Source organism: Mycobacterium sp. smrl_JER01 (assembly GCF_048513595.2).
In the GTDB taxonomy this organism is placed as follows: domain Bacteria; phylum Actinomycetota; class Actinomycetes; order Mycobacteriales; family Mycobacteriaceae; genus Mycobacterium.
In genome coordinates this window covers 113,705-169,518 of record NZ_JBLXXK020000001.1, presented here as the reverse complement: position 1 = coordinate 169,518, position 55,814 = coordinate 113,705, and the positions used below count along the sequence as shown (strand labels likewise).

The 55,814-nt window shown below is 68.7% G+C and carries 57 protein-coding genes and 1 pseudogene (1 of these 58 cut by a window edge); 27 read left to right on the top strand and 31 right to left on the bottom strand.

From position 1 onward, the window contains the following. The 3 genes in view from ACNUDN_RS00850 to ACNUDN_RS00840 are tightly spaced (each overlapping or abutting the next) and all read left to right on the top strand, a layout consistent with a single transcriptional unit that may run on beyond the window. Positions 1–478, top strand: the 3' portion of a protein-coding gene (locus ACNUDN_RS00850; RefSeq protein WP_419120186.1) for a TetR/AcrR family transcriptional regulator. It extends 89 nt beyond the left edge of the window; 478 of the gene's 567 nt are visible here — the last part of the coding sequence; its start codon lies beyond the left edge, outside the window; the stop codon is at positions 476–478. Continuing rightward, positions 471–992 (top strand): hypothetical protein, encoded by a 522-nt coding sequence (locus ACNUDN_RS00845; protein ID WP_419120185.1) that lies wholly within the window; start codon positions 471–473, stop codon positions 990–992. The genes ACNUDN_RS00850 and ACNUDN_RS00845 overlap by 8 nt, the downstream gene beginning before the upstream one ends. Next, complete coding sequence (locus ACNUDN_RS00840; protein ID WP_419120184.1) at positions 992–3,145, top strand: FUSC family protein; 2,154 nt, start codon at positions 992–994, stop codon at positions 3,143–3,145. The genes ACNUDN_RS00845 and ACNUDN_RS00840 overlap by 1 nt, the downstream gene beginning before the upstream one ends. Positions 3,146–3,148: 3 nt before the next feature. Here the strand turns inward: ACNUDN_RS00840 and ACNUDN_RS00835 are convergent, their stop codons facing one another. Continuing rightward, entirely contained in the window at positions 3,149–4,123 is a 975-nt protein-coding gene (locus tag ACNUDN_RS00835; RefSeq protein WP_419120183.1) for a pirin family protein, read from the bottom strand. Between the two features lie 143 nt (positions 4,124–4,266). Between ACNUDN_RS00835 and ACNUDN_RS00830 the strand changes: the two genes are divergently transcribed. Then, positions 4,267–4,506 (top strand): hypothetical protein, encoded by a 240-nt coding sequence (locus tag ACNUDN_RS00830; RefSeq protein ID WP_419120182.1) that lies wholly within the window; start codon positions 4,267–4,269, stop codon positions 4,504–4,506. Positions 4,507–4,531: 25 nt separating this feature from the next. Here the strand turns inward: ACNUDN_RS00830 and ptsP are convergent, their stop codons facing one another. Further along, positions 4,532–6,331 (bottom strand): phosphoenolpyruvate--protein phosphotransferase, encoded by a 1,800-nt coding sequence (gene ptsP / locus ACNUDN_RS00825; protein ID WP_419124954.1) that lies wholly within the window; start codon positions 6,329–6,331, stop codon positions 4,532–4,534. A 42-nt stretch (positions 6,332–6,373) separates the two neighbouring features. Between ptsP and ACNUDN_RS00820 the strand changes: the two genes are divergently transcribed. The 9 genes from ACNUDN_RS00820 to ACNUDN_RS00780 all read left to right on the top strand — a co-directional run bounded on the left by ACNUDN_RS00820 (position 6,374) and on the right by ACNUDN_RS00780 (position 16,998). Then, on the top strand, positions 6,374–7,153 hold the full coding sequence (locus tag ACNUDN_RS00820; protein WP_419120181.1) for a DeoR/GlpR family DNA-binding transcription regulator: 780 nt from the start codon (positions 6,374–6,376) through the stop codon (positions 7,151–7,153). Further along, entirely contained in the window at positions 7,150–8,127 is a 978-nt protein-coding gene (gene pfkB, locus ACNUDN_RS00815) for a 1-phosphofructokinase (RefSeq protein ID WP_419120180.1), read from the top strand. Before ACNUDN_RS00820 ends, pfkB begins: the two co-directional genes overlap by 4 nt. A gap of 23 nt (positions 8,128–8,150) precedes the next feature. Then, positions 8,151–10,163, top strand: a complete 2,013-nt coding sequence (locus ACNUDN_RS00810) for a PTS fructose transporter subunit IIABC (RefSeq protein WP_419120179.1) — start codon at positions 8,151–8,153, stop codon at positions 10,161–10,163. A gap of 38 nt (positions 10,164–10,201) precedes the next feature. Then, complete coding sequence (locus ACNUDN_RS00805; protein WP_419120178.1) at positions 10,202–10,459, top strand: HPr family phosphocarrier protein; 258 nt, start codon at positions 10,202–10,204, stop codon at positions 10,457–10,459. Between the two features lie 242 nt (positions 10,460–10,701). After that, positions 10,702–12,048: a type VII secretion-associated serine protease mycosin gene (mycP, locus tag ACNUDN_RS00800; RefSeq protein ID WP_419120177.1), complete on the top strand. Its 1,347-nt coding sequence runs from the start codon at positions 10,702–10,704 to the stop codon at positions 12,046–12,048. Beyond that, entirely contained in the window at positions 12,045–13,442 is a 1,398-nt protein-coding gene (eccE, locus tag ACNUDN_RS00795) for a type VII secretion protein EccE (protein WP_419120176.1), read from the top strand. Before mycP ends, eccE begins: the two co-directional genes overlap by 4 nt. Before the next feature lie 31 nt (positions 13,443–13,473). Beyond that, complete coding sequence (locus ACNUDN_RS00790) at positions 13,474–15,081, top strand: PPE domain-containing protein (protein ID WP_419120175.1); 1,608 nt, start codon at positions 13,474–13,476, stop codon at positions 15,079–15,081. Then, complete coding sequence (locus ACNUDN_RS00785; protein WP_419120174.1) at positions 15,078–15,416, top strand: YbaB/EbfC family nucleoid-associated protein; 339 nt, start codon at positions 15,078–15,080, stop codon at positions 15,414–15,416. The genes ACNUDN_RS00790 and ACNUDN_RS00785 overlap by 4 nt, the downstream gene beginning before the upstream one ends. Before the next feature lie 619 nt (positions 15,417–16,035). Then, a complete protein-coding gene (locus tag ACNUDN_RS00780; RefSeq protein WP_419120173.1) occupies positions 16,036–16,998 on the top strand; it encodes an ESX-1 system-associated protein in 963 nt (320 codons plus the stop codon). A gap of 704 nt (positions 16,999–17,702) precedes the next feature. Here ACNUDN_RS00780 and ACNUDN_RS00775 read toward each other — a convergent pair. Both ACNUDN_RS00775 and ACNUDN_RS00770 read right to left on the bottom strand, forming a co-directional pair. Next, the gene (locus ACNUDN_RS00775) at positions 17,703–17,972 is read right to left on the bottom strand and encodes a hypothetical protein (RefSeq protein ID WP_419120172.1); all 270 of its coding nucleotides are present in this window, start codon (positions 17,970–17,972) and stop codon (positions 17,703–17,705) included. A gap of 21 nt (positions 17,973–17,993) precedes the next feature. Further along, entirely contained in the window at positions 17,994–18,341 is a 348-nt protein-coding gene (locus ACNUDN_RS00770; RefSeq protein WP_419120171.1) for a hypothetical protein, read from the bottom strand. Positions 18,342–18,345: 4 nt separating this feature from the next. Between ACNUDN_RS00770 and ACNUDN_RS00765 the strand changes: the two genes are divergently transcribed. Continuing rightward, the gene (locus ACNUDN_RS00765; protein WP_419120170.1) at positions 18,346–19,161 is read left to right on the top strand and encodes an EspK C-terminal domain-containing protein; all 816 of its coding nucleotides are present in this window, start codon (positions 18,346–18,348) and stop codon (positions 19,159–19,161) included. A 15-nt stretch (positions 19,162–19,176) separates the two neighbouring features. Next, positions 19,177–20,244, top strand: coding sequence for an ESX-1 system-associated protein (locus tag ACNUDN_RS00760; protein WP_419120169.1), 1,068 nt, complete (start codon positions 19,177–19,179; stop codon positions 20,242–20,244). Here ACNUDN_RS00760 and ACNUDN_RS00755 read toward each other — a convergent pair whose 3' ends face one another. The 15 genes from ACNUDN_RS00755 to ACNUDN_RS00685 form a co-directional block, all read right to left on the bottom strand. Further along, on the bottom strand, positions 20,245–20,556 hold the full coding sequence (locus ACNUDN_RS00755; RefSeq protein ID WP_419120168.1) for a WXG100 family type VII secretion target: 312 nt from the start codon (positions 20,554–20,556) through the stop codon (positions 20,245–20,247). Next, complete coding sequence (locus tag ACNUDN_RS00750) at positions 20,553–21,275, bottom strand: hypothetical protein (protein WP_419120167.1); 723 nt, start codon at positions 21,273–21,275, stop codon at positions 20,553–20,555. Before ACNUDN_RS00750 ends, ACNUDN_RS00755 begins: the two co-directional genes overlap by 4 nt. A gap of 8 nt (positions 21,276–21,283) precedes the next feature. After that, the gene (gene eccD, locus ACNUDN_RS00745; RefSeq protein WP_419120166.1) at positions 21,284–22,810 is read right to left on the bottom strand and encodes a type VII secretion integral membrane protein EccD; all 1,527 of its coding nucleotides are present in this window, start codon (positions 22,808–22,810) and stop codon (positions 21,284–21,286) included. Beyond that, on the bottom strand, positions 22,807–24,186 hold the full coding sequence (locus tag ACNUDN_RS00740) for a MinD/ParA family ATP-binding protein (protein ID WP_419120165.1): 1,380 nt from the start codon (positions 24,184–24,186) through the stop codon (positions 22,807–22,809). The genes eccD and ACNUDN_RS00740 overlap by 4 nt, the downstream gene beginning before the upstream one ends. Before the next feature lie 90 nt (positions 24,187–24,276). Continuing rightward, positions 24,277–24,573, bottom strand: coding sequence for a WXG100 family type VII secretion target (locus ACNUDN_RS00735; RefSeq protein ID WP_419120164.1), 297 nt, complete (start codon positions 24,571–24,573; stop codon positions 24,277–24,279). Between the two features lie 33 nt (positions 24,574–24,606). After that, a complete protein-coding gene (locus ACNUDN_RS00730; RefSeq protein WP_419120163.1) occupies positions 24,607–24,915 on the bottom strand; it encodes a WXG100 family type VII secretion target in 309 nt (102 codons plus the stop codon). Between the two features lie 103 nt (positions 24,916–25,018). Beyond that, positions 25,019–26,329 carry a PPE family protein gene (locus ACNUDN_RS00725; protein ID WP_419120162.1) on the bottom strand — a complete coding sequence of 437 codons (1,311 nt, stop codon included), beginning with the start codon at positions 26,327–26,329 and terminating at the stop codon, positions 25,019–25,021. A gap of 18 nt (positions 26,330–26,347) precedes the next feature. Beyond that, a complete protein-coding gene (locus ACNUDN_RS00720; protein WP_419120161.1) occupies positions 26,348–26,644 on the bottom strand; it encodes a PE family protein in 297 nt (98 codons plus the stop codon). A 178-nt stretch (positions 26,645–26,822) separates the two neighbouring features. Next, positions 26,823–28,574 (bottom strand): type VII secretion protein EccCb, encoded by a 1,752-nt coding sequence (gene eccCb / locus ACNUDN_RS00715; protein WP_431959154.1) that lies wholly within the window; start codon positions 28,572–28,574, stop codon positions 26,823–26,825. Between the two features lie 4 nt (positions 28,575–28,578). Then, entirely contained in the window at positions 28,579–30,831 is a 2,253-nt protein-coding gene (eccCa, locus tag ACNUDN_RS00710; protein ID WP_419120160.1) for a type VII secretion protein EccCa, read from the bottom strand. Next, positions 30,828–32,288 (bottom strand): type VII secretion protein EccB, encoded by a 1,461-nt coding sequence (eccB, locus tag ACNUDN_RS00705; RefSeq protein ID WP_419120159.1) that lies wholly within the window; start codon positions 32,286–32,288, stop codon positions 30,828–30,830. Before eccB ends, eccCa begins: the two co-directional genes overlap by 4 nt. 3 nt (positions 32,289–32,291) lie before the next feature. Further along, entirely contained in the window at positions 32,292–34,016 is a 1,725-nt protein-coding gene (eccA, locus tag ACNUDN_RS00700) for a type VII secretion AAA-ATPase EccA (RefSeq protein WP_419120158.1), read from the bottom strand. Next, positions 34,013–34,423 (bottom strand): hypothetical protein, encoded by a 411-nt coding sequence (locus ACNUDN_RS00695; protein WP_419124953.1) that lies wholly within the window; start codon positions 34,421–34,423, stop codon positions 34,013–34,015. Before ACNUDN_RS00695 ends, eccA begins: the two co-directional genes overlap by 4 nt. Before the next feature lie 244 nt (positions 34,424–34,667). Further along, positions 34,668–35,555 (bottom strand): ESX secretion-associated protein EspG, encoded by an 888-nt coding sequence (locus ACNUDN_RS00690; protein WP_419120157.1) that lies wholly within the window; start codon positions 35,553–35,555, stop codon positions 34,668–34,670. Then, the gene (locus tag ACNUDN_RS00685) at positions 35,555–35,752 is read right to left on the bottom strand and encodes a hypothetical protein (RefSeq protein ID WP_419120156.1); all 198 of its coding nucleotides are present in this window, start codon (positions 35,750–35,752) and stop codon (positions 35,555–35,557) included. Before ACNUDN_RS00685 ends, ACNUDN_RS00690 begins: the two co-directional genes overlap by 1 nt. A 294-nt stretch (positions 35,753–36,046) precedes the next feature. Between ACNUDN_RS00685 and ACNUDN_RS00680 the strand changes: the two genes are divergently transcribed. Then, positions 36,047–37,381: a MinD/ParA family ATP-binding protein gene (locus tag ACNUDN_RS00680; RefSeq protein ID WP_419120155.1), complete on the top strand. Its 1,335-nt coding sequence runs from the start codon at positions 36,047–36,049 to the stop codon at positions 37,379–37,381. Here ACNUDN_RS00680 and ACNUDN_RS00675 read toward each other — a convergent pair. After that, on the bottom strand, positions 37,365–38,105 hold the full coding sequence (locus tag ACNUDN_RS00675) for a transcriptional regulator (protein ID WP_419120154.1): 741 nt from the start codon (positions 38,103–38,105) through the stop codon (positions 37,365–37,367). The genes ACNUDN_RS00680 and ACNUDN_RS00675 overlap by 17 nt on opposite strands. Positions 38,106–38,456: 351 nt before the next feature. On the opposite strand from ACNUDN_RS00675, the gene ACNUDN_RS00670 reads away from it, so the two are divergent. Beyond that, positions 38,457–38,750, top strand: coding sequence for a WhiB family transcriptional regulator (locus ACNUDN_RS00670; protein ID WP_419120153.1), 294 nt, complete (start codon positions 38,457–38,459; stop codon positions 38,748–38,750). A gap of 286 nt (positions 38,751–39,036) precedes the next feature. Here ACNUDN_RS00670 and ACNUDN_RS00665 read toward each other — a convergent pair whose 3' ends face one another. Further along, positions 39,037–39,306, bottom strand: a complete 270-nt coding sequence (locus ACNUDN_RS00665) for a DivIVA domain-containing protein (RefSeq protein WP_419120152.1) — start codon at positions 39,304–39,306, stop codon at positions 39,037–39,039. A 109-nt stretch (positions 39,307–39,415) separates the two neighbouring features. On the opposite strand from ACNUDN_RS00665, the pseudogene ACNUDN_RS00660 reads away from it, so the two are divergent. The 3 genes and pseudogenes from ACNUDN_RS00660 to ACNUDN_RS00650 all read left to right on the top strand — a co-directional run. Next, positions 39,416–40,375 (top strand): annotated as a pseudogene (locus tag ACNUDN_RS00660) (pirin family protein); the annotation flags it as partial. A 12-nt stretch (positions 40,376–40,387) separates the two neighbouring features. Beyond that, positions 40,388–40,720: a GNAT family N-acetyltransferase gene (locus tag ACNUDN_RS00655; protein WP_419124952.1), complete on the top strand. Its 333-nt coding sequence runs from the start codon at positions 40,388–40,390 to the stop codon at positions 40,718–40,720. Between the two features lie 25 nt (positions 40,721–40,745). Continuing rightward, positions 40,746–41,555, top strand: a complete 810-nt coding sequence (locus ACNUDN_RS00650) for a thioesterase family protein (RefSeq protein WP_419120151.1) — start codon at positions 40,746–40,748, stop codon at positions 41,553–41,555. On the opposite strand, the gene ACNUDN_RS00645 is transcribed toward ACNUDN_RS00650, so the two are convergent. Then, positions 41,548–42,048, bottom strand: coding sequence for a pyridoxamine 5'-phosphate oxidase family protein (locus ACNUDN_RS00645; protein ID WP_419120150.1), 501 nt, complete (start codon positions 42,046–42,048; stop codon positions 41,548–41,550). The genes ACNUDN_RS00650 and ACNUDN_RS00645 overlap by 8 nt on opposite strands. 117 nt (positions 42,049–42,165) lie before the next feature. Here ACNUDN_RS00645 and ACNUDN_RS00640 point away from each other — a divergent pair, with 117 nt between their 5' ends. Continuing rightward, on the top strand, positions 42,166–42,378 hold the full coding sequence (locus ACNUDN_RS00640; protein WP_419120149.1) for a DUF3072 domain-containing protein: 213 nt from the start codon (positions 42,166–42,168) through the stop codon (positions 42,376–42,378). A 66-nt stretch (positions 42,379–42,444) separates the two neighbouring features. Here ACNUDN_RS00640 and ACNUDN_RS00635 read toward each other — a convergent pair whose 3' ends face one another. Both ACNUDN_RS00635 and ACNUDN_RS00630 read right to left on the bottom strand, forming a co-directional pair. Next, positions 42,445–43,143, bottom strand: coding sequence for a GntR family transcriptional regulator (locus ACNUDN_RS00635; RefSeq protein WP_419120148.1), 699 nt, complete (start codon positions 43,141–43,143; stop codon positions 42,445–42,447). Further along, a complete protein-coding gene (locus tag ACNUDN_RS00630) occupies positions 43,140–43,667 on the bottom strand; it encodes an HD family phosphohydrolase (protein WP_419120147.1) in 528 nt (175 codons plus the stop codon). Before ACNUDN_RS00630 ends, ACNUDN_RS00635 begins: the two co-directional genes overlap by 4 nt. A 109-nt stretch (positions 43,668–43,776) precedes the next feature. On the opposite strand from ACNUDN_RS00630, the gene ACNUDN_RS00625 reads away from it, so the two are divergent. Genes ACNUDN_RS00625 through ACNUDN_RS00600 form a run of 6 tightly spaced genes read left to right on the top strand, consistent with a single transcriptional unit; the run spans position 43,777 to position 49,455 of the window. Beyond that, positions 43,777–44,892 carry a TIGR03364 family FAD-dependent oxidoreductase gene (locus ACNUDN_RS00625; protein WP_419120146.1) on the top strand — a complete coding sequence of 372 codons (1,116 nt, stop codon included), beginning with the start codon at positions 43,777–43,779 and terminating at the stop codon, positions 44,890–44,892. Continuing rightward, the gene (locus ACNUDN_RS00620) at positions 44,889–45,578 is read left to right on the top strand and encodes a phosphonatase-like hydrolase (RefSeq protein WP_419120145.1); all 690 of its coding nucleotides are present in this window, start codon (positions 44,889–44,891) and stop codon (positions 45,576–45,578) included. The genes ACNUDN_RS00625 and ACNUDN_RS00620 overlap by 4 nt, the downstream gene beginning before the upstream one ends. A 3-nt stretch (positions 45,579–45,581) precedes the next feature. Continuing rightward, positions 45,582–46,622, top strand: coding sequence for a 2-aminoethylphosphonate ABC transporter substrate-binding protein (locus ACNUDN_RS00615; RefSeq protein ID WP_419120144.1), 1,041 nt, complete (start codon positions 45,582–45,584; stop codon positions 46,620–46,622). Positions 46,623–46,671: 49 nt separating this feature from the next. Further along, positions 46,672–47,793 carry an ABC transporter ATP-binding protein gene (locus ACNUDN_RS00610; protein WP_431961057.1) on the top strand — a complete coding sequence of 374 codons (1,122 nt, stop codon included), beginning with the start codon at positions 46,672–46,674 and terminating at the stop codon, positions 47,791–47,793. Further along, positions 47,790–48,683 (top strand): 2-aminoethylphosphonate ABC transporter permease subunit, encoded by an 894-nt coding sequence (locus tag ACNUDN_RS00605; protein WP_419120143.1) that lies wholly within the window; start codon positions 47,790–47,792, stop codon positions 48,681–48,683. The genes ACNUDN_RS00610 and ACNUDN_RS00605 overlap by 4 nt, the downstream gene beginning before the upstream one ends. Then, positions 48,658–49,455 (top strand): ABC transporter permease subunit, encoded by a 798-nt coding sequence (locus ACNUDN_RS00600; protein WP_419120142.1) that lies wholly within the window; start codon positions 48,658–48,660, stop codon positions 49,453–49,455. The genes ACNUDN_RS00605 and ACNUDN_RS00600 overlap by 26 nt, the downstream gene beginning before the upstream one ends. A gap of 3 nt (positions 49,456–49,458) precedes the next feature. Here the strand turns inward: ACNUDN_RS00600 and ACNUDN_RS00595 are convergent, their stop codons facing one another. The 7 genes from ACNUDN_RS00595 to ACNUDN_RS00565 form a co-directional block, all read right to left on the bottom strand. Further along, positions 49,459–50,574, bottom strand: a complete 1,116-nt coding sequence (locus tag ACNUDN_RS00595; protein WP_419120141.1) for a hypothetical protein — start codon at positions 50,572–50,574, stop codon at positions 49,459–49,461. A gap of 200 nt (positions 50,575–50,774) precedes the next feature. Further along, on the bottom strand, positions 50,775–51,044 hold the full coding sequence (locus ACNUDN_RS00590) for a YdeI/OmpD-associated family protein (RefSeq protein WP_419120140.1): 270 nt from the start codon (positions 51,042–51,044) through the stop codon (positions 50,775–50,777). A gap of 30 nt (positions 51,045–51,074) precedes the next feature. Continuing rightward, complete coding sequence (locus ACNUDN_RS00585; RefSeq protein ID WP_419120139.1) at positions 51,075–51,932, bottom strand: polysaccharide deacetylase family protein; 858 nt, start codon at positions 51,930–51,932, stop codon at positions 51,075–51,077. Beyond that, positions 51,932–52,897 carry an agmatinase gene (gene speB, locus ACNUDN_RS00580; protein ID WP_419120138.1) on the bottom strand — a complete coding sequence of 322 codons (966 nt, stop codon included), beginning with the start codon at positions 52,895–52,897 and terminating at the stop codon, positions 51,932–51,934. Before speB ends, ACNUDN_RS00585 begins: the two co-directional genes overlap by 1 nt. A gap of 14 nt (positions 52,898–52,911) precedes the next feature. After that, positions 52,912–53,676: an SDR family NAD(P)-dependent oxidoreductase gene (locus ACNUDN_RS00575; protein WP_419120137.1), complete on the bottom strand. Its 765-nt coding sequence runs from the start codon at positions 53,674–53,676 to the stop codon at positions 52,912–52,914. Then, positions 53,673–54,365, bottom strand: coding sequence for an SDR family NAD(P)-dependent oxidoreductase (locus ACNUDN_RS00570; RefSeq protein WP_419120136.1), 693 nt, complete (start codon positions 54,363–54,365; stop codon positions 53,673–53,675). Before ACNUDN_RS00570 ends, ACNUDN_RS00575 begins: the two co-directional genes overlap by 4 nt. After that, complete coding sequence (locus tag ACNUDN_RS00565; protein WP_419120135.1) at positions 54,358–55,809, bottom strand: APC family permease; 1,452 nt, start codon at positions 55,807–55,809, stop codon at positions 54,358–54,360. The genes ACNUDN_RS00570 and ACNUDN_RS00565 overlap by 8 nt, the downstream gene beginning before the upstream one ends. Between the last annotated feature and the right edge of the window lie 5 nt (positions 55,810–55,814).

Genomic DNA, 55,814 nt, shown 5'->3' with positions numbered 1-55,814 from the left:
GGTGTGTGAGCGGCTCGGTGTCACCACCGGATCCTTCTATCACTACTTTCCGAACTGGCCGGCGTACACCCGTCACCTGGTCGCGCATTGGCACGAGGGGAGGACGATTGCGATTGCCGAGGCGGTCCGGACCGAGCCGGATCCCCGCGTACGTATCGAAAGTCTGATCCGTGCGGGTCTGACGCTGCCGCACGGGGCGGAGGCGGCGATCCGGGTGTGGAGTGCCCTGGATCCACACGTGCGCTCGGTGCAGGAGGCGGTCGACCGGCAGCGTTTCGACATCGTCTACGAGTCCGCGCTGGAGATTCTGCAGAACGCGCGCCAAGCCGAATTGTTCGCCGCCTGGGCGGTGTACCTGCTGGTCGGCTACGAACAGGCGAATCTGCCGCCCGACACCGCCGGTCTGCGGTGGATCGTCGGCCAACTGCTGGAGGCCCTGGACTCGGGCCGGTTCACCTCGGTACCCGGCGATGGGTGACTCCGCCCGGGCCGAGGTCGACGAGGCCGCCACCGGCCACGTCGTCGCGATGCTTCGCGAACGCCTCTACGGCGCGATCTCGTGCCTGGCCACCCTGGTGGTGCTGACGCGCTATACCGGGGACGACACCAGTGGCTGGGCGCGGATGCTCGATGTCGCGGTGACCATGGGCGGCCTGTGGGCGGCCAGCCTGCTCGCCGACTGGGTCGCTCATCTGAGCGTGCACGAACGCGCCCCTCGCGGCGCGGAGCTGTGGCGGATGTTGCAGGCGTCCGGGCAGATCCTGCAGGCCAGCCTGCTGCCGCTGCTGGCGCTGGGCAGCGCGACCTTGGGCCTGCTGGACACCGACGACGCGATGTGGGTCGCCAAGTGGATCCTGGTCGCCGAGCTCGGGCTGATCGCGCTGCTGGCGGTGCGCAGGACGCGGCTGCCGATCTGGCAGCAAATAGTGACCGTTGTCTTACTCACCGGGGTCGGTCTCCTTGTCATCGGAGTCAAGGTGCTCGCGCACTGATGACGGGGGTTCGGCGCGAGCTGCACGGTCGCCTCATGCGGCGCGTCGCTCGGCGCGACCCCGACAACGACGCGCTGCGCCGGGCGCTGCGGGCCGCGATCGTCGTGCCCTCGGCCGCCGCGGTGAGTTTCGCCTTCGCCGACAGTGGCGCACAGACCCCGTTGTTCACCATCTTCGGTTCGGTCGCCCTGCTGGTGTTCTCCGACTTTCCGGGCAACCGTCAGAACCGGGCGGTCGCCTACGCCGGACTCGCGTTCAACGGATTCGTCCTCATCACCCTGGGCACGCTGGTCGCACCGCACCCTTGGCCGGCGGTGATCGCGATGTTCGTCCTCGGGGTGGTGGTCACGTTCTCCGGTGTCCTCAGCGAGACGGTGGCCGCGGGCCAGCGCGCGACGCTGCTGACGTTCGTCCTGCCTGCCTGCACTCCGCCCGGCCCGGTCGGTGAACGCCTGCTCGGCTGGGCCATCGCGTTGGCCGTGTGCGTCCCCGCGGCGCTGTTCCTGTTTCCGCCGCGCCACCACGGGCAACTGCGCCGCCGGGCGGCGCGGGCCTGCAGCACATTGGCCGACCGTCTCGACGGCTCCGCGACGGCTGACGACGTCAACCGCGCGATGGATGCGCTGCGGGTGACGTTCCTCGGCGCCGACTTCCGGCCGGTCGGGCTCACCGCGGGCAGCCGGGCGCTGGTCCGGGTGGTCGACGATCTGGAGTGGGTGGCCGACCGGGTCGGTCCGGGCACCGGCGTCACGTTGCGCGACAAGGATGCGGTGGTGCGGGTGTTGCGGTCCGCGGCCACGGTGCTGCGGATCTCCCGACCGGCCGACCGGGCGCCGGCGCGCACCGAACTGGACCGGGCGCTGCTCGCGCTGCGCACCGTGGCTCGGGGACGCTGGCGGGAGGATCTCGATGAGATCCTCAGTGCACCCGACGACGAGCAGGCGGTCGAGCTGGGCCGGGATCTGCTGCGGCGGCGCACCATCGCAGCGACGATCGGTGCGACCGGCCGCATCATCGCCGCCGCCGCGGCGGCCGACGCCCGCCCGGTGTGGGCGCGGGCACTGGGCCGACGGCTTCCTCCCACCGGCGCCTCGGATCGGCTGCTGCCCGAGACGGTTGCCGCCGCCCAGATCACCTCGGGGTTTCTGGAGAACCGGTCGGTGGCGGTGCGCAACAGCCTGCGCACCGGGCTGGGTCTCGCCCTCGCGGTGGCGGTCACCCATCTGTTTCCGGTCGAACACGGCTTCTGGGTGGTGCTCGGCGCGCTGTCGGTGCTGCGCAGCAGCGCGTTGACCACCGGCACGCGGGTGTGGCGCGCGGTGATCGGCACGGCGATCGGGTTCCTGCTGGGTGCGGTGCTGATCAGCCTGGTCGGGGTGGACCCGGTGGTGTTGTGGGCGCTGATGCCGCTGGTGGTGTTCGGTTCGGCGTATGTGCCGGAGATCGCGTCGTTCACCGCGGCCCAGGCGGCGTTCACGATGATGGTGTTGATCTCGTTCAACCTGATCGTCCCCACCGGATGGCAGGTCGGGCTGATTCGCGTCGAGGATGTCGTGGTGGGTGCCCTGGTCGGCGTGGCGGTGTCGATGCTGCTGTGGCCGCGCGGAGCGACCGCCTCGGTGACCCGCGCGCTCGACTCGGCCCGCACCACCTTCGCCCAGTACCTGCGGGCAGCGGTCCTGCGCATCACCCGGGGCGCATTCGAGGAGCGCACCGACGAGGTGGCCCGGCTGAGCCACGATGCACTGGCGGCTTCTCGCGTGATCGACGACGCGGTCCGGCAGTACCTGTCGGAGAGCAGCGGCGAGACCGACTTCCGCGCGCCGGTGGTGCGGTCCTTCCACCGCGCCATCCGGCTGCGGGGCGCCGCGGACCTGGTCGCCGACATTCCCACTCCCCCGCCGCTGGGCTCCTACCCGAACGTGCGGGCGGTGGTGGAGGAGCATGCCGAGATGATCTGCGCCCGGGTGGCGGGCCGACTGGACCCGGACCACCCGTGGACGCCGATCAGCGAGGACTTCGTCCGCGCGTTGCGGTCGGAGGCGCGCTCGGATGATCTGGGGGTGTCCGCGGCGCTGCCCCTGCTCACGGCCGCGGCGGTGCTCGGTGAGCTGGAGTTGGTCTATCCGCACCCGGCCGCCACGACCGCGTGAGCGTCAGCGCAGCGGGCGGTGCGGCATCAGGGCGTTCGCCGGGACGGTGCCGAACCTGCCCGCCTGGAAGTCCTCGACGGCCTGGAGGAGTTCGGATTTGGAGTTCATCACGAACGGGCCGTACTGGAACACGGGTTCGCGGATCGGCTTGCCGCCCAGCAGCAGTACCTCCATCGCCGGGCGGTGGGAGTCCTGCGACCCGTCGGCAGCCACGGTGATGCGGTCGCCCGGTCCGAGCACGGCGAGCTGCCCCTGCTGAATCGGGTGGCCGAGCGGACCGACCCCGCCTCGGCCGGACAGCACGTAGACGAGTGCGTTGAAATCGCGGTTCCAGGGCAGGCTCAGCCGGGCGCCCGGTTCGATGGTGCTGTGCGCCAACGTGATCGGGGTATAGGTGCTGCCCGGTCCGCCGTGCCCGTCGATTTCGCCGGCGATGATGCGCACCAGGGCCCCGCCGTCCTCGGACGACAGCAACCCGACCTGGTTGCCCTCGATCGCCTGATATCTGGGATCGGCGAACTTGTCCTTCTTGGGGAGGTTCACCCACAGCTGGATGCCGTGGAACACGCCACCGCTCTCGACCAGTTCGGCCGGCGGAGTCTCGATGTGCAACACACCCGATCCCGCGGTCATCCACTGGGTGGCGCCGTCGGTGATCAGCCCGCCGCCACCGTGCGAATCCTGGTGCGCGAAGCGGCCGTCGATCATGTACGTGACCGTCTCGAAGCCGCGGTGCGGATGCCAGTCGGTGCCGCGCGGCTCCCCGGGCTCGTACTCGACCTCGCCCATCTGGTCCATGTGGACGAACGGGTCGAGATCTCGCGCGGGCACGCCGGCGAACGCGCGGACGACGGGGAAGCCCTCGCCTTCGTATCCGCGAGGGCCGGTGGTGACCGACCGCACCGGGCGTTCGGTGTCGGCGGGTGCCGCCGCGGTGATGCGGGGCAGGGTCAGTGTGTCGGCGGTGATGGCAGGCATGGCCGGAACAACCGGACCACGGTCCGATTAATTCCCCGGGTCCGGCGTGCCACGCCGGTAGAGACGGCGGCCGGTTGCGACGGACATCGGTGGTGACGGAACTCCGGAGCGCGGGTACCCCCCTCCGGCGAAAGGAGATACCGGTGACAGATCCGAACACAGACGCGACCTGGCAGGTCGTCGTCGGCGTCCTGCACGATGCGGGCGATCCGGCCCACGGCGCGCAGGAGACCTCCCTGGTCGACGGTCCGGAAGCCGAAGCGCGCCGGGTGTACGCCGACGCCACCGGGCACGCCGCCGACCACGGCTACGAATACGTCATCCTGCGCCGCGCGGGCACCGATGTCGAGTCGTGGCCGCAGGAGACGGGCTGGACGGTCTGACCGGATGGGCGACCTGGGGTCGCGGTCAGGCCAGGACCGCGAGCGCGGCCGCACGCGCCTGGGCGGCGCTGGCGGTCACCAGCACCGCCTCGGCCGCCTCCCGGCACTGCGCCAACGTGACCTGAGCCAGTCTGGCGCCGACACCCTGCACGGCGGCCGCGGCCGCGGATAACGAGGTCACGCCGAACCCGGTGAGCACACAGGCCAGCAGCGGGTCCGCAGCGGCCTCACCGCACACACCCACCGGCTTGCCCACCGCCTGGCCGGCCTTGACCGTCATCGCCACCAGCGCCAGCACCGCGGGCTGCCAGGGATCGGTCAGCGTCGCCAGGTCGGCCGACATCCGGTCGGCGGCCATGGTGTACTGCGCCAGGTCGTTGGTGCCGATGGACAGAAAGTCGACGTGGTCGAGGATCTTGTCGGCGAGCAGTGCCGCGGCGGGCACCTCGATCATGACTCCCGGAGTGAGGCCGTGCGACCGCGCTTTGTCGGCGAAGTGCTGCGCCTCGTGCGCGGTGGCGATCATCGGTGCCATCACCCAGGGCGGGTTACCGGTGCGCTCGGCAGCGGCGGCGATGGCTTCGAGTTGGTGGTCGAGCAGGCCGGGATTGTTGGCGGCGATCCGGATGCCGCGCACACCCAGGGCCGGATTCGCCTCGTCGGGGTGGCCGGCGAATTTCAGCGGTTTGTCCGACCCGGCGTCGAGGGTGCGGATGACCACTTTGTTCCCGGCGAAGGCGTCCAGCACCTCCGAATAGATGGCCGCCTGTTCGTCGACGGTGGGTTCGGTGTCGGTGTTGAGGAAGCACAGTTCGGTGCGGAACAGGCCAACCCCCTCGGCCGGGGTCTGACGGGCGGCCCGGGCGGCCGCCCCGTCCTGCACGTTGGCCAGCACGGCCACGGCGTGGCCGTCAGCGGTCGCGCCGGGCCCGGACCAGTGCGCCGCGGCCTCCGCGGCGTGTCTGGCCTCCGCCACCGCCGCGCGGGCCGAGGCGTCGTCGGGGGCGACGGTGACGGTGCCGACGGTTCCGTCGACCAGCACCATCTCCCCGGCCGGCACGTCGTCGAGCCCGGTGACCGCGACGACGCATGGGATGCCGAGCTGCCGGGCGATGATTGCGGTGTGGCTGGTGGGGCCGCCGAGAGTGGTCGCGAGTGCGACCACCAGCGCGGGGTCCAGCCCGGCGGTGTCGGCGGGCGCCAGATCCTCGGCGCACAGGATCGACGGTTCGTCGGGCAGCGGCACGCCCGGCTCGGGCAGTCCATTCAGCTCGGCGACCACGCGGTCGCGGATGTCGCGCAGATCGGTGACACGCTCGGCCATCAGGCCCCCGAGCTTGGTGAACATCTCCACGAACTGCTCGATCGCGCCGTTGACCGCGCGCACCGCGGGCGCGCCCTCCTTGATGCGCTTCTCCGCGGCACCGAGCCAGCCCCGGTCCTGGGCCAGCGTCGCGGTGGCGGCGAGCACCTCCGACGCCGCACCGGTGGCGTGTGCGGCGCGCTCGCGCAGCCGCCCGGCCACCGTGGCCGCGGCTGCACTGAATCGCTCTCCTTCTGCCGCGCGTTCCGATTCGGGCAGATCGGCCGAGCCGGCGCCCTCGGCGGTATCGCCGGCCTTGAGCGCTTCGGGCAGCGTGCCCGGCCGGATCACCGGCGCGTATTGAACTCCCGGCACGACGGGCACTCCGTGCAGGACGGTGCCGGAAGGTCGAGAAGGTCCAGCAGGTCCGGACGGTGACGTGAGCGAAGACGACGCGGTCATGTGAACCAGGTTACAAGAAAGCGTTGACAAGTCAACACATTCAGGAGTAAAACCAAACATATCAACATGCATTTGGGTCGAAACCCACATTCACGGAGCGCCATGTACCCCGAGGAACGACAGCAAGCGATCGCATCGCTGGTGATGTCCAAGGGGCGCGCATCGGTCACCGAACTGGCCCAGACCTACGATGTCACCACCGAGACCGTGCGCCGCGACCTCGCTGTCCTCGACAAGGCCGGCATCGTGCGGCGCGTGCACGGCGGCGCCGTCCCGGTGCGGGCCCTGCATCTGGTCGAACCCGGGGTCGGGGAGCGCGATGTCACCCGCGCCGAACACAAGGACGCGATCGCCGCGGCGGCCGCGGAGTTCTTCCCGCTCAGCGGCGCCAGCGTGCTGCTCGACGCGGGCACCACCACGATGCGCATCGCCGCCCAGATTCCCACCGACCGCGAGCTCGTCGTGGTCACCAATTCGGTACCGATCGCCGCGCGGCTGGCGACCGTGCCGTCGGTGTCGCTGCAACTGCTCGGCGGCCGGGTGCGCGGACTCACCCAGGCCGCCGTCGGGGAGCAGGCGTTGCGGGTGCTCGACACCCTGCGCGTGGACATCGCGTTCATCGGCACCAACGCCATCAGCATCGAACACGGACTGTCCACCCCCGACAGCGAGGAGGCCGCCGTCAAGCGAGCCATGGTCCGGGCGGCCAATTACGTTGTGGTCGCCGCGGATTCATCGAAGGTGGGACGCGAGGAGTTCGTCAGCTTCGCCCCCATCGCCAGTGTCGACACCCTCATCACCGACCCCGAGATCTCTGCCGCCGCCAGCGCCGAACTGGGCCAGCACGGCGTCGAGGTCATCTGCGCAGGAGGCCCTTCGTGATCGTGACCGTCACCGCCAATCCCAGCATCGACCGCACCGTCACGCTGCCGTCGGCACTGACCCGGGGCGGCGTGCACCGTGTCACCTCGGTGACCAACCAGGCCGGCGGCAAGGGGGTCAACGTGGCCAAGGTCCTGACGATGGCCGGGGTGGACGCCGTCGCGGTACTACCTGCCGCCGACCATGATCCGTTGTTGACCGCCCTGGAATCGGCGGCGGTTCCCTACCGCACGGTGACCAGCACCGAACCCGCGCGCACCAATCTGACGATCACCGAACCCGACGGCACCACCACCAAGATCAACGAACCGGGCGCCGCGCTCGACGGGCAGACCCTGCAGACCTTCACCGCCGCGGTGCTCGACGCCGCCGAGGGCGCCGACTGGGTGGTGATGTCGGGTTCGCTGCCCCCGGGGGTGCCCGCGTCCTGGTACGGCGACGTGGTGGCGGCGCTGGCAGCGCACAACTGCCGGATCGCCGTCGACACCTCCGATGCGCCGCTGGCTGCCCTGATCGGCTCTCTGGACCGCGGCGCCCCCGACCTGATCAAGCCGAACGCCGAAGAGCTCGCCGGGGCACTCGGATTGGCACCGCAGGCGCTCGAAGATGCGGTGTCGCACGGCGACCCCGAGCCGGTGGTCGCGGCGGCCCGGCAGCTGATCGACCGGGGCATCGGAGCGGTGCTGGCGACGCTGGGCGCCGCCGGTGCGGTGCTGGTCGACCGCAACGGTGCCTGGATGGCGACGCCGCCGCCCATCATCCCGCGCAGCACCGTCGGCGCCGGCGACTCGTCTCTGGCCGGCTATGTGCGCGCCGAGGTCGGCGGCGCGGTCCCGCCGCGGCGACTGCAGATGGCCGTGGCCTACGGCAGCGCCGCGGCCGCCCTGCCCGGAACCACCCTGCCCACACCCGCCGAGATCGACCTCAATGCCGTTCAGGTATCGCCGATCTCGCCTATTCCCGCCACCCAGTGACGACAAGAGACGAAGGTAGTGCCATGACCAGCCCCACCGCCCCCATCATCACGCGCGACCTCGTGCTGCTCGACGCGGACGTCGACGGTGACAAACAGGCCGTCATCGCCCGGTTGGTCAGCACACTGGCCGCCGCCGGACGCACCAACGACGCCGACGGGCTGATCGGCGCGGCAATGGCCCGCGAGGAACAGTCGGCCACCGGGCTGCCGGGCGGCATCGCGATCCCGCACTGCCGGTCCCCCTACGTCGACACCCCGACCATCGGGTTCGCCCGGCTGACCCCGGGGGTGGACTTCGGCGCTCCGGACGGTCCCGCCGATCTGGCGTTTCTGATCGCGGCACCGGACTCCGGCGGCCAGGAACACATGAAGTTGCTCTCCAGCCTGGCACGCGCCTTGGTGCGCAAGGACTTCGTGGAGTCGCTGCGCAACGCGTCGTCCCCCGACGAGGTGGTCAGCCTGGTCGACGGTGTCGTCAACCCGTCGCCGACCGCGCCCGCACCGACCCCGCAGACAGCAGCCCCCACGGCACCGGCGTCCCCCGCCGCGAAGCCGGTCGAGGCACCCAAGACCGTCGTCGCCATCACCGCCTGTCCGACCGGCATCGCCCACACCTACATGGCCGCCGATGCGCTGGCCGCCGCGGCCAAGGAGGCCGGGGTCACGCTGGTCGTCGAGACCCAGGGCTCGTCGGGCAGCACCCCCATCCCGTCGGACACCATCGCCAAGGCCGACGCGGTCATCTTCGCCACCGATGTCGGGGTGAAGGACAAGGGGCGTTTCGCCGGCAAGCCGGTAGTGGCCTCCGGGGTCAAGCGAGCGATCAACGAGCCGGCCAAGATGATCGCCGAAGCCGTTGCTGCCGCGGACAATCCCGACGCGGCCCGGGTCGAGGGATCCGGCACGTCCACCCCCAACGCACCGTCCGGTGATGTCGGGTGGGGCACCCGGACGCGGCAGATCCTGCTGACCGGCGTGAGCTACATGATCCCGTTCGTCGCCGCGGGTGGTCTGTTGATCGCGCTGGGCTTCCTGTTCGCCGGGTATGAGATCGCCGACACCGGGAATGACATCGCACTGAACTACTCGCTGACCAGCCTGCCGCCCGGCGGCTTCCTGGAGTATCTGGGCGCGATCCTGTTCACCCTGGGCGGTCTCGCATTCGGGTTCCTGGTCCCGGCATTGGCCGGCTACATCTCGTTCGCGATCGCCGACCGGCCGGGTATCGCACCCGGTTTCACCGCCGGAGCGCTGGCGGTGTTCATCGGCGGTGGCTTCATCGGCGGCATCGTCGGCGGTGTGCTGGCCGGTTTCGCGGCGCTGTGGATCAGCAGCATCAAGGTGCCGCAATGGTTCCGGGGCCTGATGCCGGTGGTGATCGTCCCGCTGTTCGCGTCGCTGTTCGTCGGGCTGATCATGTTCTTCCTGGTCGGGCGGCCGCTGGCCTGGGTCAACACCAGCCTCACCGAATGGCTCAGCGGGATGTCGGGTACCTCGGCGATCCTGCTCGGCGTCATCCTCGGCCTGATGATGTGCTTCGACCTGGGTGGGCCGGTCAACAAGGCGGCCTACGCGTTCGCCACGGCCGGCCTGGCCGCGGCCACCACCGCATCGTTCGAGATCATGGCGGCCGTGATGGCCGCAGGCATGGTGCCGCCGCTGGCGATGGCGTTGGCCACCACCATCCGGCCGGGGCTGTTCAGTGAGCCCGAGCGCGAAAACGGCAGGGCCGCCTGGCTTCTGGGAGCATCGTTCATCTCCGAAGGCGCCATCCCGTTCGCGGCGGCCGATCCGCTGCGGGTGATCCCGTCGATGATGTTCGGCGGTGCCATCACCGGCGCGCTGTGCATGGCATTCGGCGCGACGTCACGGGCCCCGCACGGCGGCATCTTCGTGCTGTTCGCGATCGACAACAAGCTCGGATTCGTCATCGCCCTGCTGGCGGGCACCGTCGCCGCCGCACTGGCCGTCGTGGCCGCCAAACAGTTCATCAAGGCCGGCGCCAAGACCGAACCCGAACTCGTCTCCGCCTGATCGTCCCGCCCATCCCCTCACCCATAGAAGGAGAACCCATGCCCAGCAAGACCGTCACCGTCGGATCGGCCATCGGCCTGCACGCCCGGCCCGCGGCGATCATCGCCGAGGCCGTCGTCAACGCCGGTGTCCCCGTCACGCTGTCGATGGACGGCGGTGAACCCGTCGATGCGGGGTCCGCTCTGATGATTATGACCCTGGGCGCCGGCAACGGTGCCGAGGTCACCGTGTCCTCCGACGACGAGGGTGCCCTCGACACGGTCGCCGATCTGGTGCAACAGGACCTCGACGCCTGACGCCGGGCGCACCGGCCGGGACGGCATTCACCGGCGTCCCGGCGCCCGGGTCCGCCCCCGACGCGGTTGCGGCCGAAAAGAAAGCGGAACGACCCCTCGTCGGACACCCTTAGCATTGCCGATGTGCATTCAACGCGTAGCCTGGTGCTGGTTTTCTGGGCGGCGCAGCTGCGGCCGACGAGTTTGCTGACGACCCGTGCGCACAGTGTGCGACGGTCGGATGGTGCGGGGGGTGACAACGGGTGCGGCGTGCTGGTGCGCTGATCGCCGCGCTGTTGCTGGTGCTGCTGACCGCTCCGCCGGCGGTGGCGATCGAACCGCCGATCATCGATCCGGCGGCGATCCCTCCCGACGAGACCGGTCCGGACCAGCCGATGGAGCAGCGCCGCATCTGCGCGGCGCCGACCGTTTTTCCGGACTCGAACTTCGCCGACCGGCCCTGGGCCAGCGATTACCTGCAGCTGGCGGAGGCCCAGAAGTTCGCCACGGGTGCGGGCATCACCGTCGCGGTGATCGACACCGGAGTCAATGGTTCACCCCGGGTGCCCGCCGAACCCGGCGGTGACTTCGTCGACCAGTCCGGCAACGGCATGTCGGACTGCGACGCACACGGCACGCTCACCGCGGCCGTCATCGCCGGCCGTCCGGCACCCACCGATGCGTTCGTCGGCGTCGCCCCCGACGCGCGGATCCTGTCGCTGCGACAGACCTCCGACAGCTTCTCCCCGATGGGGGCCCGCAACGATCCCAACGATCCCAACGCCACCCAGACAGCCGGTTCGCTGCGCAGTCTGGCACGGGCCATCGTGCACGCGGCAAACCTCGGTGCTCAGGTCATCAACATCAGCGAGGCGGCGTGCTACAAGATCACCAGGCCCATCAACGAGGCCGTGGTGGGCGCCGCGATCAACTACGCGGTTAACGTCAGAGGGGCCGTCATCGTCGTCGCGGCGGGGAACTCCGGCAGCGACTGCACCCAGAATCCGCCGCCTGACCCCGCGGTCCCGGCCGACCCGCGAGGATGGCGCCAGGTGCAGACGATTGTCTCGCCGGCCTGGTACTCACCGCTGGTACTCACCGTCGGCAGCATCGCGCCGAACGGTCAGCCGAGCGGGTTCTCGATGCAGGGACCGTGGGTCGGCGCTGCCGCGCCGGGTGAGAATCTGGTCGCGCTCGGCTATGACGGCAACCCCGTCAACGCCCTGCAGGGTGAGGACGGCCCGATCCCGATCAGCGGCACCTCCTTCTCGGCGGCCTACGTGTCGGGGCTGGCGGCACTGCTGCGACAACGCTTCCCCGAACTGACGCCTGCTCAGGTCATCAATCGAATCACCGCCACGGCCCGGCACCCCGGCGGCGGGGTGAACAACGTGGTCGGGGCGGGCGTCATCGACCCGGTGGCCGCACTGACCTGGGATGTCCCGCCAGGCCCGACCGACATCCCGTACAACGTCAAGGAGATTCCGGCGCCGGTGCACGTGCCGCCACCCGATCGCAGGCCGGTCACCGCAGTCGTCGTGGTCGGCGTCGGGGTGGCAGCGTTGCTGGGTGTCGGGGCGTTGGCGCGGCGCGCACTGAGGCGCCGATGACCCGGTTCCGCTCGATCTTCGGCTTGCGCTTCAGCACCGGTCACGCGCTGTGGGCGGCGGTGCTGATTCCGGCGTGCATCCTGGTGTTCGCGCGCATGGACCTGACGTGGCTAGGCATCACCCTGGCGGTGCTGGTCGGTCTGGCATCGGTGGTGGCCATCCGCGGCCGCCGCCTCACTGGCTGGGTGGCCGCGCTGTGGGCGTGGCGCCGCCGGCACAAGCAGCCTCCGCCGGCTCCGTCGGAACCGGCGGTCGGCGCCACCGTGCTCCCCGGTGACCATGTGGCGCTGCGGTGGCAGGACGGGTACCTGGTGGCGGCGATCGAACTGGTCCCGCGGCCGTTCACCCCGACGGTGATCGTCAACGGCGCGGCCGCCACCGACGACGTGGTCGACACCGGACTGGTCGAAGACCTTCTGTCCGCGCACTGTCCCGACCTGGAGGCCGATGTGGTTTCGGCGGGCTACCGGGTCGGGAAGACGGCGCCGGCAGCACTCGTCGGGCTCTACGAACAGGTGGTGGGTCCTTATCCGGCGCCGGCGAATCGACGTACGTGGATCGTGTTGCGCGCCGACCCGGACAAGACCCGCAAATCTGCGCTACGCCGCAACGAAGGGGTTGCCGGACTTGCGCAGTACCTGGTGTCGTCGACGACGAGGGTTGCCGATCATCTCGCCGGCACGGGTGTCGATGCCCGCCCGGCCCGCAGCTTCGACGATTTCGACCGTGCCACCGAGATCAGTTTCGAGCACGAGACGTGGTCGATGGTCAAGGGCCGCAGCACATTCACCGCGGCTTACCACGCGCCCGGCGGGCCGGATGTGTGGTGGTCGGCGCGCGCCGATCACACGCTGACGAGGGTACGGATCGCGCCCGGAGCGGCCCCGACGACCACTGTGCTGTTGACCACGCTCGCCAATCCTTCGACTCCCCGCGGCTTTTCGTGCCTGTACGGGGGGCAGCGGGCGGCACTTCTGGGTGAGAACCCGGTGACCGACCGGCATTACGAGTTGCCGATCGGCTCGGCGGGCGTACTGGTCGGGGAGACAGCAGACCGGTACCCGGTCTACATGCCCTTCGACGATGTGGACGTCAGCATCAACCTGGGCAACGCGCGTTTGTTCACGCAGTTCGTGGTGCGCTCGGCCGCAGCCGGCGCGGTGGTCACCCTGCAGCCGCAGTTCCAGGAGTTCGCCGGATTCGTCAACGCGCGGATCGGGTCGGTGGCCAAAGTGTCCTGGCCGCATGCCACCACCTATCTGCGACCCCATCCCGGCGTCGGCCGGGTCATGTTGCGGGACAGCTTTATTGCGACGCCCCGACACAAGCAGCTCCCCATTCGGCTGATCAACCCGCGGGAAGAGAGCCGCTACCAGATGGTTCTGGAACCATGATCATCGGTGTTCGACGCCGCGAGGAGGCATAGTGGGCGAAGAACTCAAGGTCGACCCCGATGACCTCGACCGGAAAGCGGAGACGATCGAGGGCATCTCGTGGAGCGACGATCTGGGCGCCGACAGCGTCGTGGACCCGGACAAGCTCACGCCGACCACGGCCGCGGTGCGCAATCTGGTCAAGAACGCCGAAGCGCTGGCCGCCGAACAGAACTGGGGCAAAGCCGAAAGCAGCAGGCTCGCGGAAACTCTGAGATTGGTCGGGCAGGCCTACCGAGCTGTCGACCAAGCATCCGCCGGCAGCATCGACAGCACCATCCCCGGTGGCACGTCGTCGGCGCCCGCACCGGTGCCCATCGGAGCGAACTCGATTCCCTCCACGCCACCTCCCCCTCCGATGCCCGGGTTCGAGAACGTCGCCGGCGATGCTGACATCCTCGACCCCATCGAGACCGACAACAAGCTCTCTGAAGGCGACGAGGCGGCCGCACTGCGCGCCGCAGCGGCAAAGTGGACCGCCAACGCCGCGCGTCTGGCAGAAGCATCAGTCCCCTTCGAGATCAAGATCCAGAACTGGGAAGGGGCCGCAGCCGAGGCGGCTTACACGAAATTCAAGGCGTTCGGCGGTTGGTTGCAGACTCTGGCCGGTAAGTGGACCCAGCTCGCCGCGGAGGCCCAGAAGCTCGCTGCGGCGCATGATCAGGCCCGGGCGGCCAACGCCCCGCTGCGGGCGCAGTATGAGGCGCTGCAAACCCAGCTGATGACCACCCCGATGGACGGTGGCGCCCGACGCGCTGTCCAGCTGCAGATGGAGCAGCTGTATCAGGAGTCGGAGGCTGTCCGGGAGGCCTATGCGAAGGCCGGGCAACCTACCCCCGTGCAGCCGCCGCAGCCGCGCCCGGACGCCGTCGCCCCCACGGCCGCGGTGACCGGCAACGGCGACCCCCGCCAACGTGGCGTTGCGGCGCAGACCGAGGGCGAGGAGCGTCAGGGTGGTGAAGGCGCCGGGCAGTCGCCGGGGTCGGGCGGACAACAGCCGGGTGGGCAGCCGCAGGAGCCGCCGGCGGCCCCGATGTCGGCGCCCGAGCAGATGGCCCCACAGGCCGGGCAAGGCGCGCAGCAGGCTGCGCAGCAAGGTGGTTCGCAGGGCGGCTCTCCCGGTGGTTCGCCCGGCGGTGGGCCTGCGGCCGGCTCACCGGGTGGTGGATCACCGACCGGGGCGACGCCCGGTCTCGGCAAGGGCGAGCCGAGGTTCCCGACCGACCCGAGCCTGCGCCCGGCCGCTGCCGGCGGCGGGTCCGGCGGAGGCGGTGGGGGTGGCGGAATCCCCGCTGCGCCAATGCAACCGGCTGTCGGCGCGGAGACCGTGGCCCCGACGCCGATTGTCCCGGCGGCGGCCGGCCCCGCTGTCGGGGCAGGATCCGGGGGCGCGGTCGGCGGCGGCATGGGCGGCGGCGGGATGGCGCCCATGATGGGCGGTGCGCACGGCAGCGGTGCCGGTGAGAAGAAGCGCAATCCGCTGCTGTCGCCGGATGAGCCGCTCTACGTCGAGGAGCGGCCGCATACCGAGCAGGTCATCGGGGTTCGGCCGCGGCGCAGGGGTGCAGGGGATGACACAAAGAAGGGGGACACGCAGTGAGCGACGAGATGCATCCGGATGTGGCTGCGGTGCTTCGACAGGCACGGCGACTGCAGTCGATCATGGATGAGCAGTTGGACAAGATGGCGACCGAATCGTTCACGGCGTCCGATGAAGACGAGACCGTGGAGGTGACCCTCAACGGTCATCAATGGCTCAAGGATGTCTATATCCAGGACGGACTCTTGCGACTCGGCGCCGAAGAGGTCGAACGGCGGGTGAACGAAGCGCTGCACAAAGCCAATGCGGAGGCCTCGGCGTCAATCGACGCCGACCGCGAGCGGATCGATGCGGTGGTCGCCGAGATCACTGCGGAGATGACCGATCCCGAGTAAGCGATGCCTGCCGCATGCCACTCGATGTTGTACACCCGGTGCTGGGGTCGGGACTGTTGCGGCTAGCCCGCGGACGCCGACCGGAGACACCGTTGCTATGGGACGAGACATCGAGTTCGGCCATTCTTCGGCGGCGCAAGCATTGTGAGTTTGGTTTGTGAGAAACGTCCGCAGGATGCTGCTCGCTATATCGGGTTCTGATAGGAAATTGACTCTCTGGAAAGCCAGTCTTCCGAATCTGCTGACGCAGGAGGTGCGTGATTTCGCCACCTCCAGCACAAGTCCGCCGCCCGGCGAAGGAGCGAGCTGGATGCAAATCAGTGACATTCAGTAAGTCATACGTCTCGTATTCTGGATGAGATAAGGGGCTTGGTTGCGGGGCGGAGTCGCGTCTGACGCGGAAGGGGTTGTGGATGAAGCCGCAGGCGCGGGAGTCGGTGACGTGACCACGCCACCACCCGGGCAGTGGCCGCCACCTCAGCCACCGCGTAGCGGCCCACCGCCGGAACCGCAGGGTCATCAATCGACATGGCACCGGGGGCAAGGAGAGTGGGGACAGCAGCACAGCGACCGTCGACGGCCGGACAACGTCGGCAAATGGGTACTCGGTGGGCTGGCCGTGCTGGTGATCATCGTGGTGACGACCCTTGTCACCACCCTTGTCTTACGAGGCTCGGATACGCGTAAAGATCCCACCGCGGCTCCACTGACAAGCGCCTCACCGGTGAAGTCAGACGTCGCGAGCGCCAAGGACGACGGTCCTGTCACCGTGATTACCCAGGATCCGACGTGTGAAGCTTGGATGTCGGTAGTAGCGGGGTTTGCCCATGCCTCGGATGGCGGTTGGAACACGCGCGACCCCAAGATCCCTGCAACGCAGTGGACATCAGAGCTTCGCAATCAGTACCAGGCGGTAGAGGCGGCAATGCTCGAAGCCTCCCAACGGACAATCGACCTCGCGAAGCAAACACCTCATCGCGTCATGCGAATCCTCTACGAGCAGTTCGCTGCTTATAGTCGCGCTTACATCGATCGCCTACCTAGCTATCGCGAGCCTGACGATCACTTGGTTCGCGTCGCTATTGGCTTCTCGACAGGTCTCAATGCCATTTGCGACTCGATTGCTTTTGGTGTCGCCGGTGCGCGAGCTCCACTCGTTCCGGGAGCGAGTGCGCCGCACGGCATAGACCGCGACCCTCGACCCGAGGATGCACAGATTTTCCTGAACTCTCCTTCGAGCATTTGCGATCAGTGGCTGTCCTCTGCAAAGCGCTTTACAGACGACACGGCCGCGTGGCGCACGGTTGATCCCAACGTTTCATCCGCGGATTTGAACGCCGACCAACGAATGATCAATGCAGAGGTTGCGCCCATCATGGAAAAGTTTGCGACCGAAACTCAGTTGATGGGCCTCCAAAGTGGAAATGGTGCGTGGGCCGACGTAGCCACACTGAGTGCTCAGTATCGGAGAGCGTACGTTAGCGCACTACTGACATACGTTCCTGCCGACAACAACCTGCAAATTGCTGCAGGCTCTTTAACGGGCGCCATTAGTGAAGCGTGCCGCGCGGCCGGATACTGACGTATGGGAATCTACAAGGCGGCAGGGGAATACATCGAGGAGATGACCGAGCACCCCGCATGGCCCGAGGTCGATGAGGACCAGTTAAACGCACGCGCCGCGGAAATCACGACGACCCTCCATCACCTCACCCGGGTTCAGCAGTCCTGGCAGAGTCAGCATTCGGAAATATTCTCAAACGGGCTGTGGAAGGGTAGCGCCGCTGATGCAGCGGCTGCCGTTGTGCAGAATCGGCTCGTAGAGATGCAGACATTGTGCAGCCACCTTAATGGGGCGGTCTCTTGGTACCAGCTAGCTGCGCGAACAGTGGCTGACGCCAAAATGTCGGTGAATGAGAATCTCAAAGCAGCTCAGGAGTACTTCGCGACTGTTCGTAGCTTGCCAGGACTGGAGGAATCGGAAAGGGAAGCTCTAATCCAGAATTGGATACGTGCACAGCATTCAGTCAATGTCGCTGTTGTTGTCGGCGGGGTCGCGGCGTTGCCCGCCTTCAACTCGTGGCAACCAACCCCGCCACCATCTCGGACGCCTACCATTGTCGACCATGTGCCTTCGAAGGGCGAGATCGACTTTTTCGGGCCTCAAACGCAAGGCCCGGCGCCAGCCAGGGCCAATCACGTTGCCAATCCAGCCAAACCCATTCTGGAACAAGCTATACCAGCCGCTCCATCGCCCCCATCATCTGTTAGGGCCCCTGCTGACGTTCATAACCCGAGTAGTCTCTCCAGCCCGGGCCCTTCTTCGTCATCCTCCCCTTCCAGCCCCTCTTCCCCCGGCAGCCCGCTCGGCAGCGCCAGTCCCTCGGCCGCCGGTTCGGGCACACCGTCGACGCCCGCAACATCAACATCAAGCTCGTCCTCCGGATCCGGCTCGCCGTCGACGGGAGCAGGCGCCCCGTCCGCGGCCGGAACCGCCGCCGGCCAACCCGCAGGTGCGGCTGCCTCCGCTGACGCGGCCAAAGCCTCCCGTGCCACACCGATGCAGCCGTTGACCACTCAGGCGCCGCCACCGCTCGCTTCGTCGGCGCCGGCCTCGTCCCCGGCTCCGGCACCGCAGCCCAGCGGCCAACCCGCGACAGCACCGCCAACGGCGTCGGGCGGGGCGAGCATGGGCGGTGCAGGCGGCGGGGTGTCCGGCAGCGCCGGTCCCGCCCCGGTGGGGGCACCCACGCCGGGAACTCCCCCCGCGGCCCCGCCGGTACCGCTGGCCCCTCCCACTTCGCCGGCACCCCCGGGCCCTCCGGCCGCAACCGGCGCCCCCAGCGCCGGTACCGCAGGGCTCGGCCCCGGCGTCGCTCCTATGTCGACGTCCAGCACCAGCGGCACTGCCGCCGCAGCACCCATTCCGGTGTCTGCCGCGCGGGCTGAGCGCGACGCGATTGCGTCTGCCTCCACAGCCGGCGCTCTCCGCCGCACGACCAACCGCAGCGATCCGCTGCAGCAGGCGCGGCACATCGGCGCCGCGCTCAACGTCGGCGTCATGGACTTCGGCTTCTACTGGGTCACCGGTGTGACCACCGACGGGGCGATCGTCGTCGCCAACAGCTACGGACTCGCCTACATCCCCGACGGCGTCCGACTTCCCGAACAGGTGCGGATGGCCACCGCTGACGAGGAGATCCCCGCCGCGCAGCGCGCCACATGGGTCACCTACCCGATTCTTGCGGTGCAGGGTTGGGCCCAGCATCATAACCAGCAGTTACGCGCCGTCGTCGCGACCGAGGAGCAGTTCGCCAACTTCGACCCCGGCGTCGCCAAGATCATTCTGACCCACGATGACATCCCCGACAGCGGAGAAATGCAGGGCCGCAGCCGGTTGGAGGTGCTTGCCCCCGCTGCAGCTCAAAAGCTCAGTGCGGTGAGCGATTTCGGTCTCAACGATCTGCTACCCCCGGCCTCGGCCGATATTGAAGCTCCCGCAGATGACACTGCGCGACTCTGGTTCGAGGTCGCCAAGCCTCTGATGAGCACCAATCCGCAGCGCGCAGTCCCGCACCTGAGGGCTTTCGTCAGCTATGCCAACCATTCCCAACAGCTCGCCCTTCACCAGGCCCACAACGCCGCCGAGCCGGCCGATCAGCGGATCGCCATCGCCGATTGGGTCTACTGGCAGCATCTCGAGACGCTGATGAGCGACGCCATCGGCGCCAACGCCTCCGTGTAGGTACCTTCGGAGACGATGTTTCCGCCACCTCTGCGATTGTGGCCGCGCCTGGTTCGTCTCTGCCTTCCCGGCTTTCCGCCCGGCGGGCGACGGCAGACGTGGACTGTCGCGGCGTCCATCCTGGTCGTGCTGGCGGCGGTGAACGTGGTCCTGCACGCCGAATCTCCGGGCGCGCCGTCCACGCCACCGGTCGCCGCGCCGCCTCCTGCCCCGGCGATCGGCATAACCGGCGGGGTCGCGAGTGCGGGCGATGTGAAGCCGGTGGGCATCATCACCGACGATCCGACCTGCGCGGCTTGGGAACCGATCACCGCGGCGCTCAACACCACGCTCGCCGACGGGTGGCATCGGCGGGATCCGGCGACACCTTCCTCGCAGTGGACCGCCGAGCAGCGCCGACAGTACCGTGCCGCCGCCGGCGCGATGCGTGAGGCGGCGGAGAAGGCGGTCACCCTGGCTGCCCGGACACCGCACCGCGTCATGCGAGAGCTCTACGAGCAGTCCTCGGCATATTGGCGCAGCTACGCCGACGGCGTTGACGACTACCGCCCGACGCACGACCATCTCGCCCGAGCGGCCGGCGAAGCCGCCGGATCCATCCAGTCCATCTGCGCCGCCATCGATTTCGGGGTGGCCGAGTTCCGGCATCCGCTGGTGCTCCCCGGACTGCCGGCGATACCCGAGGGTGCGATTCCCCGAGCACTCAGGCCGACGCGCCTCGTCACCGAAGCCTCGGCCTTCTGCGCTGAGTGGACCTCGATGGTCACTGACTACGACGGCCGGACTCGCGAGTGGCGCGACCGACACGACCCGGACGTGCCTGCCTCGCATGCCTCTCCGGACGTGCACACGCTCAGCGCCGAGGTCGCGCAGGTCATGCGGCAGCACGCCGACCAGTCTCAGCTGCTCGGACTGCTGAGCGGCAACCTGGCCGTCGCCGATCTCGCCGCACTCTCGTCGCAGTATCGCCGAGCATTCGCCACCGCGCTGCCTACCTACGGACTGCCGGACCGTCATCTCGATGACGCGGCAACCCGGCTGCAGTCCCTGACCGACCAGGCGTGCCGAGCCGTCAGCCGGTAGTCATTGTGGCGCCGGGATGCCGACACCGTCGATGGTGGCGCCGGAGACCTCATCGGTCGCGTCGTAATTCGCGGCGGCGCTCGCCAGGTCTGACCCGTAGCCGCGGGCACGCTGCGCCACAGTCTCCATCCGAACGGCGATGGTTGCCTGCGCGGCGCGACATGCTGCCGCGGTTGCCAGTTGGGGTATCGCAGCTGCCGCATCCCCGAGCGGACCGTCCACCCGCAGTGCGGCCAGATGGTCTCCGGCGGCAGTGAACTCGCCGCCGACGCGGCGCAGCGCTTCGGTATCGACCTCCAGTGGCGCCGTCACAGGTCGATCCCGTCGACGGCCTCGGCGGCGCGGTGACGGCCCGCACGCTGGTCGTCGTCGGAGGCCTTGTCCTTGGCGTCGGGAGCACGTTCTGCATCGGACTCCGCGGCGGCGCCCTGCGGTTGTCCGTCGGATTCCGCAGGTACAGAAGCACCGGCGGTGCCGTCTGCGCCCTGTTGTCCGAGCTGGCCGACCACCTGCTGAACCTGCTGTCCTGCTTGCTGAGCGCCCTGCGCCATTCCCTGGGGCACGGCCGCCGCGGCACCCATCACCTGCATCGGCATCTGGGCCATCTGACCCACCATTTGCGAGGGCGTCCCCGTCATCTGACCCGCGGAGCCGGCTCCACCGCCGGCAGGAGCAGCTGCACCGCCCAGCCCGCCGGCGCTCGACTCGGCGGCGCCGGCAAGGTTCTGCGTCCTGGCGGTGATGGCCGCGCCGTTGCGTGCATCGGTGGCGGCATAGGCCTGGGCTGCCTTGATCACGTTCTGTGCGGTGGTTTCCGCCTGCTGCCGAATCAGCGGCAACTGTGTGGCGATCGGCTCCTCGATCGCCGGAATCTGCCCGATGATCGCGGCCGACAACGGGTCGCCTCCTGCCGGCAGGAACGGTGCAGGCACCTCCGGTAGTTGCCGCGCCGCCCCCAGTAGTGCACCGCCTGCCGCGCTCAACTCCTCGGGATGCACCGAGAGAGGTGGCGGTGTGCCCCCTGTCGCCATATCGCCCCCTAGAACCGTAGGTTTCGCAGCACGTCGTAGACCCCGGCAATCCACAACAGCATCGGAATCACCGCGGCGATGGTGGCCCCGTCCAACAACTCGAAGATCCGCTTGGTGACCGGCGAGATTCTGCGGACCCCTTCGCTGGCGCCGACGACGATCACGGCCACCAGGGCCAGTCCCGTGTAGACGGCCAGGATCTGCCACGCCCGGTCGGGGTACCACAGACACAACCGCACCATGACTCCGGTCGGGACCGCCACAGCCGCCGCCATCAGTGCCCACGCGCACCACCGCTCGGCGTAGAGCCGCGAGCGGAATCCGCACAGCAGGGTCACCAGGACCGCGACGGTGAAGCTGTGCACGAAGAAATGGCCTTGCACGACAACAGCTACCGAGCCGACCGTGAGAATCAGCGCTCCCGCGCTCAAGAATCCGATGAGCAGCCGCTTGGCCAGCCGGCTTCGCTCCGTCAGCCGCGCCGCCGAATCGGGGACCGACGCGATGATGGCCTGCCAGGTCTCGGACTCCTCCGACGCATCGGTGGCGGTGACCGGGTCCAGCAGCTCGTCGTTGGTCACCGTCTCACCCGGCGCCGGAATCGGCGGCAACGCGATACGCGCCACGGCCACAGTGAGTTTGGCTGAGTTCGTCACGACGATCAGACCGAACGCGATCGCGCCGGCCGGCACCCATGCCTCCCAGCCGTACCCGAACGCGACCGCCGCGAGGGTCAGCGCCAGGGCGACCACGGCGAGAAACGCCGCGACCTCCGCTCTTCGCCGCGGGCCGCCGCGGGTGGCCAACACCAACAACAGGACCAGCGCCCCGGCGCCCGCGATCTGGGGTGCGCCCAGCGAATCCACCCCGTCGGGCAACGGGACCGCCAGCACCACGGCTCCTGCCAGCGCCACCGTCGAGGACACCAACAGACTTTCGGCCATGCTCAGATTCGAGAACCGATTCTGGGCCAGCATGCTGGCGCCCATCAGCCCGACCCCGAGCACGCCCAGGGCGACGGCCCAGCCCCAGTGGCGACCGGTCGCGGCCCACGACAGGACCGCGACTGTCGTGATCACGAAGGCAGCCAGCGGGAGAGCCAGTCCGACGAAGCGGTACAGCGCTCCCCGGTCGAACTCCGGTGTCTCGTCGAGCACGGCGATCGCGTCGATCACGTCCTCGACCAGCGGGCGGTAGCGTTCGGTTCGGCTCACCGACACCACGGTCAGCAGTGACCCGTCGACCACGCCCGCGTCGTCGAGCGAGTCGGTCAGCCGGATCGGAGGCGCGCCCGGCCGCGCGAACGACCACACACCCTGTGCCTTGAAGTCGAAGCCCGCAAGCACATCGGCGGGGGTGTCGGCCAAGATGTCGGCAAGTACCGAGACTGTCTCGTCGATGTACGTCTCGATCGGGACAGCCGAGGGCAGGACCAGGTCGGTCATGCGTCGGCCCGTCAGGATCGTGACCCGCGTCGTCGACGGTCGACCCGGCGCGGTACCCGCCGACGATGGCGGCGCAACCGTGGCGGTCAACGCCGTTCGAGCCTGTCGAAGTCGTCGGACAGCGAGGCGGCCAGCTCGACGATCCTCCGCTCGAACGCCTTGCCCAACAGCCCGAGCTGGATCTCCGTGCCCGCCGCGATGTGTTTGTCGAACGGCAACACGATGACCCGCCCCGGCGCTACGTGCCGCTCGAACTGTTGGACGAGGTCTTCGACATCGATGTTCGGCTTACCCGGCGTCACATGGTTGATCACCACCGAGGACCTGCCCAGCAGATCCTGATAGCCGTTCTGGCGCAGCCAGTCCATCGTGATCGCCGCCTGCCGCGCCCCGTCGATCGATGCGCTCGCCACGATCACCAGGCCCGACACGGTCGACAGCACACCGCGCGCTCCGGGCTGGAACAGGCCGGCGCCGCAATCGGCCAGAACCAGGTTGTAGTAGCGCGAGACGATCTCCGTGGCGGTTCGCCAGTCCTCGTCGTTGAACTCGCGGCGCGCGGCGCTGTATTCGTCGGACGAGAGCACCTCCAGATTGGAGGCGTTCATGCTGGTGTACGCGCGGATGTCGTTGTAGCGGTGCAGTTCCTTGTCCGACAACAGGTCCGCGATCGTCGCTGCGGACTGACGGCCGGCCCGGTCGGCCAGGTTGCCACCATCGGGGTCGGCGTCGATGGCCAGGATCCGGTCGCCGCGGATGTTGGCAAGTGCCGAGCCGAGTGCAACGGTCACCGCGGTCTTCCCGACGCCGCCCTTGAGGCCGAACACGCCGATGTGGTACGAGTCGCGGGCATTTCGGCGGATTCTGGTGTGCAGATCCAGTTCGTAGAGCTCGTCGGGCGAAAGTCCCAGATTGATCCGCGTCATCACGTAAAGCCAGTGCCGCCAACCCCGTTGCGAGGGCATCTTCACCGCGGATCGGACGCCGACATGGGACAGGGCGTCGATGGCGCGGTGGTTGCCCATGGTGGCCGCCGACGTCGGCGTCACCGCCTGGCGATGGTCGGCGCCGTCGACATAGAACTGCGACGGCGCGGGTGCGGGCGCATGCCGGGGAGCGGGCGCCGGCATCGGGCGTTGCTGTTCGTGCCGGGCGCCGGTGTGCGGCGCCGACTGGGGCGCGCGCATCATGCCGTTGTTGGGCAGGCGTTGCGGGACGGGCGGCGGCGCCGGTTGGGGATCGTTGACCGGACTCATGACCTCGGTCTGCCACGACTGCGGCGCCTGAGCGGTCTGGCTGCGTGGCGGCGCCGCCGGCATCGGCGGCGGGGTGGCGTCGGTGCTCGGTGCGCCACTGGGGGACACCCCGGTGTCCCGGCCGGCCGGCGGCGTGTCCCGGTCGGGGTCCTCTTCGGCCGATCGGACGGTATCCGGGGAGTGGAAGAGCCGGTCATAGTCGGCCGACATGGTGTACCTCTCAGGGGTTTCGGGTGTAGCGGTGCCGGCACGCGGTGGGCGACCACGGCTGCGCCGGTCGCCCACCGGCGTGTGCAGCTCTTAGGTGAACATTCCCATCACGTTCTGCTCGGTGCCGCCCATGTCGACGCCCGAATCGCGCACCGCCTGCGCGAGGCTCTGCAGCGCCAGGTTGAGCTCCTCGGAGTTCTGGTTCCAACGCTGCTGGACGGCCTCGTAGGACATCGCGCCGTCACCGCGCCAAGTGCCCTGCAGGCGATTGAGCGCCCCCTGGCCCTCGGCCAGCAGACCGTTGACCTTGCCTACTGCGCCGCTGATATCGCCGGAATCGGCTTCGATACCGGCGAAGTTGTAATTGATCGAGCCTCCGCTGTTCACAGCATTTCTCCTTCAGTTCAGGGGTGTGGTGTTTTACAGGACGTTGCTCATCGAGGCCGCGACTCGAGCGGAGTTGTCCGCATCGGTCGCCTCGTACTTGACACCGCTGAGCTGAATGTTCTGTGAGATGTCGGTGAGCAGCCGGATCTGCTGATCGGATGCCTCCTGGTAGCGCAGCAGGGCCGCCTGAGCTGCCTTGCCCGCGTCGGGGGTGTCCATGTTGACCGCGAGCGCGGCGGCGACCGACTCGACCTGTGCACGAACGGCGGTGAGCTCGCCCGCGATTCGATCGAATGTCCCCGCCTCTGTCGCTAACGACGCAACATCTGCCTCAAGTGCCATGTGCTGACCTTCTCTCCGTTACCGGCGTTTCGGTTTACCTGTTCCCTCGCCGTTCGGCGAGCCCTCCCGACCCAGGCGGCCGGCAAGTTTGTGGGGTGGACGACTACCAGTCGTCGTCCTCGTCTTCGCTGAGGTCGTGCTCCAGGGGCGCCGGCGCGTTCAGGCCCGGCTTGTTTCCACCGCTCTTCCCGCGCTGGCCCAGCATTCCCATCGGGCCACCGCCTCCCATGCCGCCGGCGCCCACCGGCGCGAGACCCGCCCCCGCAGCAGCCCCGGGCCCGGCTCCCACCGCGACCGGGCTCAGGGTGGGCTGCAGCCCGGAGCCGACAAGGTTCGACATCAACGGTGTGCGCGCCGCGGTGCCGCCGGCCCCGGGCAGCGAAGCAGCCCGAACCAGGCCGGCGCCCGTCGCCGCGCCCGAGCCGCCGATCGCGGGATGGTTGGAAAACGGTGTCGCACCGATCATTCCGACCTGGGCGCCCTTATCCCCGCCCATCATCTGGCCGAACAGCGACGAGACCTGCTGCAGCGGCTGAGTCAACTGCTGGAACGGCTGCGTGACGCCCTGCATCAACTGTTGGGGCGCCTGCCCCAGCGTGGAGCCGAGTTGGGAGGCCATCTGCATCCCCATCTGCATGCCCTGCTGGGGCGCCTGTTGGAGAAGCTGCCCCTGGTCGGCCTGGGAACGGCCGTGGTTGGCCGCCTGATGCAGCATGCCCTCGACCCGGCCTGCTTTCTGGTTGAGTTCGTCGAGCTTGCCGATCGAGCTGACCTTCGTGAACGTCGCATTGCGGGCGACGGCGGTGGCCATTCCGGGGGTCGCACCGGCCAGTCCGGTTGCCAACGCCGCCTCTGCACCACCCGGCAGCACAATGGGTTTCGGCGGCGCAACCGGCTCGAACGTGGTGTTGAGCATGGTCTCGGTCTGGTAGGACGTCATCACCGCGGCGGCTTGATTCCACATCCGCACGTAATCGGCTTCGTTCACCGCGATCGGAACCGTGTTCACACCAAGGAAGTTGGTCGCGTTCAACACGGCGTTGGTCACGTGGTTGAGCTCGATCTCAGGCAGCTGCGGGGTGCCCGTCGCGGCGGTGGTCCACGCGGTCGCCTGCGCCGATGCCTGAAGGGCCCGCTTGTGTGCCTGCAACGAGAGCATCCGCAGCCACAGCACCATCGGCATCGCCGCGGTGATGGCCCGTTCGCTGCCCATTCCCTGCCACATCTGGGCCAGCGACGTGAGGCTGGCGGTCAGCTCATCTGCCTGCGTCTCCAGCGAGATCGCGAACGCTTCCCAGCCGGCCGCCGCCTGCAACATCGGCACTGCTCCGGCGCCGGCCTGCAGACGTGACGTATTGATCTCGGGAGGAAACGCTCCCCAGATCGGAGGGATGGGAATGCCGACGGCAGCCATGATTCGGGCGGACTCGACTCAGATGAGGGTGGCGCCGTTCGCGGCGTCCACGGCCTGATAGACACCGGCGATCTCGATGACGGCGGCTCCCGCACGCGCGATCTCCTCCTGGGCGAGCGCGTTGATGCCCAGGGTCTGGATACCTTCGGCGGCGAAGGTCAACGCAGCCGCTGCCGAAACCTCGTCGGCGCCCGCGGGTGCGAGGGCACTGACCTCCGCGGTGGCCGCGGTTCCGGTCGCCAGGCCGCGCGCACCGTTCGCGGTCACCTGTCCGCCGATGCCGGCCGCTGCGGGATTATGACTCAGTGGTTGCATTTGCTGTTTCCTCGCTGGTCTAAACACATGGGTGTATTTAGTTATCGGGCATCTACGTTGATACCCAGCGGGAGACGCATTTTGACTCCCCCGTCAGAATTTGCCTTTCGGCCGCCCCTCCATTTGCTGGAGACGCACTTCCCTAATATTAACCGCCGTCAGAGGGTGCTCGGAACACTTATTCTTCGGGTGGATCCACATAGGCCGCCTGAACCACTTCCTTCACATCGGGTGTGACGAAGAACGCCTGGCCGGGGGGTCTTTTCTTGACGACGATCTCTCGGGACGGGAAGTCCTGTTTCTCCCCCGACAGGAACATGGTCGGCGTCCCGGCGCCGTACGCCGCGCCGACGAACTTGTCCATGGTCGCTCGGCTGGCCTGGCTCATCTGGCAGGTCACCACCAGGTGCAGCCCGATGTCCGCCGCTGCGGGCAGCAACGGAGCCAGCGGCGCCATCGGCGACAACATTCCGCTGGCCGCGGTGATCATGTGCCAGTCATCGACGAGCAGCACCACATCCGGTCCGGACCACCAGGAGCGTTGTCGCAGTTGCGACGGGGTCAGATCGGTCGGCGGGAGCCGCTTGACCAGGTTCGACACCAGCGCCTTGATCGACTCCTCCAAGGTGGCGTGGTTGCGATTAATCGCCCCCGCCGGCAACAGGTGCGTCTCCGGCACCGCCTCGAGCAGACCGGAGCGGTAGTCGGCGATCATGAACCGCACCTGCTCGGGGCTGTTGCGCGCACAGATCGCCTGCGCGATCGCATGGGCGATGGTGGTCTTCCCGGATTTGGCCGCGCCGAAGATCAAGTGGTGCGGAGTGCTGTGCATGTGGTTGTGCGCAACCGTCAGGTCCGACTCACGCACACCCACCGGGATCGTCCACCTGGTGCGGTAATCGGAGTCGATGCCGGGAGGATTGGGGTCCAGCTCGTGCAGAAAGATCCGGCTGGGCAACACGCGGACCGGCGGCGCCTCGACGGTGTGGCGGGCCGAGATCTCCTGTACCGCAGCGGCCATCGCCGGAACCAGTCCCTCGGCACTATGAACTCCGTCGAGCCGCGGTACACCGATCATCAGGTGGTGTCTCTCGGTCGACACCGCACGACCCGGGCGGTTCAACGGGATCTCCCGGGTGATGCGGTCGATCTGCGTCTCGTTCACGTCGCCCAACCGGAATTCGATCTTGGTGCCCAGGTAGTCGCGGATCCGGGCGCGCAGCTCTGTCCACCGCGGAGTGGAGATCATCGCGTGCACCCCGTAGGCCAGGCCCTGCCCGGCGATGTCCTGCACCGTGGCCTCGAGGTCGGGGAACTCGGCCGCGAACGCCGGCCAGCCGTCGATGACCAGGAAGACGTCACCGAACGGGTCGGCTGATGCCGGATGGTTGGGATCCTCACGCATCTGCCGGTAATCGGTCATCGAACCGACACGGTACTGTTTGAACGTCTGCTCGCGCTGCCGTAGAACAGCTTTCACTTCGGCGACGACACGGTTGACCCGGTCCGGTTCGGCACGGGTGGCCACGCCACCCACGTGCGGGAGGTCCTCGATGTACATCAGGCCGCCGCCGCCCATGTCGACGCAGTAGAACTGGATCTGTCGCGGCGTGTGCGACGCCGACGCCGACAGGATGAACGTCTGCAGCAGAGTCGATTTGCCGGTCTGGGGCGCACCTCCGATCGCGACATTTCCCGCCGCGGTGGTGATGTCGATACCCCACACCTCCTGGCGATGCCGGCGCGGCTCGTCCATGACCCCGAGCCCGATCCGCAGCGGTCGGCGATCGTAGTCGCGGGTGATGAGCTCGTTGACCGGGGTGGGATCTGCCAGCGGCGGCAACCACATGCGATAGGCGTAGTTCTCGCCGGTGCTCAGCTGGTCGAGCACCACCTCGCGCAACACCCTCTGCCCGGGATCGACGGTCATCGGCTCAGCCTCGCACCCATGTCGTCTGCTCCTCTCGCAGGCGTGCGTCGGTGATCGGCGCGGTGGTGAACCGATGAATGCGGATGTTCTTGTCGGCGTGCGCTTTCGGCGACTCGTCCGTGCCCACGTCGGATACGGTGGGCACGTAGGGGTTACCGGTGTAGACGCTCTGGAACTTCACCGGGTCTTCCATACCGATCCGCAAAAAGCCCACCCCGCTTTCCTTGTTGGTGATGTACTGCGCCTCCGGCGTGCCGATCACCGCCTTGGACTCCGCGGAGCTGGTGGTGCGCAGTGCGATCCGGTAGGTCAGGTTCGGCTCAAGTTTGTCGATGCGGGTTCCACCGGTGTTGAGCGACTGGGTGGCCAGCAGCAGGTGCACCCGCAACGACCGCCCCACCCGGCAGATCCGATCGAACAGATTGATGAAGTCGGGGTGGTTCTGCAGCAGCTCGGCAAACTCGTCGACCACCACGAACAAGGTGGGCAGTGGGGGCAGATCGGCACCGCGCTCGCGGTGCTTCTCGTACTCCGCGACACCGGACAGCGCCCCCGCCGCGCCGACCTGCATACCCGCCTGACGCAGGATGGACTGCCTGCGGTCGAGTTCGCCGGTGAGCACCTCGCCCATCCGGCTGACCAGCTCGGCTTCCTCCTCCATGTTCGTCACCACCGCGGCGGTGTGCGGCAGCTTCTCCATGCCGAGGAATGTCGATCCGCCCTTGAAATCGGTCAGCAGCAGGTTGATCTGGTCAGGGTGGTGGGTGGCGGCAAGCGAGAGGATCAGTGTGCGCAGAAACTCCGACTTACCGGAACCGGTGGTGCCGATGAGCATTCCGTGCGGTCCCGCACCGAACTCCGCACCTTCTTTGATGTCCAGGTGCATAACCTCACCGGTCTTGAGTTCGTGGCCGAACGGGATGCGCAGCCGGTCGCGGTCGGTGTCGGCGAACATTCGCCACCGCGCCGGCGTCACCTCCTCCACTGACTGCGCGCCGACGATCTCGTGCCATTCGGTGGCAACCTTCTTCTGCACCCGGGTGCCCTTGTCGATGATGGTGCCCGTGATCGACCAGCCGGCAAGCTTGCGCGCCACCCGATCCGCTTGGCGCGGAGTCATCCCGTCGACCTGACTGGCCACCAGTCGGAACGATGCACCGGGCAGCTTGTCGTCGGCGGTGCCGTCGGCCTGGTCAACTCGGATTCGATATGCCGAGCGGTGATTTCCGAGCGTGATCACGGTGACTCCGGATCTGCCGTCCATCGGGAACCCGGCCCGGCCGCCGGTCAGATCGATCACGATGACGTACGGCCCGCTCGGGGTGGCGTCGGCGGTGTGCGGACCCCGGGCGGCGAGGTCGCTCAGCGCGTCCGGGCGGGTGAACACCATTCGGGTCGCGCCCGCGGCGTCCGTGTCGGACTGATGCTGAAGATGGGGCAGCCACTTCAGCCAGGACCATGACGGATCCTCGGGATTGTCGGTCAACACCCGCATCTGCAGCATGTCGGGCGGGTGGAATACCGCGAGGTGACAGATCATTGCCGTCAGCAGCCGGGTGGCCGCCTCGATGTCACCGCCCACTGCGATGGTGGGGAAGGTCCTGAGCTGCACAAGTTTCGGGCAGTCATGGATGAGGCCGTGGGTGCGCAGGAACTTGGTCACCCACATGTGGCTGACCGGCTCCAGATGAGGCTGCGGGGCACCGGCAGGCCCGGCGAGTTCGGCGCCCACCGCGGGCTTGAGCAATCGGTCCACGGCAGGTTCCGATCCGAGGCCTATCCGGGTGGCGGCATAGAAGTCGTGGTTGGCCGGGCGCGACCATTGCCGATGGGTGCCGATGATCGACAGCAGGTCGTCCGGATGGGGTGCGTGGTAGTTGAAGAACGTCACCTGGGCCGCAGCCGAGGACGTCACCCGGGTACGCAGTCCCGCCAGATATCGCAGATACTCCTTGCGGTCGGCGTTGATCTCGGGCACCTTCTTGCCGCCACTACCGCCACTGGCCATCAACCCGACTGCGCCCATGACCACCATCAGCGGCATCATCAGCATGTACGGCGAGAAACTCCGCAAACCCCCGAAGATCAGGATCGCGATCATGCCGAGCATGCAGCCACCCATCACCCAGGGCAGGGCCTTCTGCATCCCCGACGGTGGGATGTCGACACCGAGATCCTCCGGCGGCGTCACGTTGATCTCGCCCGGTGTCAGGCGCGGTCCGCGCTTGATGATCGGCGTGAACTTCCGAGTGGTCATCCTCCGCCCCCTACCGGAGCCACATCGGCATTGACCCTGCGCGGATTGGGATTTGGCGGCAAGGTGTCGTGTTCGACAAGGGCTGCCTGTTGCGACAGCACGGGCCCGTCCACCAGCAGACCGACCACCTGCCACGGCGCGGTGCGCGGCGACGACAGGCCCAGTTTCGCTGCTGTCTCTTCGTCGGGCAGGCCGTAGCGCACCCCCTGCGGATCGATGTAGTACAGACTCTCCCCGTACCGCGGATCCGGCGATTGCAACCGGATGTACTGGCCGCCATCGATGTACACCGTCGCCTCGCCGGTGATCTGTCTGATGCCGGTGCTCAGCGCAGGCGGCGGCAACGGCAGGCGGCGCCCGGCGATCACCGTCATCGTGGGTGCCTGGTCACCGGCGACCCGCTGCCACGCCCAGCACACGGTCGGCATCTCTTCGCGCAGCAGCACATCCATCGGCACATCGGGCAGCGGCGAATCGTAGACCTGCTCGGGGACCCGGGCGACCGCGCTGGACTCCATCGACGGCGGCTGGATCAGGCCGTAGGAGTTGGTGGCCCGCAGCGCCGCGGCAGTGGTGTTGTTGACCCTGGCGACGCCGTTCGGTAACACCACGTAGTGCTGTTCGTCGGAATCGGTGACGGTGAGGAACACCGAGCCGACCACCAGTTCCGGCGGCAGACCCAGCGAGTTCGGTGCGCCCGCGGCCGGGATGTCGGGCAGTCGCCACGGTCCGGCGTTGGGAAGGGCATTGAACAGTCCTTCCGAGATCGGCGTGGAACGGGCGGTGACCGGGATGCCCACCGCGGACGTCACCGCCCGGTCGGAGAGGTCGACCAGATGTCGGCCGGCTTCGGTGACGAGCCAGTTCTGGTCGTTGAAGAAGACCAGCATGCCCTGCTCCGGCCGCATCGGGCCGACGGAGGCGTCCGTCGCCAACGCGGTGATCAAGACCGAGGTTTCCACCGACGGGAACACACTGTCGGGTTTGATCACGGTGTCGCACAGGCTCCACTGGGACTCCGGTGACGAGGACACAGGGGTGGCGTAGGGAGCGCCGGGGATTCCGACGGTCTGACCCTTCGGCATCTGGTCGAGCTCTTGGGATTTGACGGCCACCGGGGTTTTGCCGTCACCGAGGATCAGACGCGCCGACGTCAGGTTGTACACCGGTCGCAGCTGTCCGCTGTCGGGAAGCACCAGATAGAGCTGATTGGTGGTGCGGTCGACCAGAAGGGTGTCGCCGCCGCGCTTTCCGAGCGGTTTGAAGTAGGCGAGCAGTACTGCGCCGAGACAGATCAGCACCGCGATGATGATGCCGGCGGAGACCGCACGGCTGTAGAACTGCAACGGGTCGTCGAACATCCTGGTGTCGCGCCGCACGATGGCATGCTCGACGCGGCGCAGCAGGAATCGCCAACCGCTGACCTGAACCTTGGTGGTGAGCCGAAATCCCGCCATGCGCTACCCGCTGATGCTTATCCGGCTGTGGACCGACGAGATCGCTGCTGCCATGTCTTCCCCGGTGATCTCGCTGAGTTGATCGACGTCGAGGGTGTTGAAATCCAGTGACCGCGCCAGCCGCATGTCGCGCGTCTGCTCGCCGGCCTCCACAAGCTGACGCGCATAGCGGCCGTTGCCTGCGACGTCGAGGGCCGGTTTGCCGTTGGAGGTGCTCCGGCACAGCAGCGCTGCGGCCTCCAGCACGTGTTTGGCGGCCTCGTCGGTCAGGCTGGAATCGTTGCCCGCAGCGATCACCCGGGCGATCTCCACAATTTCCTCGGGGGAGTACGAGTCGAACTCGATGCGGGTGGAGAACCGGGACCGCAGACCGTCGTTGGTCTCCAGGAGCCGGTCGATGTCGTTGCTGTACCCCGCGATGATCACCACGAGCCGGTCCCGGTCGTTCTCCATCCGGGCAAGCAGGGTGTCCAGGGCCTCGGCGCCGAATGGGTCCGCGCGTCCGTCGCGCTCCTGGACGAGGGTGTACGCCTCGTCGATGAACAGCACCCCTCCCATGGCGCGGTCGATGGTGCGCGCCGTCTTCACCGCGGACTGGCCCTCGTATTCGGCGACGAAGTCCTTGCGCGACGTCTCGACGAGTTTGGGCTCGGCGATCCCCCCGAGCCCGGCCAGGATGTTGGCCACCACCCGCGCGATCGTCGTCTTGCCGGTCCCCGGCGGTCCGGTGAAAATCATGTGCTTGGACGCCTGGGCGACCTTCATCCCGCGTGCGGCACGGACTTTGGCCATCTGGGTGGCCGCCCGGTAGCGCTCGATCTGGTCTTTGACCCGGGTCAGGCCGATCTGGCGGTCAAGCTCTGCCTGCGCGTCGGCCAACAACGTCTCGCGGCCGGAGTTGTCGGCCTGGACACTGCCCGGATCCCACGGGTCGCGCCGCGACGCGATCTGCTCCGCGGTGGTGGTCCGCAATCGGTACGCCGGATCCTTCAGCGCCGCAGCGACTTCCGCTGACGGGTGGGATGCCTGCAGCCACTCCAGCAGGCGGACTGCGGCTTCCTCGTTGCCCAGCGCCCGGTACGCCATCGCCGAATACCAGGCGATGGCGATGTTGCACGCCTGTCCGGCGGGCGCCGAGTTGGCTTCCACCAGTCGACGTTCGGCTTCGGTGAACAGGCCGAGATTGGCCGCTGCCACACCGTGCGCGACCAGTGCCGCCCCGGCCAGGAACTTGTCGGGCCAGGTGGTGCCGGCGTTGCGCACCTGGTCGATCACGTCGGTCCATCGCGCGGCGGTGCCGTAGATGACCGCTTTCACCCAGGCCACCAGGTGCTCGCCACCGGCGGCCGGAGCATCGTCGAGCGCCTCCATTGCGTCGGCATGATTGCCCACGGCGGCTTCGCTGACCGCAAAGCCTAGTGTGATCGCCAACGGCGAATTGACCGGATAGGTGATGTCGCCGTACATGCCGCCGATGGGCACCCGGGCGCCCAGGCTGTTCATCGACAGTTCCGCGGTGCCGGCGAGCTTGCCGAAGTTGTTGCGCGAGTACCAGGCCCGAAACATCGTGACCCGGTCGGTGTCTCCGCAGCGGATCCGGCCCACCCAGGCGTCGCAGGCGGATTCGTCGAGTTCGGTGATCTCGGTGAACAGCTCCAGCGACCGGGCCTGGGAGGTGGGCAGCAGGCCGACCGCGGTACCGAAGACGCTTGCCAGATGTTCAGTCATTCCTCACCTGTGTAGCGGGTTGTGAACAGTTCGGCCCGCGCCGCCTGAGCCTGTTCCGGGGTGGGCAATTTCAGTTCTCGACGCAGAAAGTCTCGGGTGGCCACGTTGTCGTGACCCTGTTCTCGCATACCGTCCAACATGACGGTGTATTGCGCCGATCTGGCGTCCTGGGTGGCCAAACCCGCGATCACGACGATCTCCTCGGCGAGGACGGCCTCGGGCATCCTGGCCGCCTGCGGCGAGAGGTCCACCTGAAGCACTCGGCCGTCCACCAGGGTCGTGACGGTCACGGTGCCAGGCGGGTTGGTCACGCTGAACGTCGGACCGTCGAGGATTCGGCCCGACCGGTTCGCCTCGCCCGGGAGGATCTGGGGTTCCGCCGCGAGGTCGTCGTCGGCATCGGCCATGGCGGCCGCCACCGGATAGTCCCCGAGCAGCACACCGAGATCGGTCTCGCCGTCGTCGGTGCTGCCGGCGCGGTAGTCCAGCGCCGCCAGGTCGTCGTCCCCATCGTCGTGGAGATGCCTGGCGTCGTGGAGATGCCTGGCGTCGTGGAGATGTCCAGCGTCGTGGAGATGTCCGGCGTCGTGGAGATGCCTGGCGTCGTGGTGATCGGGCGGAGGGTTGGCCACTGGAGTCTGTCCGCCTTCCTCAGTCCGTGTCCGGATGGTCCGGGGCGTCCCGGTACTCGAACCACGCCTTGGACGGGAGGAACTCCATCAGTCCGTCGAGCGCGCGCTGCAGGTTCTCCGGGGTGCCCGGGAGGAAGCTGCCGTACAGGTCCCCGCCGACTTGTCTGGGGATCGAGACGATCCGGCCGTGCGACGAATCGAGCACCCCGGCGCCCACCCCGGCCTGGGAGTAGGTTCCGCCCGGGTGCCGTTCGTTGGCGGTGATCTCCACCCAGCTGTCCGGCTGTCCGGTGGCCTCGGCGTAGATCCTGGCCGACAGCGGCGGCTGGCCGTACGCGCCGATCTGCTCGGCGGTGCGCGCAGCTGCCAGCGTGGAAGCGATGCCTGTCAACGGTTCGACATTGGCCGGCGCGGCATCGCCGATGACCACGCTCACCATCGCTGCGAGCCCGATCTGCGGAGCCACCCGCTGCAATACCAGCATGTCTTCATCACGCGCGGCGACGACATGACGCTCCCCCTTGCGGCACACCACGAAGCGCACCATTTTGCCACCGGCGTCGCGGCGCCACCACCGACAGTCCAGTGTGCGGTCGGGCCTGCTCAGGGTGTCGACCATGGCAGCGACCTCGGGGTGGGGGTCACCGTAGGCGGTCAGCACGCCCTGCGCGGTGAGATCGTGTGTCACCGCGTCCCAGACGATCTTGCGCTGATCCTCGTAGGGGATGTTGGGTCGGATTCCCAACGCCAGCGGGAAGTCGACCAAATGGAGCAGGTCGGCGACGACCAGGATGCCGTCGATGGTCAGTTCCACGCCGATCACGTCGTCGTGGTGAGTGGGTTCGCCGTCTCCTGGTGTGGAGCCCGAGAAAGAGCTCGGGAAGGGGCCGGAGATGGGGGCGGCCATCACGTGGACGCGCCGAGCGGATGTGCGGCGCCTCCGCGCCACGCCGCGCCGGTGCCCGCAGAGCCGTTGCCTAGGTCCAGGTCATCGGCGGGCGACGACTTCGCCACAACTTTGCCAATCTCTGCACGATTGCCGACGACGACCATGGTCCACTCCCCTTCCCACCGGAAGGGTACCAGCGGTTCAGGGGTCCCCATGACACCAATTCCGAGCGCAAGTATCGGCGGCGGAGCGTCATTGCCGTGCGCGCTGGCAATCTCATCTAAGCCCGTGAAAGGTGGACAGACTGTTTCGGCAAACTCTCTGCGGCGCGCGGACCGCCCCACCGTGCGGCGGCCGACACACCGGCGCGGTACCGGGCGACCTGCGCCCGCGCGCCACTCGCACCCATCACCGCGGAAGTGGTTGGGAGTTTGCTGCACTCGCACCTCGGCCGTGCGGCTCGCTAGGGTGGTGCGGCGAGGAACGTAAACGCGGAGAGGAGACACGTGGTGACCGACCGCGATGACGGAGCCCCCCAAGGTCCGGACGACTTCGACCCTTTTACCGAAGACCCTTTCACCGAAGACACTTTCACCAAAGACCCTGTCACCGAACAGGCCCCGGTGATCCCGCAGCCCGTGCCGGCCAGCGGATCGTTCCACGAACCGACGCCACCCTTCCCGGCGCAACCGATCCCGCCCTCCACCGGGCATCCGCACCCGCCCTTTCCCGGTCCGGCGCAACGTGCCGAGGCGCGGCAGCCGCAGCGGCCTGCCCAACCCTGGGTCGCGCACGCTCGACCACCGGCACCCTCCGCAGCGTCGCACCGCCCGGGCGAGCCACCCGCGGCGCCACGCCCTCCGGTGCGGCCCCACCCCGAGGCTCCGTGGACGGCGCCTCAGCCCGCAACGTACGCCGAGCGCATTCGGCCGGCCGATCTGGTTCCGCACCGCAAGGTCCTGCCGGGCAGCGGTTGGCGCCGGGCGCTGTACAAGGCCACGTTCGGGTTGATCAACCTCGGCCCGTCGCCCCAGGACAAGCAACTCACCGAACTCGAGACGGCGATCAGGAGGCCGCTGCGCGGGAACTTCAAGATCGGTGTGATGGGCAAGGGTGGCGTCGGGAAGACCACCGTGTCCGCCTCGCTGGGCTCGGTGCTGGCCGAATCCCGCCAGGACGTCCGTGTCGTCGCCGTCGACGCCGACACCGCCTTCGGCAAGCTCGGCAGCCGGGTCGACCCGCAGGCGCAGGGGTCGTTCTGGGAGCTCGCCGCCGATCAGCACCTCGAGACGTTCGCCGACGTCCGGAACCGCCTCGGCTGCAATGCCGCCGGTCTTTTCGTGCTTGCCGGCGAGGCCACGCCGGCGCGCCGGCGGGTGTTGGATCCCGCGATCTACCGTGAGGCGCTCTCCCGGCTCGACCGGCACTTCACCCTCTCGGTGATCGACTGCAGCTCGACGATGGACTCCCCCGTCACCCAGGAGGTGCTCCGGGATCTCGACGCGCTGGTTGTCGTGTCCTCGCCATGGGTCGACGGCGCAGCCGCCGCCGGCCAGACGCTGGACTGGCTCGCCGCCCGGGGCATGACCAGCCTGCTCCAACGTACGGTGGTGGTGCTCAACGACTCCGACGGGCATGCCGACAAGCGCACCAAGCGCCTTCTTGCGCAACAGTTCTCGGGTAACGGTCAGCAGGTGATCGAGATTCCGTTCGACGGCAACCTGCGCCCGGGCGGTGTCATCGACGGCAGCGGCGATATGTCGCCGGCCGCGCGTCGCAAGTTCGTCGAGGTGGCCGCAGCACTGGCCGCGTTCTTTCCCGCTCCGGTCAGGCGATCTGGCTGACCAGCGATTCGATGGCTTCGATCTCGGCGGCGGTCAACGGCTCATCGGCCTCGGCCTGGGTGATCGTCTGCTCGGAAACCCCTGCCGCCTGGGCGGTCTCGGGGACTGTGAGGTTGGCCCCCCGACGCGCCGCGTAGAGCCGTTGGCCGAGGGTGGCGCGCGGCGCACGGGCGGCCCGCAGCATCAGGTCGTCATAGAGGCTGCGGACCGTACTGAGCGCCTTGATCAGTGGCGGCGTGACACGTCCGATCCGGGCCGCCCTCGCTGCCACCGCTTCCAGCTGGCGTAGATCGCCGAGGATCGCGGCGACCCGGGGCACGAAGGTCGCGTCGTCGGCCGGCGGGAGCGCCGCCACGGTGGCCCCGAACGCGTGGACCGCGGTGATCACCGCCTGCGCGATCAGTGACACCTCGTCATTGCTCGCCGCGGGCGGCGGTGCGGGCGGCGGGGGCGCAACTCGCAGCGGTTCGCCCCTGCGCAGCCGCGCGATGGTGCCGGGGGGCCATTGCAGGATCTCTTCGAGCCGCGCCCTGGTCCGCTCCCGCGGCCAGCTCCGGCCCTTCTCGAACGCGATCAGCGCACCGGCGTTGAGGATGCCCTCCGCGGCGAGGCTGCGCTGGCTGATGTTGAGCTCGCGGCGCCGCGCCGCGGCTGCGGCGCCCGCCCTGACCATGCCGGGATCCGGAGCATCGGTCGACTCGTCGACCGGCTCGGCGTTCGTCATCAACCGAATCCCTCGCGCTGTGTGGTCACGGCACGCTGATCGTACCGAGCTATGTAGCAATGCGGTCCCGGGCGCGGTGCCGCAGCGGCGGGACATCGTCCAAACTACAACATCTCAGCGGTCTATACCGCATCAACGCAACGGGAACTCGGGGAATCTGCCACAGTCCCCGAAGCCGGAGCTCGCTCATTGAAGCCGCTGTTCACAGCAGTTTTAGCAGGCATCGTGGACTCGTCCCGCCGCCGGGCCCCACCAGAACTGCTGCACTTACTGTTGCAACGCTACGGTTTGTCGGTTACGTTCTCCGTCATCGCGGTGATCACCACCGCCGGCGCGTAGAGGAGCACAACGATGAACGCAATGTCGTGGGACGAGACCCCGATCGGCGAGTGCACGAAAGACCCGGAGCGGTGGACCACCACCGCTGATGACGAAGCCAAGGCGATCTGCCGGTCCTGCCCCCGCCGGTGGCTGTGCGCACGCGAGGCCTGCGAGTCGCCCCGCGCCGAAGGGCTGTGGGCCGGGATCTACGTGCCCGAGGCCGGACGCGGCCGCACCTTTGCCCTGCGTCAGCTCAAGTCACTGGCCGAGCAGAACGGGTGCGCCGTCGGTCAACGCCGCGTCTACTACGCAGAATCGGCGTGATCTCCCGACCAGTCCCATGTCCGGGCCGTTCGTCGCCGCACGGGGGGTCGGCGGCGAACGGCCCGGAATACCTTCGGAGACCGGACGGTTACACGATGCGACGGTGCCGGGCATGCCCCGGGCCCCATCCAAGAAAGTCGCTTCGAGCGACCACTCGCCGAGAGGCGCAGTCGGCACCGTCCCTGGTCTACCAGGCATCGATGAACCGGCTCCCGTGGGAGCCGGTTTTTCGTTGTCCGGCGCGGTCGTGAGCCCGACGCGCTCCGCACGCACGGGCTTGTGCGGTTCAGCCGTCGAGTTCGGCGATGGCCCCGGCGATCTCGGCGAGCAACGCATCAACCTGGTCTTCGTCGACGCCGCGTTTTCCGAGCGGAGGTTTGTTGAAGCGCACGTTGCGTACGTCGTCGGCGCTCAGCCGGCCCCGGCCTTCGAGCCGGCGCGCGCACAGCGCGAGGAAGTCGCCGACCGCCTTCTCGTGGTAACCACGCTTACCCCACCGTGGTTTCTCCAGGTTCACGGTGCGCAGGTACTCGGCTGTCACGACGCCGTCGCTCATGGCGTCAGACTAGTGCCCCCGTCGGTAGCACCGGGGCGACCGCGACGGTCCCGGGCGCCCGCTGGCGCCCCACCTCCCCGCGGGTGCCAACTCCCGTTAGGGTGGGGTGATGAGCAACACCGAACCCGATCCTCCTGAAGTGGATTGTGTCGCTTCGGGATTCGCGGGGGTTCTGCATCCGCGGGAGGTCCCGCTGGGCGGCCCCCGGGCGATCCGGGTGCGGCGCACCCTGCCGCAGCGGGAACGCTCGCTGATCGGCGCCTGGTGTTTCGCCGACCACTACGGCCCCCATCAGGTCCGCGGTGGCACGGGTATGGATGTGCCACCGCACCCGCACACCGGGTTGCAAACGGTGAGCTGGTTGTTCAGCGGCGAGGTCGAACACCGCGACAGCGCCGGAGTGCACGCGATGGTGCGCCCGGGTGAACTGAATCTGATGACCGCCGGTGCGGGGATCTGCCACTCCGAGGTTTCCACCGCCGCGACGACCGTGCTGCACGGCGTCCAGTTGTGGGTCGCCCTGCCGGAGTCCGACCGCGACACCCCGCGCGATTTCGCCCACCACGTCCCCCGGCCTCGATCTGCGGGCGGCGTGACGCTGCGCGTCTTCCTCGGCGAACTGGACGCAGACCGGTCCCCGGTGCACACCTTCACCCCGCTGCTCGGCGCGCAGCTGGACCTCGAGCCGGGTGTCGAGGTCACCCTCGACATCGACGCGGCCTTCGAACACGGGGTGCTCGTCGATCACGGCGAGGTCGAGGCGTGCGGGTCGGTGCTCGCGGTGGCGGATCTGGCGTATCAGGGCACCGGCCGGCAGCAGCTGCACATGACCAACCGCGGAGCCACGCCGGCCCGGGTCCTGCTGCTCGGCGGCACCCCGTTCACCGAAGACCTGGTGATGTGGTGGAACTTCGTCGGCCGCAGCCACGAGGACATCGTGGGATATCGCGACCAGTGGCAGAACCAGGACCCGCGCTTCGGCGCGGTCGAGGGCTATCAGGGCGCGGTCGCGCGGCTACCCGCGCCGCCGCTGCCCAACGCCACGCTGCGTCCCCGTCCCCATCCGGGGTATAGAGGGGGCATGACCACCGACAAGACCGGCGCCCCGACCGAGGTCACCGACGAAGCGGATCGCTTCAGCATCTCGGTCGACGGTACGAAGGCCGGCTTCACCGAGTACCTCGACCACGGCAATCAGCGGATCTTCCCGCACACCGAGATCGACGAGGAGTTCGGCGGTCGCGGGTTGGCGACCATCCTGGTGAGTGCGGCGCTGGAGGCGACCCGGGCAGCGGGCATGCGGATCGTGCCGGTGTGCTCGATGGTCGCGGGTTTCCTCGACAAGCACCCCGAGTTCAACGAGATGGTCGACCCGGTGACAACCGACGTCAAACGCGTGCTGGCGCGGCGCTGATCACGCGTCCGCTAGTGTCGCCGCGGTGATCAGCCGCGCTTTCTTCGTCCCCTCCGAGGAGGGTTTCGCGCCCACCGGCCGGGCCCGGGGACCCTGGGGGGAAACCGTCAGCGGCAACTACGTCGGCGGGCTGCTGGGCCACGTCCTCGAACGCGACGCCGGAGACGACGCTCTGCAGCCGGCGCGACTCACCGTCGACCTCCTGCGGCCCGTGGCACTGGCGGCGCCGATCCGGGTACAGACCAGCACCGTGCGCGAAGGTCGGCGCCTCAAACTGGTCGACGCCACCATGACACAGGCAAGTACCGTCGTCGCCCGCGCCAATGCCCTGTTCCTGCGCCGTGGAGAGCAGCCGGCCGGTGACCGGTTCACCACCGAGGTCGTCATGCCCGCGGTTCCGCCGCTGCCAGACCCCGTCCCCGAGGACGCCACGACCTTCGTGTGGACCTACGGTAAGGACACCGACACGGCATACCCCGGTCTCGACGGCTGGGCACACACCGGACCGAAGTACCTGTGGGCGCGCGAACTCGGGCCGATGGTCGACGAGGTCGAACTGACACCGTTCGTGCGCGCCGCGATGGCCGGCGACATGGCGAGCTCGTTGACGCACTTCGGCGCCGACGGCCTGCCTTTCATCAACGCCGACTACACCCTGACCCTGAGCCGCTTACCCGAAGGGCCCTACCTCGGGTTGGCGGCACTGACCCATCACAGTCACAACGGTGTCGCGACCGGCACCGCAATCGTCGCCGACGAGCAGGGCCCGATCGGCACCGCCACCGCGACCGCCCTGGCCAATCCGGGCTTCAATCCGCCACGCGCGTTCAGCTGAGGTATTGCGCAGTGCTGCCCGAGATCGGCATGCCCTGCAATCCCAGCTTGCGGTGATCCCAGCTGCGCATCCGGGACGGCACCACCCGCACGCCGATGCGGTTGTTCATCATCTGGTCGACGAACGGACGCATTTCGTCGGTGTAGGGGCCGGTGTAGCGCTCCCAGACGCTGATCCCGACGCGCAGGTTGGTCTCCGGGTCGTCGTAGATCTCGGCGTGACCGTCGATCGACACCCCACGCAGAGTGTCGTAGGACAGCCCGTCCTCGATCATCACCGTGATCGTCGGATCCCGGCGGAGATTGACCGCCTTCTGCGATTTGGCCTTCGTCTCGAACCAGATCTCACCGTCGAGCACTGCGTACCACATGGCGACCAGATGCGGCCGTCCGTTCGGCAGCACGGTCGCCATGGTCGCCGTGCGGCTGCGTTCGATGAACTCGGCGATCTCGCCGTCGGTCATCACGATCTTCGCGCGTTCGTTCTTGCCCACGCGTCGATACTGGCAGGTCGCCCCCGGCGGAATCGGCCGGGTCACTCGGTCGGGTGCCGACCGCCCGCTCCAACCGCGAATGTTTCGAACACACATGCGATGGGCAACCGAGGGCGCATGAGCGACAACACCACGCAGGCCCCGCAGGAAAACGCCGAGAAGGACCCCTCGCAGTGGGTGACCGGAGACGAACCGATGACCGGAGCGCAGCGCAGCTATCTGCACACCCTGGCCCAGGAAGCCGGCACCGAAGTGCCCGAGGACGCCACGAAGGCGCAGGCCTCCGAACTGATCGACGAACTGCAGAACCGCACCGGCCGCGGCGAATAACGTTGCACCCGAGGGCCATCGAGGGGCCGGCTTCACCGGGAAGCCGGCGCGGCCCCGCCGCCCTGCTCAGCGGTCGTGCAGCGTGGCTTCGAAGGCGACCCGGTCCCCGCGGTAGAGGGCGCGCACCACCTCGATCGGCGCGCCGTCGGTGTCCACGGATCTCCGGTTGAGCAGCAGCATGGGCATCGCGGTGGTCGATTCCAGCAGGCTGGCCTCCCGCGGTGACGGCAGCACCGTCTCGATGCGCTCGGTCGCCGAACCGAACCGCACCCCGCGCGCCCGGATCGCCGCGTACAGCGACGTGGTGGGATCGAAATCCGCGGTGAGGTCGGCGAATCGGGGCAGGGGAAGGTAGGTGCTCTCCAGGCCGATCCGGACCCCGTCGGCGAGCAGTACCCGCTCCAGGTGCATCACCTGCGCCGCGGGCGGCACCTCCAGCGCACCGGCGAGTTCACCGTCGGCCGCGATGTTCTCCCAGGTCACCAGGAGCCGGCCGGGTACGCGTCCCATCCGCTGCGCGCCCTCGGTGTAGGACTTCAGCGACAGCGGCTGAACGAGTTTCGGCCGCGACACCACCGTCCCGCGGCCGCGGCGTTCGATCCTGCCTTCGACGAGGAGTTCGTGCAGCGCCTGCCGCACGGTGTCGCGGGCAACACCGAACCGCGCGGCCAGTTCGCGTTCGGGCGGGAACGGGTCCCCCTCGAGCAGCCCGTCCAGAATCCCCTCCAGCCGGGTGCGCACCAGATAGGGCTTGGGGACGCTCATCGCGCTAGTTTCAGTGCCAGATCCAGGACGTACCCCGGCGCCGCGCCCTCCGCGTCCGGGTCCTTGGCCGCGTCGTCGTAGCGACGCAGCCGCAGGGCGTCCGGGCACCAGGGATGTGCGGCGAACGCGGGATCCAGGCGTGGGCCACCCTGCTCGGCGAGGGAAACCGTCGACGTCGCGGTCAAGGCCGCGGCGTAGGACCGGTCGACCGCGGCCAGGTGCTGCTTGGCCGCGACGTGCGCCCCGGCCAGCCATCCCACCCGCGGCCCGAATCGTGGTGTGAGCCAATCCCGGGCCAGTCCCGAATGGTCGTGCACTCCCGGGCCGCCCAGCAGCGGGCTGTGCCCGATGTCGTGCAACGCGGCCGCCAGCACCAGCTCGTCGTCGGCGTGGTCTGCCACCGCACACGCCGCGGCCTGCAACGCGTGATCCCACTCGTCGACCGCTTCTTCGTCCCATACCCCGCGCAGCGACGCGAGCACGGCCGCCGTCTCGGCGCGGACTTCCCAGGCTCGTGGTGACATGACCCAACCATACCCCCAATTGGTCTATACCAATTGTTCACCGGGTGTTCCCGCGGCCCACATCGTCCGCTTGCGGCGATGACGTCGGCGCAGAGTTATGTCAGCGGCCATGCAGGTCACCATCATCGGTGCGGGCATCCTGGGCACCGCCCACGCCTGGCACGCCGTCCGGCGCGGCCATCACGTCGTTCACCTCGAACGCGAACCGGAACCGCGCGGCGCCACGGTCCGCAACTTCGGACTGGTCTGGGTGTCCGGACGCTCGTCGGCAGAGCTGGACGCCAGCCTGCGGTCGCGTGCCCTGTGGGAGCAGATCGGTGCCGAGGTGCCCGACGTCGGCTTCCGCGCCTGCGGGTCGCTGACGCTGCTGCGCACCCCGGCCGAGGTCGCGGTCGCCGAGGAGGTGTGCAGTCGCGCCGATGCCGGCCACCGCGGATTCCGGCTACTCGAGCCCGCCGAGGCCCGTTCCATCAATCCGGCGCTACGGGGCAAATTTGTTGCCGCACTGCACTGTTCACGCGACGGTGCCGTCGAGTCGCGGCAGGCGCTGCCCGCGATGCGCGCTGCCCTCGGTGCGGGGGGACGCTACACCTACATTCCGGCCACCGAGGCCCGCACGGTCACCGGCACCCGAGTCGTCGACGACCGCGGTCACAGCTACGACGCCGATGCGGTGATCGTCTGCGCCGGTGCCGCCCACGGCGGGTTGGTCCGCGAGCTCGCCGGAGACATGCCGGTGCGCCGCGTCCGGCTGCAGATGATGCAGACCGCACCGCTCGACGAACCGCTGACCACAGCGATCGCCGACGGTGACAGCCTGCGGTACTACCCCGCGTATGCCGGCAACGCGCTGGATTCGTTGCAGCGCAGCGAGAACCAGGACCCGGTCGCCTATGAGCACCGCATGCAGCTGCTGTGCGTGCAGCGCCGGCACGGTGGCCTGACCATCGGGGACACCCACGAGTACACCGAACCGTTCGCGTTCGACGTGTCCGAGGCGCCCTATCACTACCTGGCCACGCTCGTCGAGGAACTCCTGGGCCGGCCACTGCCGCCGATCAGGCAGCGGTGGGCAGGCGTCTACAGCCAGTGCGTCGACGCCGGCCGGCTGGTCTACCGGGCCGAGGTCAGCCCCGGGGTCTGGGTGGTGACCGGCCCGGGTGGTCGCGGCATGACGCTGGGGCCGGCGATCGGTGAGAAGACCGCAGACAGGATCGGACTGTGACACTGCAGGAGAACGACATTCAGCTGGCCGTCATCGACATGGCCGGCACCACGGTCGCCGACGACGGCCTGGTCGTCGAAGCCTTCGAGGTCGCCGCCGAGGCGGGTGGTTTGCCCGCCGACGGGCCGCACCGCGACCACGCCCGCCGGTATGTCCTCGACACCATGGGTCAGTCCAAGATCGCGGTGTTCCGGGCGCTGTTCGAGGACGAGGCCGCCGCGCAACGGGCCAACGCCGCCTTCGAGACGGCCTACGCCGAACTGGTCGACGCGGGCCGTGCGGCGCCCATAGACGGTGCGGTGCAAGCACTCTCGCGGCTGCGCCAGGCCGGCGTCAAGGTAGCCCTGACCACCGGCTTCTCGGCGACGACCCAGGACACGTTGATCTCGGCACTGGGCTGGCACGACGTGGCCGATCTCGTGCTGGCGCCCGGTGAGGGGATCCGCGGCCGCCCCTACCCGGACCTCATTCTGGCCGCCCTGCTACGCACCGGCGCCGACCGGGTGCAGGCGGTCGCAGCGCTGGGCGACACCACCAGCGACGTCGAGAGCGCGCTGCGCGCCGGATGCGGCATCGCGGCGGGCACCCTGACCGGGGCGCACGACGAGCGCCGACTCGTGGCCGCGGGCGCCACCCACATCGTGACATCTGTAACGGATTTCGCCGACCTCCTTCTGAAAGGCTGACCTGTGAGACTGCACAAGACCTTGGCGGCGACGGCAATCGTCGCCCTGGCCGCCATGTCGGCCGCCTGTGGCGGCACCGGCACCTCGGGCTCCGGCGACGGCACCACCTTGACGGTGTACAGCGCCGACGGGCTGGCCGGCTGGTACGAACCGACTTTCGCGAAGTTCACCGAGCAGACCGGCGTCAACGTCAACCTGGTGGAAGCCGGTTCGGGCGAGGTGGTCTCGCGGGTGGAGAAGGAACAGTCCAACCCGCAGGCCGACCTACTGGTGACGCTGCCTCCGTTCATCCAGAAGGCCGCGCAGCTGGAGCTGCTGCAGCCCAGTGGTGCCGATACCAGCGGCATCGCCGAGGATCAGGTCGGCCCTGACGGCATGTTCGTGCCGATCGTCGACAACGCGCTGAGCTTCATCGCCAACCCGGCGGCGAATCCGGCGCCGACGACGTGGGATGACCTGCTCAAGCCCGAGTTCAAGGGCAAACTGCAGTACTCCACTCCCGGCCAGGCCGGCGACGGGACCGCGGTGTTGGTGCTGCTGCAGCACCTGCGCGGCAAGCCCGGAGCGCTGGAGTTCCTGAAGGCGTTGCAGGACAACAACGTCGGGCCGTCCTCGTCGACCGGCAAACTGCAACCCAAGGTGAGCAACGGCGAGCTGCTCGTCGCCAACGGCGACGTCCAGATGAACCTGGCCTCGATCAAGGATGACGGTTCGAACTTCACCATCTTCATCCCGGCCGATTCCGACGGAAAACGCACCAGCATCTCGTTGCCTTACGTCGCCGGGGTAACCGCGGGCGCACCGCACGCCGACGACGCCAAGAAGTTGTTGGAGTTCCTGATTTCCGAGGACGTCCAGCAGACGGTGGGCACCGAAGCGCTGGGACTCCCGGTTCTGGAATCCCTCAAGGCCGCGGGCTCGACCGAGCCCAACACCCCCTCGGCGGTGCTCGACGGCGTCGAGGTGTGGGTGCCGGACTGGGACGCCGTGCTCGCCGACCTGGACGCCGATGTCGCGGCCTACCAGCAGGCCACCGGTAGCTGACGTGGCCGAGACGCGCGCCGGCACGGCCGGTCAGCGACTACGCCCGCCGCTGACCCGGACCGACACCCCGGCCATCCTGTTCGACCGGGTCGGCGTCACCTACGGCCGCGGAAAGTCCGCCACCGCGGCGCTTGTCGACTTCACGCTGCGGGTGGCGCCGGGCGAGACCGTCGCGCTGCTGGGCCCGAGCGGGTCGGGCAAGTCGACCGCGCTCAACGCGCTGGCCGGATTCGTCCGTCCCACGTCCGGGGCGGTGCGGCTGGCCGGGCGCGACGTCACCGATCTGCCCCCTGCACGTCGCGGTATCGGTGTGGTGCTGCAGTCCTACGCGCTCTTCCCGCACATGTCGGTCGCCGAGAACGTGGCGTTCGGTCTGCGCGCCCACAAGGTCGCCCGCCGCGAGATCTCGCCGCGTGTCGCGGAGGTCCTCGACATGGTCGGCATGTCCGGTTTCCAAAAACGCCTTCCGCGTGAGCTTTCCGGTGGCCAGCAACAGCGGGTGGCGATTGCGCGCGCGCTGGCGATCCGACCGTCGGTGCTGCTGCTCGACGAACCGTTGGCCGCACTGGATGCGCGCTTGCGCCAATCCATGCTCACCGAGCTGCAGCGACTCAAAGAGGCGCTGCCCGACACCGCGATGCTCTACGTGACACACGACCAGGCCGAGGCACTCGCTCTGGCCGACCGGATCGTGGTGATGAACAACGCCCGGCTGCTCGACGTCGACACCGCCGAGAACCTGTGGAAGCGACCGCCGACCAGCTTCACCGCGGCCTTCCTGGGCGGTGCGAACCTGCTGCCGTGCACGGTCGGGCGCGTCATCGGCACCTCGGCGCTGATCACGGTCGGCTCCCGCACCGTCAACGCGGAGGCGCCCGAGCCCGCGTTCGGCCATACCGACTGGGCGCCCGGGTCGCCCGCGTTGCTGTGCGTGCGACCGCATGCACTGCAGGTGGTGTCCACCAGGGAACGCGATGCGCTGCCCGCGACCGTCAACGCCGCGGTGTGGCGCGGCGCGGTGACCCGGCTGGTGCTCGCCGTCGAATCGCTGCCCGATGTGCTGGTCGAGGTGGACGTTCCGGGCCACACCCCGTTCGAGAACGGCAGCACCGTCGGACTGCGTCTCCCCGAGCCCGCCGGGGTGCTGGTGTCCCCGGAAGCCGCGGCATGACCGATCTTGTCGAGCGTCCCGCGACCGCACCGCCGCCGACCCCGGACCCGCCACGGTCGACGGCAGGGTTCTGGGTGCTGCCGCCGCTGTTGCTCGTGCTGCTCGTCGTGCTCTACCCGCTGCTGCGGGTGTTCTGGGAGTCATCGACCAGCGGCTCCTGGGGCGCGGTGCTCGGCTCCCAGATCTTCCGAGATGCGCTGTGGCGCACTGTCGCCATCGCGGCGACCTCGACGGCCGGTTGTCTGGTACTCGGGACGTTCCTGGCCATCGTGCTGGCCTTCGTCCCGTTCCCGGGATCGGCGTTGGTGGGTCGACTCATCGACACGGTGCTGGCGCTGCCGTCGTTTCTGATCACGCTGGCGTTCACGTTTCTCTACGGCAGCGCCGGCGCGGTGAATGCGGCGATCTCGACGCTGACCGGCTCGACGTCGCCGATGCTGGACTTCCTCTACACCCCGGCCGGGGTCATCGTCGCCGAGATCACGTTCTTCACCCCGTTCGTGGTCCGTCCGTTGTTGGCCGCGTTCTCGGTGATTCCCCGCGCACAGCTCGACGTCGCAGCCAGCCTGGGCGCCTCGCCGTGGACGGTGCTGCGCACCGTGGTGATGCCGGAAGCCTGGCCGGCGCTGGCCGCCGGCGGCAGCCTCGTCCTGCTGTTGACACTCAACGAGTTCGGCATCGTGTTGTTCACCGGCGCCAAGGGCGTCATCACGCTGCCGGTGCTGATCTACACCCGCGGCATCATCACCTTCGACCTGCCCGGTGCGGCGGTGATAGCGACCGTGCAGGTGCTGCTCTCGCTGGCGCTGTACGGCCTGTACCGGACGGTGTTCGCCCGCCTGATGACTCGGAGGAGGACCGGCGATGCTGCTGTGGAGCAGCCGAAGTAGAGCAGCGGTGCTGACGGTCTTCGCGATCGTCGTCGCCGTGGTGTTCGTCCTCCCGCTGGGCACGGTGGTGCTCGCCGGATTCGCCGGATCCTGGAACGGGCCGCTGCCGTCGGGGCTGGGCGTCGCCCGCTTCGGCTCCGCGCTCACCGGTGAGGATCTGGCCAGTCTGTCGGTGAGTCTGCAGACGGCGTTCCTGGCCGGTGGGTTCGCGCTGGTCGTCGGCACCTGGGCCGCCCTGGCCGCGCGGGCGGCACCAACGTGGTTGCGGCGGCTCACCGACGCGGTGTTCCATCTGCCGATCGCGGTGCCGTCGGTGGCGATCGGCCTGGGCCTGCTGATCGCGTCCAATTCGAAACCGTTGCTGCTGGGCGGGACTCGCTGGATCGTCATCCTGGCGCACGGTGTGCTGGTGCTGGCGTTCGCGTTCAGTGCGGTCTCGGCCGCGCTGGACCGGCTCGACCCCGCCTATCGGCAGGCGGCCGAGTCGTTGGGCGCGAGCCCGACCCGGGTGCTGGTGCGGATCACCCTGCCGCTGCTGCTGCCCGCACTGGGGGCGGCGGCGGGTCTGGCGGTCGCGCTGTCGATGGGTGAGCTCGGCGCCACCGTGATGGTGTATCCCGCCACGTGGAAGACGTTGCCGGTGACCATCTTCGGATTGACCGACCGCGGTCAGGTGTTCCAGGCCGCGGCGAGCACCACCCTGCTGCTGGCGGTGACGCTGCTGTCGCTCATCGTGCTCGGCCGGATCCGGGGCCGCGCCGCGGTGCGCTGACCCTCACTGCGTGCCGGTGCGATCCGCACCGTCGGCGCCCGAGGTCTGGGCGGCTGCCGCGCCCGTGCCGCCCTCGGTCGGGGCACTATCGGTGTCGCTGTCGGTGTCGCTGTCGGTCTCGAAGTCGCCGTCGGTCTCGAAATCGGTCTCGAAATCGCTGTCGGTGTCGGTGTCGAAATCGCTGTCGCTGTCGCTGTCGAAGTCGTTACCGGTCTCGCGGTCCGTCTCGACAGCCTCGACGACCTCGCCGGTATTCAGGGCCTCGCCCACCGAGGTGACCCCTGTGTCGTTCGCGGGCTTGTCGTTCGCGGGCTTGTCGATCAGGCCGTCCCGCGTGGCCTCGGCCGTGCTGGAAACGCCCTGGGCGACCGCGGATTGCGCCGTTGCCGAGAAGGCGGGCTCCGGCGCGTCCGCGAGGTATCGGGCCGCGTCCTGGTCGATCTGGATGGCGAGCGCGATCGGCCCGGGGGCCAGGTAGCCCTCGACGGTCAGCGGTGTCACCAGGCCGGGCAGATTGTCGAAGTTGCCGAACGGGGAGCCGTAGCCGCCGTTGAGCGCCCCGTCGAGCACGCGCGCCGGGATGTTGATGATCGCGTTGAGCAGGGCGACCGGATCGAGCGCGACGGCAGCGTCGACGACGTCACCGATGGCGACGGTGAACGAGGCAAATCCACCCAGGATCGGGCTCAGCGCGATCTGGAACAGCGCTGAGCCCGCATTGGGTTGGTTCATCTGGACGGCGAAGTATTCGACCGCCCCCAGTACCGTCCGGACCGGCTCGATGATCACCCGGCCGACGGCGGCCCCGGCGGCCGCACCGTCACCGACCCGCAACGCCGCCAGCGCGTCACCGGCCGAGGCGATCTGTTTCTCGATGGTCAGCCGCGTCAGCGGCAACGGGTCCGCCAGGTACGCCTCGACGAGCTTGGCGGTGTTCTCGACGGTGCGGAAGAACACCTGGGGGTAGAGCTCCAGCGGGCTCGGGATGGCGGACAACTGCACGGAGGCGTCGATGACCGGCGTCGCGGCGAATGCGGGCTCGATGGGTGCGACGGCGATGACACCGGCTCCCAGCAGAGCGACGCCCGCGGTGCCCGCCCGTTTCAGTCCTGCCCCCACGATTCCCGCCCCTCCCCCACTACAGACAGTCAGTCTAACCGCTGCAGCGGCCCCACGCGGCGAACTTCACCAAGCCTGGCTGCCCTGCCCCGCACAACGCAGATCAGGCCATGCACCGGCGCTTTATCGGTGAACCGGCAGCACGTCGACACCCGGAGATGCGCTTCAGGCAAAGGGATGAGCTCGTCTGCGGCGCCGTGCTAGGCGCGGCCGGTGCGCTCACGGTGGCGGCACCCGGGCCAGCAGCACGGCCTGCGCATGCCCTCCTCCAGCTCCTCCTGGGTGCGGCGGATGCGTCGCTCCCGGGTCTTCTGCTGCTTGGCGTCTTCGACCCAGCAGATGAACTCGTTGCGCGCCAGGGGTGTGATGTCTTTCCACGCGGCCAGCGCCGACTCGTTGCCGATCAGCGCGGTTCGCAGGTCCGCGGGGAGTTGATGCACCACGCCACCGGGCACCGACTGGCTGCTCACCCCGTCAGCGTAACGCGGGCGCCGGCCGTCTCAGCGCGGCACGTCCGGCGGGGTGATGCTCCGTGGCGAAAGGCCCAGCGCCCGAACGTGTTCTGCGATCTCCTGCAGCGAGGCGGTCCACACGTCGTCGTGGTCGAGCACGTGGCGCATCAGCTCACCCAGTTCGGCGGCCCGCGACGGCCGGCCGGTGAGGAACGGATGGTTGGTCAGCACCCAGCACCCGCCCGCCGTCCGCAACGCGTCGAACTCGAGCTGCCACAGTTCCCGGGCCTTGCGCGGACTCTCGATCAGGCCGCTGCCGGAGATCTCCGGCAGGAAGCAGTACTGCTCCCAGTCGTCGAGCGCCCACTGGATCGGAATCTCGATCAGCGAACTCTGCGCGCCGACAGCCAGCTCGTAGGGCCGGTCGGCGTCCATCAGGCTGGAGTCGTAGAGGAAGTCCCGCTCGGCCAACAGCGCCGGGGTGCGCCAGGACAGGTCCCACATCGGGGCCCGGTAGCCGACCGGCCGTACCCCGGCGACGTCGGCCAGGGCGGCCAGCCCGCGCTCCAGTGCGTCGATCTCCTCGTCGAGGGTCAGCGCGGTGGGCTGCTCGTGCAGGTACCCGTGGTGGGCGATCTCGTGACCGGCCGCGACGATGCTGCGCACCGCCTGCGGGTAGCGGTCGGCGGTATGCCCCGGCACAAAGAACGTCGACCGAATCTGGTGCCGCTCAAGCAGATCCAGGATACGGGGGATCCCGACCAGCGGCCCGTAGGCCTGGTGGCTCATCACACTCATCCGGGCCGCGACGCCGTCGTTGCCCCACAGCACCGCCGATTCGGCGTCGACGTCGAAGGTGAACGCCGCCGCGGCGACCTTGCCGGCGGGCCAGCTGAACCGATCCATCACCCGACCATAAGGCTGATCAGCTCGTAGGCGAGGTTCGCCGCTGCGACCGCGGTGACCTCCGCGTGGTCGTAGGCCGGCGACACCTCCACCACGTCGGCGCCGACGATGTTCAGTGGCCGCATCGCACGCAGCACCGCGACCAGCTCGCGGCTCGTCATCCCACCGATCTCCGGTGTGCCGGTGCCCGGCGCGAACGCCGGGTCCAGTACGTCGATGTCGATCGACACGTACACCGGGTGGGTTCCGACCCGCTGCAGCACCCGCTCGATGACACCGTCGACGCCGATCCGGTCGACGTCGCGACAGTGCACCACGGTGAACCCGAGCTCGGCGTCGTCGAGCAGATCAGCCGCGTCATAGAGCGAACCGCGGATGCCGACGTGCGCGGAATGCCCTTTGACGATGAGCCCCTGTTCGGACGCGCGCCGAAACGGGGTGCCGTGCGTGCAGGGCGCCCCGAAGTAGGTGTCCCAGGTGTCGAGGTGGGCGTCGAAGTGCACCAACGCGACCGGACCGTGCAGTTCGTTCACGGCCTGCAGCGCGGGCAGGGCGATGGTGTGGTCGCCGCCGAGCAGTACGAACCGTTGTTCGGGCCGGCGCACCAGGGCGCCGATACCGGCTTTGATCTGGTCCACCGCTGCGGTGATGTCGAACGGGTTGGCGGCGATGTCGCCGGCGTCGACGACCTGGGCGGTCGCGAACGGCGCCACCTCCAGGGCCGGGTTGTAGGGCTTGAGCAGCCGGGACGCCTGACGGATCGCGGCGGGCCCGAATCGTGCGCCGGGCCGGTAGGTGACGCCGCTGTCGAACGGCACACCGATCACGGCGATGTCGTGGTCGTCGACCTGGTGATCTTGCGGCAGCCGGGCGAACGTCGCCAGCCCGGCGTAACGCGGCACCTGCTGGGCGTCGATCTGGCCGAGCGACCCGGACGCTGATCGCATCCGCGGGTCGTGCTCCATGGGGTCCTCCTCGTTCATACCCGGGTGCGGGTCGATCCGCCGTTGCACGAGATGACCTGACCGACAACAGCTTCCAGGTCGAAATCGCACAGCAGCTGCACGGCCGCGGCCAGTTCCGCACTCGTCCCGATCCGTCCCAGCGGGATGTCGGCGGCGTAGCGGCGTCGGATCTCCTCGACGGGCACGCCGGCGGCGGCGGCGTCCACCCGCAGCTGTGGGGTGTCGACCACGCCGGGGGCCACCGCGTTGACGATGATCCGCTCCTTGGCGAGCTCGCGCCCCAATGTCTTGACCAGGGAGATCAGCCCGGACTTCGCGGCGGCGTAGGCGGTTGCCTCCGGCCAGCCGGTCACCCCCCATTCGCTGGTGATCACGACGATGCGGCCCGCCCCGGCCCGGCGCATGTGCGGCAGCACGCTTTGCACCAGGAAGAACGTCCCGCCGAGATTGGTGTCGACCACCTTCCACCAGTCGTCGGGGTCGTGCTCGAGCAGCGGTGCCATCGTCATGTACGCGTGGTTGGCCACCAGCACGTCGAGTCGACCGGTCGTGCTCGCGACGTGGGCGGCGATGTCATGGCACCGGTGCGGATCGGAGACGTCGCCGGCCGCGGTCACACCGCCGATCTCGGCGGCCAGCGCCGACAGCTCGGCGCTGTCGGCGCGGTCGTTGACCGCGACGGTCGCGCCCGCGGCGGCCAGCTGCCGGGCGTGCGCGGCGCCCATCCCCTGGGCCGCACCGGTCACCAAGGCGACCTTGCCGCGCAGATCGGTGCTCATATGACGGCCCCCGAGTTCACGTTGACGACATCGCCGGTGCTGAATGTGGCCTCGCAGACCAGGAATTCGACACAGCGCGCGACTTCGGCGGCGGTGGTGAGCCGCCGCAGCGGCAGCGTCTGCAGGTAGTCCGGGGCGCGCCACGGAGAGTCGGCTGCCAGCAGCGGAGTGTCGGTGGGTCCCGGTGCGACCGCGTTGATCCGCACGCCGCGGTCTGCGACTTCGACGGCGAGGCTGCGCACCAGGCCGAGGATGGCTCCCTTGGCCGCCGCGTAGTGGGCGTCCTCGTCGCCGCCACCGATCGCGAGTTCGCTGGCCACCGCGGTGAGTGATCCACGCAGTGCGATCAGATCCGGCAGGGTGGCCCGGGCGACGTTGACCAGCCCGCCGAGGTGCACGCGCAGCATCCGGCGCCACGCGTCCACGCCGATCTCGGCCACCGGAGCCATCTCGTAGTAGCCCGCGGAGGTCACCACGGCACTGGGCGGGCCCATTCGTTCCCGCAGTTCACCCACCGCGGCTGCGACCGCGCCGGCGTCGGAAACATCGACGGTCACCGTGTTTTCGGCGGATCCGCCCTTGAGGTCCAGGCACCCGACGGTGTAGCCGCGCGCGGCCAGCGCGTCGACGACCGCGGCGCCGATCCCACTGGAGCCGCCGGTGACCAGCGCGACCGGCCGGTCAATCATTCGTCAGCGCCGGTTCGTCCTGGTCCTGCGGTCGGGTGATCCTGGACTTGACGCCGGCGTACAGCGCCGCGCCGATGAGGCCGAGCACCACGACCCCGATCCACACCGACCAGTCCAGGTAGCGCTGTTCGAAAGCCGAACGGGGCCAGGCGATGTTGAGGAACTGCAGTACCGCCCACACCACGGCCACCACCGCGACCGGCAGCGTCCAGGAGCGCAGCGAGAAGGTCGCCGGGGTCCACGCCTTGCGCAGCACCACCACCAGGAAGCCGATCAGCGGGAACAGGAACGCCAGATAGAAGCCGCCGGCGGTGAAGTTCACCATCAGCGCGTAGATGTCACCGGCGACGATGCTGAGCAGGAACAGCGCCGCGCCCAGCACCGTGGTCATCAGGATGGCCACGACCGGGATGCGAGCCCGGCCGCGCAACTGGACCAGGGTGCCGGCCGCCGGCAGCGCGCCGTCGCGGGCGTAGGCCCAGATCACCCGGGACGCGGAGGTTTGCAGCGCCAGGAAGCTGGCCAGGAAGCCGATCACGAACATCACCTGCACCGGTTTGGCGATGCCGGCGCCCAACGCGTCGGTCAGTGTCTCGTAGACCGGGTCGCTGACCGCGCCTTCGGCCACCGCGTCCAGATCGGGGATCGCCAGGATGATCGCCAGGCTGGAGTACCCCACCACCAGCGCGATGAAGGCCAGTGAGAACAGCACCGCTTTGGGCAGGTCCCGGCGCGGGTTGTGCACCTCCTCGGCGATCGAACCCGCACTTTCGAAACCGACGAACGACCAGCCGATGAAGGCCACCGCGAGCAGGAACGGCCCGCCGAGATAGGACCAGAGATCGACGTCGGCGCCACCACCTTCGAACAGCACCGACAGCGAGTTGTGCCGGTGGAACAGCAGCAGCCAGGTGCCCAGCACCACCGATCCGATGATCTCGGCGATGATGCTGCCGATCATGAAGATCTTCAGCGCCTGCCGCCCGATGAGGTTGACCGCGGTGCCCGCCAGCAGGATCAGCAGCGCGATCAGGGCCAACGTGCCGCCGGACGGTTCTTCGACACCGACGATGTTGGCGGTGAAGCCGGCCGCGCCGAGGGCGACGGTGGCCATCGCGATCACCAGGGTCCACATGTAGACCCACCCGGCGAACCAGCCGTAGCCGCTGCCCAGCAGGCGGCGCGACCACTGGTAGATGGACCCCTCCAACGGCCATCGCGACACCAGTGTGGCGAACACCAGCGACACCAGGAACTGACCGCCGAAGACCAGTGCGAATCCCCACCAGAAGCTCGGTCCGGCGGCCGACAACGCCAGGCCGAAGATTCCGTAGAGCGCGACGATCGGCGAGATGAACGCGAAAGCGAACGCGAACGCCGATCCCAGGGAGAACTCGCGGCGCAGCTGGGGCGGCTCCTGGGCCGGGTTGACCGATAGCGACATGGCAC

Excerpts from the sequence above, each read along its gene's own strand:
- ACNUDN_RS00845 (WP_419120185.1), top strand. The coding sequence starts at position 471 with ATGGGTGACTCCGCCCGGGCCGAGGTCGACGAGGCCGCCACCGGCCAC.
- ACNUDN_RS00840 (WP_419120184.1), top strand. The coding sequence starts at position 992 with ATGACGGGGGTTCGGCGCGAGCTGCACGGTCGCCTCATGCGGCGCGTC.
- ACNUDN_RS00835 (WP_419120183.1), bottom strand. The coding sequence starts at position 4,123 with ATGCCTGCCATCACCGCCGACACACTGACCCTGCCCCGCATCACCGCG.
- ptsP (WP_419124954.1), bottom strand. The coding sequence starts at position 6,331 with ATGTTTGGTTTTACTCCTGAATGTGTTGACTTGTCAACGCTTTCTTGT.
- ACNUDN_RS00820 (WP_419120181.1), top strand. The coding sequence starts at position 6,374 with ATGTACCCCGAGGAACGACAGCAAGCGATCGCATCGCTGGTGATGTCC.
- ACNUDN_RS00810 (WP_419120179.1), top strand. The coding sequence starts at position 8,151 with ATGACCAGCCCCACCGCCCCCATCATCACGCGCGACCTCGTGCTGCTC.
- ACNUDN_RS00805 (WP_419120178.1), top strand. The coding sequence starts at position 10,202 with ATGCCCAGCAAGACCGTCACCGTCGGATCGGCCATCGGCCTGCACGCC.
- eccE (WP_419120176.1), top strand. The coding sequence starts at position 12,045 with ATGACCCGGTTCCGCTCGATCTTCGGCTTGCGCTTCAGCACCGGTCAC.
- ACNUDN_RS00770 (WP_419120171.1), bottom strand. The coding sequence starts at position 18,341 with ATGGGTGCTGCGGCGGCAGTGCCGCTGGTGCTGGACGTCGACATAGGA.
- ACNUDN_RS00760 (WP_419120169.1), top strand. The coding sequence starts at position 19,177 with ATGTTTCCGCCACCTCTGCGATTGTGGCCGCGCCTGGTTCGTCTCTGC.
- ACNUDN_RS00750 (WP_419120167.1), bottom strand. The coding sequence starts at position 21,275 with ATGGCGACAGGGGGCACACCGCCACCTCTCTCGGTGCATCCCGAGGAG.
- ACNUDN_RS00740 (WP_419120165.1), bottom strand. The coding sequence starts at position 24,186 with ATGTCGGCCGACTATGACCGGCTCTTCCACTCCCCGGATACCGTCCGA.
- ACNUDN_RS00730 (WP_419120163.1), bottom strand. The coding sequence starts at position 24,915 with ATGGCACTTGAGGCAGATGTTGCGTCGTTAGCGACAGAGGCGGGGACA.
- ACNUDN_RS00725 (WP_419120162.1), bottom strand. The coding sequence starts at position 26,329 with ATGGCTGCCGTCGGCATTCCCATCCCTCCGATCTGGGGAGCGTTTCCT.
- ACNUDN_RS00720 (WP_419120161.1), bottom strand. The coding sequence starts at position 26,644 with ATGCAACCACTGAGTCATAATCCCGCAGCGGCCGGCATCGGCGGACAG.
- eccCb (WP_431959154.1), bottom strand. The coding sequence starts at position 28,574 with ATGACCGTCGATCCCGGGCAGAGGGTGTTGCGCGAGGTGGTGCTCGAC.
- eccCa (WP_419120160.1), bottom strand. The coding sequence starts at position 30,831 with ATGACCACTCGGAAGTTCACGCCGATCATCAAGCGCGGACCGCGCCTG.
- eccB (WP_419120159.1), bottom strand. The coding sequence starts at position 32,288 with ATGGCGGGATTTCGGCTCACCACCAAGGTTCAGGTCAGCGGTTGGCGA.
- eccA (WP_419120158.1), bottom strand. The coding sequence starts at position 34,016 with ATGACTGAACATCTGGCAAGCGTCTTCGGTACCGCGGTCGGCCTGCTG.
- ACNUDN_RS00695 (WP_419124953.1), bottom strand. The coding sequence starts at position 34,423 with ATGGCCGATGCCGACGACGACCTCGCGGCGGAACCCCAGATCCTCCCG.
- ACNUDN_RS00690 (WP_419120157.1), bottom strand. The coding sequence starts at position 35,555 with ATGGCCGCCCCCATCTCCGGCCCCTTCCCGAGCTCTTTCTCGGGCTCC.
- ACNUDN_RS00685 (WP_419120156.1), bottom strand. The coding sequence starts at position 35,752 with ATGGGGACCCCTGAACCGCTGGTACCCTTCCGGTGGGAAGGGGAGTGG.
- ACNUDN_RS00675 (WP_419120154.1), bottom strand. The coding sequence starts at position 38,105 with ATGACGAACGCCGAGCCGGTCGACGAGTCGACCGATGCTCCGGATCCC.
- ACNUDN_RS00670 (WP_419120153.1), top strand. The coding sequence starts at position 38,457 with ATGAACGCAATGTCGTGGGACGAGACCCCGATCGGCGAGTGCACGAAA.
- ACNUDN_RS00665 (WP_419120152.1), bottom strand. The coding sequence starts at position 39,306 with ATGAGCGACGGCGTCGTGACAGCCGAGTACCTGCGCACCGTGAACCTG.
- ACNUDN_RS00655 (WP_419124952.1), top strand. The coding sequence starts at position 40,388 with ATGACCACCGACAAGACCGGCGCCCCGACCGAGGTCACCGACGAAGCG.
- ACNUDN_RS00640 (WP_419120149.1), top strand. The coding sequence starts at position 42,166 with ATGAGCGACAACACCACGCAGGCCCCGCAGGAAAACGCCGAGAAGGAC.
- ACNUDN_RS00635 (WP_419120148.1), bottom strand. The coding sequence starts at position 43,143 with ATGAGCGTCCCCAAGCCCTATCTGGTGCGCACCCGGCTGGAGGGGATT.
- ACNUDN_RS00630 (WP_419120147.1), bottom strand. The coding sequence starts at position 43,667 with ATGTCACCACGAGCCTGGGAAGTCCGCGCCGAGACGGCGGCCGTGCTC.
- ACNUDN_RS00625 (WP_419120146.1), top strand. The coding sequence starts at position 43,777 with ATGCAGGTCACCATCATCGGTGCGGGCATCCTGGGCACCGCCCACGCC.
- ACNUDN_RS00605 (WP_419120143.1), top strand. The coding sequence starts at position 47,790 with ATGACCGATCTTGTCGAGCGTCCCGCGACCGCACCGCCGCCGACCCCG.
- ACNUDN_RS00600 (WP_419120142.1), top strand. The coding sequence starts at position 48,658 with ATGCTGCTGTGGAGCAGCCGAAGTAGAGCAGCGGTGCTGACGGTCTTC.
- ACNUDN_RS00585 (WP_419120139.1), bottom strand. The coding sequence starts at position 51,932 with ATGGATCGGTTCAGCTGGCCCGCCGGCAAGGTCGCCGCGGCGGCGTTC.
- speB (WP_419120138.1), bottom strand. The coding sequence starts at position 52,897 with ATGGAGCACGACCCGCGGATGCGATCAGCGTCCGGGTCGCTCGGCCAG.
- ACNUDN_RS00575 (WP_419120137.1), bottom strand. The coding sequence starts at position 53,676 with ATGAGCACCGATCTGCGCGGCAAGGTCGCCTTGGTGACCGGTGCGGCC.
- ACNUDN_RS00570 (WP_419120136.1), bottom strand. The coding sequence starts at position 54,365 with ATGATTGACCGGCCGGTCGCGCTGGTCACCGGCGGCTCCAGTGGGATC.
- ACNUDN_RS00565 (WP_419120135.1), bottom strand. The coding sequence starts at position 55,809 with ATGTCGCTATCGGTCAACCCGGCCCAGGAGCCGCCCCAGCTGCGCCGC.